We start from the raw sequence: 57671 nt of genomic DNA, 5'->3' as shown, positions 1-57671 counted from the left end.
TGGCAAATTTCTGGTATTTGTACCACAGCAAAAGGCGATGCTACCGCCATAATCATTATTAGAGATATTACCCAAAGTCACCTTACAGCCTCAGCTTTAGAATCAAGCGCAGCAAAATTATCCTTGATGGTAGAAACTGCTAATGATTCCCTTAGCTGTAAACAAGCTCAAGCAGAATTAGAATCTTCTCTATCACTATTACAGGCGACTTTTGAATCAATTCATGATGGCATATTAGCCGTCGATCGCCAAGGTAATATTGTCAGTTATAACTCTGTATTTTTGGAGATGTGGTCAATTCCTCCAGAAATTTTAGCAGAACCAGAACAAAGTAAACGTATCGCCTATCTTGCCCATCAATTAAAAAATCCGACGGAATTTTTAGAGCAAGTTAAACAACTATACGCTACCCCGGAAGCTAATAGTTACGATTTGTTAGAATTTAAAGATGGGAGAATATTTGAGCGTTATTCTTGCCCGCAAAAATTAGGTGACAATATTCTCGGTAGAGTTTGGACGTTTCGCGATATTACAGCCGAGAAACTCGCCCAAGAAGCCCTGAAAGCCTCAGAAGCTAGACTAAACGCCATTCTTAGCAGTGCCCTAGCCGCTATCTATCGTATCCGAGTTTATACTAATAACAATTGGCATTTTGAATACTGTTCTGTTGGTAGTATCCAGCTTTGGGGATATTCCCCAGAAGAATTAATCGCCGATAAAAATCTTTTACTGTCGCGAATTGCTCCGGAAGACTTAGAAGTTGAGATAACAGCAGGCTTTAACGCCATTTTTGCTGAACTTCCCTATGAAAGTGAATATCGCTACCTCCACCCCGATGGCTGCTGGCGTTGGATTTCTTGTAGTTCCACTTCTGTCAGAGATACACAGACAAATTCTTGGGTAGTAACGGTGATTGCTACAGATATTAGCAATCAGAAACGCACTGCCGCCGCTTTGCGAGAAAGTGAGGCTAAGTTCCGCAATATTGTCGAAAATGCTAATGAAATTATTTGCCTAGTTAACTCAGATCGTATTATTTCCTATGCTTCTCCTAATGTATTAAATATTACTGGATACTATCCGGCGGAGATCGAAGGAAAACCTTATGCAGCATTTATCCATCCGGAAGACTTACCCAAGTGTGTAGCCGCAATGCAACAGGTAATGGCTACAGGCGAGAGATTTTCCGATCTAGAACATCGATCGCTCTATAAAGATGGTAGCTGGCAATGGCAAACAGCTAACTTAGCCCTAATGCAAGATGCTCAAGGTAACTTGCAGATTATCAGCACAGTTCACGATATTAACGAGCAAAAACTAGCCCAAGCTGCATTACAAGCTTCCGAAGCCAGGTTGAATACCATTCTCAATAGTACCTTTGCTTCCATTGAGCGTTACCGCATCTTCACTGATTCTGAGTGGGTAATTGAATACTGTTCTCCCGGATGCGAGAAGATTCGCGGCTTTACTATCGAGGAAATGATGGCGAACCAATACTTAGCAGTTTCGCGCATCTTCCCAGAAGATTGGGAAAACTCCAAAGAAGAATGCTTTGGCGCGATTTTTGCGGGACGCCCGCATCAGGGAGAATATCGTTATAATCATCCAGATGGCACTGTTCATTGGATATATTCTAGCCATACCTCTGTACGGGATGAAGCGACAAATTCTTGGATAGTCACGATTATTTCTACAGATATCACCTCCCGCAAACAAGCAGAAGAAGCGCTGCGACGCAGCGAACAAAAATACCGCAATATCTTTGAAAATTCCCTAGTCGGTATCGGACGCAGTCGCCTAGAAGATGGATTATTTTTAGAAATTAACCAACCATGTGCAGAAATTATTGGTTATAGTAACATTGCTGATTTAGTTGGTAAACGCTACGCACCAGAATTTCAGGTAAATCCCAATGCTCGCGCTGCTTTATTCGCCGAAATTGAACAGCATGGAGAAGTGCGTAATTATGAAATTCAATTACGTCGCCAAGATGGGGAACTGAGATGGGGATTGATGTCAGCTCGCCCCAACTTAGAAGAATCCTGCTTAGAGTTTATGATTGTGGATATTAGCGATCGCAAACAAGCCGAACAAGCTCGAAAACGCCGCGCTCAAGCTCAAAGTTTACTCAGCAGCATTTCCCGCCAATTTCTCGATCGCGATTTGGATACAGCAATTAATTTTACCCTGCAAGCGATCGCCCAATTTATTGGTTCCGAACGCTGTTGTATTTATGCATACGCCGAAAATCAAGCCCAATGCTATCTTCTCTATGAATGGTATCAACCAGGAATAGAGCCGATGGCAAATCAAGCCAGTCATTTATCTATCAGTGAATTCCCGGAATATCATCAGCATTTATTACAAGGTAAAGTCATTCAATCTACCTTTGCACCAGAAAACCTCAATCCCATAGAAAGAGCAATTGTTACCGCTACCTCAGTCAAATCTGCTGTTGCTGTACCCATGATTCATTGTGACAAAGTCATGGGGATACTATTGGCGAATGTGGTTCACTCCAGCAAAACCTGGAGCCAAGAAGATGTCAACCTGCTGAAATTGGTAGGGGAAATCATCGCCATGGGTAGAGCCAGACAGCAAGCAGAACAAGCACTGTTATGTGCCAAAGAAGCCGCCGAAGCCGCCAACCGTGCCAAAAGTACATTTTTGGCAAATATGAGTCACGAACTACGTACCCCATTAAATGCCATCCTGGGTTTTGCTCAGTTAATGGAACGAGACACCAGCCTCAACGATAAACAGCGCCAATCCCTAGCAACAATTAATCGCAGTGGCGAACACCTACTGAATTTAATCAACGATGTCTTGGATATGTCGAAAATCGAAGCTGGACGCATCGTTTTACATTCCGAACCTTTCGACATGCATCAATTATTACAAACTATTCAAGACATGTTCCAAATCCGAGCCAGGGCAAAGCAACTGTCTTTGAGATTTGAAATTGCCGATAATATACCCCGTTATATCAAGGCTGATGAAGGTAAATTACGTCAAGTACTAATTAATTTATTAGGTAACGCCGTTAAATTTACACAAAAAGGCACAGTAAGTTTGCGTACTACTGCGGACATGCGCAGACTAGATAATCAGCAACAGCAAAGCTGTATTCTTTATTTTGAAATTGAAGATACTGGTAAGGGTATTGCCCCAGAAGACATGGATAAATTATTTCAGCCCTTTGTCCAAAGTAGCAGTAACCAAGCCATTGAAGGCACAGGTTTAGGGCTAGCTATCAGCCGTCAATTTATCCGCTTAATGGGAGGCGATATGAACTGTAGCAGCAACTTAGGACAGGGTTCAACTTTTCGCTTTCACCTGCTAGTAACTTTAGCCGAAGCTGGGCAACAACCACCACAATTCACTACAGGTAAAGTAATTGGCTTAGTCGCGGCACAACCCACTTATAGAATTTTAGTAGTAGATGATGCCCCAAATAACCAAGAGATTATCGTTCAATTATTAAGCCAAGTTGGTTTTCAAGTCTCCTGCGCCAACAACGGGCAAGAAGCGATCGCACTTTGGCAAACTTGGCAACCCCATGTCATATTTATGGATATGCGAATGCCCGTGATGGATGGCTATACAGCTACCAAAGAAATTAGAAATCAGGCGCAAGCTCAAGAAAATCAAACTATTATTATTGCCCTCACAGCCAGCGCCTTTGAAGAAGAAAAATCAACCATCCTCGCCGCCGGTTGTAACGACTTAATCCGCAAACCCTTTCGAGAACAGCTAATTTTTGATAAACTCGCCGAACATTTAGGAGTAAATTACCTATACGCCGAAAACAGCAATTCCCCAGATCCAGATGCAGCGCAAAATTACCCAACCCCTGCTGCTTCTACCCTACGCACATCTTTAAACATGATGCCAGATACCTGGATTGCACAACTGTATCAAGCAGCTAATGAAGTAGATGGCGATCGCATTTTCCAACTCATAGAACAAATCCCCGAATCTCAAGCCATCTTAGCCAGAGAACTCACAAACTTAAACCGTCGCTTCTGCTTTGATGAAATTATCGAAATCATGGGCATTGGGCATGGGGCAAACAACCCACAATTGTAGAGACGCGATTCATCGCGTCTAAAGATTCATCGCGTCTCTACCCTGGATCTCGCTTTAGGGGAACTCCCACACAGGGAAAACTCCTCACTTTCTGAGAAGTCGCAGAATTTGGGACTTGTCTATCGTAAAAACCTGGCTCATAGCCCTTTTACTCGCCCGATTAATTGGTACTTGACAATCCACATTTTCCACTTCTACCCGATTTCTCACATCTACAGCATCAATCTGCTGATTAAACATGTGATTGGTATCACGGCTAACTCTCAATTGGAAAGCAGACATCGGCCACACAAAATACCCAATAACGCTGAGAGTAATAATAGCCGGCAGAAGGTGAGTTTTTGTGGGTAGCATCTGATTATCCTTCCTACAAACTCTAGTAATACGCTGTTTTCTAAAACACACTTTTGTCAGGTTACTTTGTAGAGTAAAGAACAATCGGGTAAAACTAGGGGAGATTCAGGAGCATATATATAGATAGCAGGGGGCAGGAGGATAATTATCTGTAGCCGAGATTGAGAAAAATAGTATAATCCCATGCCCAATGCCCAATGCCCAATGCCCCATGCCCCATGCCCCTATTCCCCCATGACTAACCAGCCAGCCAAATCTCCCAAAGCAGATATCCTGGTAATCGATGACACGCCAGAAAATCTCAATCTCCTATCCAGTATGCTGACTGCCCAGGGTTACAAAGTTCGCAGTGTAACTAAAGGCACAACTGGATTACGAGGAGCCGCTGCCGCACCCCCAGACTTAATTTTGCTGGATGTGAATATGCCAGAAATGAACGGTTATGAAGTATGTCAACAACTCAAGACAAATCCCCTCACCCGTGAAATTCCCGTAATTTTTATTAGCGCTTTAGGGGATGTACTCGATAAAGTCAAAGCCTTTGCGGTTGGCGGAGTAGACTATATAACCAAACCGTTTCAGGTAGAAGAAGTATTAGCGAGAATTCAAAATCATCTCACCATTCGCCAACTGCAAACCCAGCTACAACAGCAAAACGCCAAATTACAGCAGGAAATCAAAGAACGCCAACAAGCAGAAGAGAAATTTAGCAAAGCATTTCGTTCTAGCCCCAATCCAATTGCGATCGCTACAATTCAAGAAGGGCGTTTTATCGATGTTAATCCCTGCTTCTTGACAATGAGCGGTTACAGTTTAGAGGAAGTAATTGGACATACCGCCGATGAACTGCATTTAGGAAACGCAGCCGAATCGCTGACACAAACAATCCAAATGTTGCCGCAAACAGGTTCTTTATACAATCAAGAATTTGAATTTTTTACCAAATACTCAGAAACAAAAATTATTTTATTATCCATAGAATTAATTGATTTAGCAGGTGTAGAATGTGCCTTAATCATTGCCAATGATATTACCGAACGTAAACGTTTAGAAAACGAATTTATTTCTTTAGTCAGTCACGAATTACGTACACCCCTCACCTCAATTATGGGTGCATTAGATATCTTAGGAGCGGATCAACTAGGAACTTTAAACAATCAAGGAAAGAAAGTTTTAACTATTGCCAGTAATAACACAGAAAGACTCATTCGTTTAGTTAACGACATTCTCGATTTAGAACGGATGAAATCGGGTAAAGTCTTTATGAACAAAGTTAATTGTAACGCCGCCGAATTAATGGTACAAGCGACAGAAGCCATGCAAGCAATGGCAGAAAAATCGCAAATTCAAATAATTGTTAATCCGTTAAATATAGAACTTAATGCCGACCCTGATAGATTGCTACAAACCCTCACCAATTTACTAAGTAATGCGATTAAATTTTCCGAACCTGGCGATACTATTTGGCTAAATGCAGAACTGCAAAAAGATAATTTAATTTATGTTAAAAGCCTAAATCAGAAATTCCCATCTCTGCTAATAAGCGTTCAGGATCGAGGTAGAGGAATTCCCGAAAGCCAATTACAAACAATCTTTGAACGCTTCCAGCAAGTAGACGCCTCAGACTCGCGTAAAAAAGGCGGTACAGGTTTAGGACTAGCCATTTGTCGCAACATCATACAGCAACATGACGGCAAAATTTGGGCAGAAAGCATTCTAGGAGAAGGTAGCACCTTTTACATTCGTCTACCAATAGTTATGAGTCAGTAGAGACGCGATTCATCGCGTCTGTACAATTGTCATTTGTCCCCCATCTCCCCGACTTTTCCCCGATTGATTGCTACAATCGCTTGAATTTGACATAAATGCCAGGTTTTTAACATGAGTCGAAAAATTTTGATTGTGGATGATGAAGAAGATGTAAGAGCGATCGCTACATTAGGGATAGAATTAAGTGCCGAATGGAACATATTCACCGCCGCATCTGGTAAAGAAGCTTTAACTCAAGCCCTAATACATCAACCAGAAGTCATTTTGCTGGATATGATGATGCCCGATATGGATGGACGCACAACCCTACAACAACTCAAGACAAATCCAGCCACCAGTCATATACCAGTAATTTTAGTGACCGCCAAATTTCAGGAATCCGAACCCGAAATTTTTGCCAACTTAGAAGTCGCCGCCATCTTTGCTAAACCCTTCCGCCCCCTACAACTAGCCAATCAAATCAGTCAAGTCCTCGGTTGGAATTAACAAAATAACATCCCAACTTTTACCAATTCGATATTTTCCATCAAGTATTTTATATCACCTTAAATCCCCCACCGTAGGGGCGGGGTTTCCCCCATTGGTGTAAACTTAAGCTCAAAACCTTTCTCTATCTCGTTTCCAGCCTCCGGCTGGAAATGCGTATTGCGAGGCTCCGCCTCGGAAGCTGATAAATTGAGGCGGCAGCCCACAGATCATCGCTCCCACGCAGAGCATGGGAGCCAGTTAGGATAAGGGTTTTACGTTAAGTTGACACAGGTGGGTTTCCCCGCCCTTAAAGTTTCCCCATCCTCATAACTTCCATAACCCATAAAAAAGCGTAAATTTCCGCACCCCCCTTCAGTTTGCCAAAGACATCACCAAAAATTTGCGCATCTTTACGGTAATATATATGTACTATAAAATTACCTCACCTCATGTACACACCCTAAAAACAATGCCCAATGCCCCATGCCCAATGCCCCATGCCCTATTTAATCATCAATACCAACGCCACCATACCCAAACTAGCCATTAATCCTGATGGCATGAATTTGCGTGTTTTAGCCAGCCGCAAGCAAAAGAAAACCACTAAAGCAGCCGTTACCACAGTAGCCAGCAATAAACCCCAAAACTGACCATTTAATTGCATAACAGCCGCAATAACTATCAATAAACCGCTAATACTACCGCTAATCAGTGAAACCTTACTCTGAGCTTGAACATAGCCCATAATGCCACCAATCAACGCCAAAGTACCATAGACAAAAGCGGCAAATATACCTAATGTCATTGTTAAAACCTATGTAGATTTTGACTTTGCAGCAAAGGTCACCGGACAATTTACCATAGCTTTGGAAGCTCATCACCTAATTGATTGATGGATAATCAAGCGATGTCTACGGTTAGCACCTCATCCTATGCCAAAATCCAGTTCCTCCAGCGCCAAGCTGCATCACTTTTACTTTACCAGTCAGTTCTGCAAAGCGAAGTGGGGATAGCCTTTCTAGATTTGTTGCAAGCTATACGATACACTGATGCTGATGGCAGAGGATGCCTGCAAGCCTACGGCAATTACTTTCACGCCTTAGCTACAAAAAATCAAAATTGGGAAGACTACCTAATTCATCAAATTCTCATCACAGAAAATCCCTTTACCAAGCTGGCGCAAACAGAAGAATTTGCAAACATCCCCAAGGCTTTAATCGCCGCCGTCCAACATGATTTACAAGTGTTGCAGAGTTTGTATGAATGTAGTACCGCAGCCTTAAGTGAGTTAGTACAAAACGCAGCCCATTTACCAGTTTCACCAATTGTCTGGTACAGAGAGCAAGATAAACTAGAATCAGAAACAAGCCTGAAATCTCAAGTGATGAACTCCCTACAACATACAGAGAATTGGGCTGATACTGTAGAAGATTTAGCCGCTTATTATCAACAATTTGGCACGGGTATATTTGCACAGTACCACGCTTTACGCTGGCAAAATGGGCAATTTATCGGCATTCAACATTCCGATCCAATTAAGCTTGATATATTGGCGGGGTATGAAATGCAGCGAGACAGCTTATTAAAAAATACAGAGTTTTTATTATCAGGTAAGACTGCCCTTCATGTCTTACTTTACGGTAGTCGCGGTTCTGGTAAATCTTCTTTAGTCAAAGCTTTGCTGAATGAGTATAGTCACCGCAACCTGCGCTTAGTAGAAGTGACAAAATCAGAATTACAAGACTTACCCAAAATTGTTGAACAATTGCGCGGAGTCCCCCAGAAATTTATTATTTTTGTAGATGACCTTTCCTTTGAAGAAGATGACGATGCCTTTAAAGCCCTCAAAGTAGTTTTAGAAGGGAATTTAACCGCAAAACCCCAAAATGTGGTTGTTTATGCTACTTCTAATCGCCGCCACTTAATCCGCGAGTTTTACGCAGACAGGCCGAATCCTAAAGACAAAGAAGAAATTCATGTTTGGGATACCATGCAAGAAAAGCTATCTTTTAGCGATCGCTTTGGTTTAACCTTAACCTTTGAAGGAGCAGATCAAAAAACTTATTTACAAATTGTCCGGCATTTAGCAGCACAAGCAGAAATTGATATTAGTCAAGCAGATTTAGAGTATCAAGCATTACAATGGGCAACTCGTCATAATGGTCGCTCAGGGCGTACAGCAAGGCAATTTGTAGATTTTCTCCAAGCCGATTTATCAGTATTCGGCAATAAAAAACATACATCTATACCAGAATAAATAATTACGTATCAATAAACCAAACTAAATTATGCAACCCAAATACACTTAAACCCCTGACAAATGACAAATGACAAATCACAACCTCAGACTTTAAACAAACAAAGTGAGAGTTAATGACCGTAAGAAATACTGATTTAGACAACTTAACTAGGCTAAAAGTAAGCAATATGCAATCAGCAATAGTAAGTAATCGCTTGTTTCTAGGAATAGTTGCCTTTAGTGTAAGTTTTGGTCTTAGTCTTGTCCCTAACTGGGATTATACTAAAGCTTTCGTTACAGGCATCATTACTTTAATTGCTACATATTCAGCCGCCTTTTGTGTAGATAGACGGCGCAAAAGTTATGAAATGTTTGTCTTAAGTTCCCTGCGCAAACGGATTAAAGAACTAGAAGGATTAAAATCACGCATTGCCAGAGAAATTAGCCAAATTGAAGAGCATCGCCTAGCATTATATAACGACTTTCAAAAACTGCAAACTCAAGTTACAGAATGCCGCAATCAAAGAGATAGTATCCATAGAGAACTTAGTACCTTTGCTGGGCAGAAAAAACAGTTAGAAAATGAAATTAATGCCCTAAAAACAGAAATTCATAACTTAGATAAAAATAAAGCCGAGGTAAATACATCATTTTCGACACTGACTTCTGAGAAACGACGTTTAGAGTTGAATTGTAATGTATATCGCTCAGAAATAAATCAATTACAAACTCAAATTCTCGAACTCCAAGAAGAAAAAGCCGAAATTGAAAATAATGTCACCTTATTAGGTAGACTAAAACCACAAATAGAAGAAAAAATTTACGAACTCCGAATGCAAGTGCAAAATTTAGAGCTTGAGATTAGCCAGAAAAATCAACTACTCCTAAGTACAACAAATAACAGAGAAGATATAGAATCTAACTTAAGTGATTTCCAAACTCAAATAATTGAACAGCAAGCAGAACTAAATCGCCTACAAGGGCAAATTTTACTCTTACAACAAGAACGCGACCTATTACAAAGCCATGTTTGGGATTTACTCCAACAAATTGAAACCCTTAACCCAGAAATATTACCAGATAAAATACATGAAGATACCCAAGAAAATCTTCCTGAAGTATTTCCTTTTGAAGAACTAATTGAACCCATAACATTTGTAGATATTGCATCAAATACATCTGAGGAATTACCAGAAGAATGGATGCATTTTTTCCAGATACTACCAGATTATGAAATTGCCGTATTAAAAGCTATTTTAGAACAAGAAAATTCTCGCGATACCATTAAACAGATAGCCGAAGCAAATATTACCATGCCTAATCTGTTAATTGATGCAATTAATGATAAAGCCGATGATACTTTAGGCGAATTAATCATCGATCCAAGAGCAGAAAATCCAGAAATTTATCACGAACATATAATTAACGTCAAGAAAATGCTCGCTCTTTATCAAAATTATCCTTCACAACCATAAATCAAGCCGCAAAATTTATTATTTTCTTTGAGTCTTCTGCATTCTTGACAGTTGCGAACAAGTTAATTATCTTAACTCATAGCCAATTGCTATAATTAATCAAATCATTCATACCGTTGTAAAATTACTTAATAGGTATAGAATATACCTGAATTAACTTGCAAGCTGTTAGCCTCTGCGTTCAAAATCAGGTGAGATCAACTACATGGCAAAGCTCAAAATCTCGAAAAAAATATCCACTGCTTTAATTAATTCCCTTAGTGCCGGAGTAGTACCCAGACTAGGAGTTGAACACATAGCAGTGGGTCGGGAACTAGAACTAAAAAGCCTATTACAGAATCTCGATGATATTGCAGAAGGGGTATCAGCATTTCGGTTCATCATTGGTAATTATGGTTCCGGTAAAAGCTTCATCCTCCAACTAATTCGCAACCGCGCAATGGAGCAAGGTTTTGTTGTCGCTGATGCTGATTTATCCTCAGAACGTCGTCTAGCAGGAAGCAATAACGAAGGTTTAGCAAGCTATCGTGAATTGATGAGTCGTCTTGCTACCAAAACTCGTCCTGATGGTGGTGCATTAGTTTCCATTTTGGAAGGATGGATTAATAAAATCCAACAAGAAGTAGCCAAAGAAAGTGGATTACGCCCTAATGATGAAGGTTTTGATGACCAAGTAGAAGCCAAAATTAGAGAAGTAGTTCAGTATATTGAAGATTTAGTTCACGGTTTTGATTTTGGTAGCGTCATTATTGCCTATTGGCGTGGTTACCGCTTAGATGATGATGCCTTAAAAAACGCCGCTATGCGTTGGTTACGCGGCGAATTTACCACCAAAATTGAAGCTAAAGCTGCTTTAGGGGTGCGTGTCATCATTGATGATGATAGTTGGTATGATTACATCAAATTATGGGCGAAATTTGTTGCCGAAATTGGCTATAAAGGTCTGTTAATTTTATTGGATGAATCCGTACATTTATATCAAATATCCACAACAGTTACCAGAGAGAAAAATTATAATAGACTGCTGGCAATGTTTAACGATACCATGCAGTGTAAAGCCGAACATTTAGGTATTTTGATTGGTGGAACTACAAAGTTTTTAGAAGACCCAAATCGAGGCTTATTTGCAGATCAAGCTTGGCGCAGACGCACCAAAGAAAGCCGCTTTGTTACTCAAGCAGGCGTTCAAGAATATTCAGGCCCGGTAATTAGACTCAACCCTCTAAGCCAAGATGAAATACTGGCATTACTGCAACGGATAAGCGAAATTCATGCTGTAAATTTTGGTTATGAAAAAACTTTAACGAATCGAGATTTAAATGCATTTGTCAAAGAAATTGTCAATCGTTTAGGTGCAGATGCATTACTCACACCGGGAGAGATTGTTAGGGATTTTATCAGCGTATTAAATATTTTGCATCACAATCCACAAATAGCATTTACAGAATTAATTCATGGCTCTACATTTAAGCCTACTGCTGTAGGTAAAGATGCAACTTTACATGAGGATAATGCAGCAGAATTTAGTTTGTAAATTACGCAAATTTAGGGACTTACAAAAAATAAAACATCCCAGCAAAAGATAATAATAATTGTAGGAAAGGGAGAAAACTACAGCCATCGATTGCCGCTCTCTCCCTTTTTGGAGTAAATTCAGTAATAATGATTGAAATTTTGGGTGCAGTAGGGGTGTCTATAGTATTAACTTCTTCACTGCAACAACTATTGAAATAAACAGCATCCCAATTAAAAGGATCTGCAAAACGCAAATTTCTAGCGTGAACAGTTCAGGGTTTAGGTCTAGGATTACATAGGTTATTAGTATATTTGTTCTAATTGTTTTACACCCAATTTACACCCAAACTACCCCAATTTTTACACTTTTAATAGTATATATGTACCATTGCTTCTACTATCTAGAACAACTAAAAAACCCCTGAAAGTCTTTACTCTCAGGGGTTTTACTGAATAAGCGGGCGGCGGGAATCGAACCCGCATTAATAGCTTGGAAGGCTATAGTTTTACCACTAAACTACGCCCGCAGATTTCCAACTTTATAATAATAGCACAGCGATCGCGATAATTCAAGTACTCAATCTCAGCTATTGGCGTTCTATTCGCAAACGCACAAATCGATTGGTTAATTCTGGTGGTGTCCTGCCGTCAGGGTAGTAGGCTGGCTGAAATTTCTCCCCTTGGAACACATCATTAGCATATTGCTCATAATCACTTCTTTGTGCTTTGGGGATTGCTGGATCTATCACGTCAGCTTCGATAAACTTACCAGTGTTATCAATGACTAACGATACTAAAAACTCCACTACAGGCAAATCTAGGTTGCTGTTGATATAAATTGATTCAACTTTTTTTTCGTTCGTACCAATATGTTCAGCTAGTTTCAAATCCTCTGGTATAGGCGATCGCGATGGTATTCCTCTCTGTTCTGCTTCACTCAAAGGAACCCAACGCGCAAACAACCCTCCACTAGAATGAGGTGTAGGTGGAGGTGGTAGCTTTTCTTGACCCCCTTGTGGACTTTGTGAGGCTAATTCTGGTTGGCGTTGCTGTTCAGCTAATTCTCTTTGGCGTTGCTGTTCGGCTAGTTGCTGTTGACGCTGTTGTGCGGCTAATTCGCGCTGTTTTTGTGCAGCTAATTCCTGTTGGCGTTGTTGTGCGGCTAATTCGCGCTGTTTTTGTGCAGCTAATTGCTGTTGGCGCTGTTGTGCAGCTAATTCGCGCTGTTTTTGTGCGGCTAATTCCTGTTGGCGCTGTTGTGCGGCTAATTCGCGCTGTTTTTGTACAGCTAATTCTTGTTGGCGTTGCTGTGCGATCGCTACAGCATTTTTCTCTTCAGTATTAGTAGCGGTGGGTTTTGTTGTAACTGGTAATTTTTGATTGCTAGATAAAGGCTTTGATGGTACTGATTTTGGTGGAGAGGTAGCAGGTTGTACTTTTACTCTTGGTTTAATTGTTGATTTCGGTTGCGGCGCAATTTCGACAATTTCAATCGGAATCGCGGCTTGACTTTGCTGTCGCCGCAATAAACTGGATTGATAAGAGAGAATCAACCAGAACGCTATTAAGTGCAGGCTCAATGAACCTATGACTACAGCTACCCACAAACCAGGTGGGTCTGTATGTCGTCTCCAGTCCTTTGCTAGAGTTGAAGTTTGATCTGCAACTGATGGTGTCATATTAAATTTCAAACTGGATCTGATTGGGCGCTATTATCCTTTACCAGAGTAACGCTTCCAAATCCAGTTTAATTTTAGCGATTAGCCATAACATCCGCAGAGACAGAGAAGGTAAGAACTGTTTCATCTACTCCTTTAAGTTCTAAGGGACTGACTTTGGTAATTTCTTCATCCTGTAAATAATCGGCTACAGCCGCAGAGACTAAGATTGTACCGGGAATAGCTGCAGCTTGTAACCGCGCTGCAATATTGACACTCGGCCCAATAGCAGTGTAATCAGCACGTTCAGCACTCCCAAACATACCTACCACGGCTGTACCTTGGTGGATACCACAACGGAATTTGACACCAGAATGTCCATTAGACTCAAAGATACCGCGATCGCGCCAGCGTTGATTCAACTGATCTAAAGAACGATGCATTGCTCTAGCTGTATTAATCGCACGGCGCACCTGCTCGTTGGGTGTTAATTCTTCTGGCGCTCCGTATAATGCCAAGATAGCATCTCCCATAAATTTATCCACAGTGCCACCATTGTCAAACACAGCCTTGGTCATACCTTCTAAATACTCATTGAGCAACTCGGCTACTCTGCGAGATCTCAGAGTATTTGCTAATTGAGTAAAACCAACTATATCACTAAATAAAACTGTGATTAAGCGCGGTTCTGGTCGCAAATCTAAGGTTAAATCTCCGGTTGCTGCTTTTTTCACCAATACAGGCGGTAAAAAGCGTTTTAATACAGATTCTGTGAGATAAGTATTTAACTCTAATACCCGACGTTCATTTTCCTTTAAAGCCAAGAGATTTCTAACTTCTGCTAGTAATTCCCTGTCATTAAATGGTTTAGCTAAATAAGCATCCGCACCATGTTCTGTACTTTCAATCCGGGTTTCTTCATCAACTTTAGCTGTCAGCAAAATGATTGGCGTTCCTTTGAGTTTTTCTTCCTGACGAATCATCCGAATCATTTCTAATCCGGTCACCAAAGGCATCATTAAATCAGTAATAATCAAACTTGGTAACACTTTTTGCGCTATCTGTAATCCTTCTGCACCGTTACGCGCTGTATGGACTTGATAGCCATTGTTGCGAATAATCTCAGATACATAGGTGCGCAAGTCTGGGTTATCATCTACTACCAGAATCGCATGTGCAGATTTAGGATGATGACCATTATTATTTACTGATGGCTCCTGAGAATCAGCACTTGCTGATATTTCTAATGGTAAATTGCCGATATTGTCTCCAATTGGCTCTACTAGTTCTAAATCTGCCAATTCTACACTGGCGCGACTGGTATTGACTTCACAAGGTGTATCCTGCACTTGGTCTGCTGGTAAGTGAATGCTACCAACCAACAACCGCAGTGTAAAGGTTGTACCTTCACCGTAAACTGATTCTACAGTGACTTTACCGCCGTGCAGTTCTACTAATTCCTTGACTAAAGCCAAACCCAAACCACTACCTTCATAAGAGCGATTTTCCGAACCTTCAGCTTGGCGGAACCGCTCAAATAGGTAGGGAATTTGCTCTTTAACAATACCAATTCCCGTGTCTTGTACCTGTAAAATGCAACTATTACCTTGAGATATTAACCTAACGGCGATTGTCCCCCCTTCGGGAGTAAACTTCATCGCATTTGACAGCAGGTTATAAACAACCTTGTCAAATTTTTCCATGTCCAAATAAACTTGAGGACATTTATCTAAATCAGTAATGAGATGCAGTCCTTTTTTCTCACAGTAGGGACGAAAAGATTCAACAATTTGACTGACAAATTCGTCTAAATCGTAGGGACGGAAACTAGGCTGCATTCTCCCCGCATCTAGGCGTTGTAGATCTAGTAGTTGATTTACTAATCTGAGCAATCGCCGGGAGTTACGCAAAGCGATCGCACTTTGAGCGTAAGATAATCCATCACCATTACTAACTGCTGATTCTAAAGGCCCTTGAATTAAGGTAATTGGTGTCCGAAACTCGTGAGATATATTTTGGAAAAATTCGGTTTTTTGTTTATCTAATTGCAACAAGCGTTCGGCTTGGTCGCGAGTTTTTTGATATAAACGTGATTGTTGTACAGCGATCGCTGCTTGTGCTGCTACTGCTTTAGCCAGTTCAATCTCCGAAGCCAACCATCGGCGTGATTTGTTACCTTCTCTGAGGGTAATACTACCGATACATTTACCATCAGCCAATAATGGCACAACCATGAGCGATCGCGCCGGCTTTTTCAAAGGTAAATCAAATCCTCTAATTTCTACAGGGCAATTGCTCATATCAGCAATTACCACAGGTTCTTGTGTGCGCAAAATTTCCTGCAGAATCGGATTTTCCTTAATTGGCGTTTGGGAATTAGGTAATTCTTCTGCTACATAGTGATGATTCTTACTTAAAATTTGCTCCTGGACAGACTGAATGCTACTGTCTAAATCTTGAGAACTGTCATACAATCCTACACATTGAACAAATTCATCTTCCTCTGTCCATAAAGATAAAACACAGCCATTCACCTGTAAGGCTTGTCCAAGTTGTTCGGTAATCGCAGCAAAGATATCTTGCGGATCGAGGCTAGAGCGAATCGCCGTAGTAACCGTATTAATTAGTGCTTCTCGTTTAGCTAAAGCACGTACTTGCTCGTAAGTATAAGCTTGAGATAAAGCTAGCGCCGCCTGATCTGCTACCATCAACACCAACTGTACTTCCTCTTCCTTCCAAATTCGGGATTCGGAGCATTGGTGTAATGCCAATACTGCCATCAGTTCTTGTTGGCAAATTAGCGGCACAATCAAACTAGAGTCAATCTTCGCCGCCGTAAAAGCGGTTCTGCGTTGTTCTAGTTCAGCGCGATCGCCTTGGATGCGTTCATCATCGGCTACATGATGAATTACTTGGACTTCGCGAGTTTCCCAGACAGTCTCAGCTAATAAAGATGGCGACAGCAAAGCATCACCAGATAAAGCAGAAGAATTATCTGCTTCCTGCTTCACTTCTCCAGAAGCAGTTTTCTGATAAATAAATCCTTCATCTACCAATTGTCCATCTTGAAAGGGACGCAACAAACATACATCCACTTCCAACATATGACCTACTGTATCGACAATCGCTTGCAAAATTTGCCGATAGTCTAAAGCACTACGAATTGTATTCGTAACAGTATTTAGTAGTGATTCCTGACGCAGTGTACGTGTGAGTTCGCGAGTACGAGCTTTGAGGACATTATGAGTATCCAAAGCTTGGCGGACTACGGCTTTAAGTTCTTCTGCTTCCCAGGGTTTAGTAACATATTTGAAGACCTTACCAGCGTTGATGGCTTCCACTAAGTCTTCGACATCGGTGTAGCCCGTTAAAATAATCCGGATAATATCTGGATATTGAGTCGCTGTCAGGCTCAAAAATTCTGTACCGCTCATGATTGGCATTCGCTGATCGGAGATGATCACAGAGACCTCTCCCTCTTGTGCCAGCAGATCCAATGCGGCCGGGCCAGAAGTTGCCCTTAGCACCTTGTAATCGCGATAAAAGGTGCGGTAAAGCAAGTCAAGGTTGTCGGGTTCATCATCAACAACCAATATTTTCGGCTTACTGTTTGCTTGTTGGGATTTCATGCACCGCTTTCCTGCTGCAACGGCAGTTGGATAAAGAATAATCTGATCAGACAGGGATGTTTCTGAGTCAGGTAAGAGCAGAGCATTTTGACGAATAAGGCTGTATGGCTACTTGAGTGCTGAGTGTTAAAGCATTTACTCACAATAATTCGCCTCAATGACTGGTAATGATTGCCATTCACTCTGAAGCAAGGCAATTGCTTTGTGATTTAGTTTTAGTTTTACAGAGTCGATGCTTACCAAATCTTTCCTCACCTCCAGCGAGAAGCGTCAAAACACTATACACATACAGCACTCAAGGCTGGCTGAAAAATCCATCTGTAGCTGCATATTAAGTTTTCCCGTTACAGCAGTTGCACTAACACTTTTAGGTAAATTTTATTTATGATCGGCAGGAGAAAGTCAGCAATATTCTCAGAATCAGACAATGCTGATACTCTGATATTAATTTATACCTATATTTAGCATAATTCCTCAAGTTAGTCCCTAACGAGAAAATATCGCTGAAGAGTCAATAGTCAGTAGAGACGCGATTAATCGCGTCTGTACAATAGTCAATAGTCAACGCTATTTTCAACAGGACTTACGCAAAATACCTTTGAAACTCTTATTTCTTCGTGTCCTTCGTGTCTTCGCGGTTTGATTCTTCCGTAGTTTGTGCGTAAGTCCTATTCAAGCTAGCCCCTCATTCGATCAATCACACAACGAGGGCATGAAACAATTTTGGATTTTAGATTTGCGATTTTGGATTTCAATCTAAAATCTAAAATCCAAAATCTAAAATTTCTTGTCTTCCTCGTCCCTAGCCCCTAGCTACACTTACTTAAATTTCTATATGATGGCGATCGCTGTAGTTGAAATATTCTATTTTGGTTAGGATACATTATATTGAGTAAGGAATATGTTCTCCAGTTGACCACTACAATTGATTAGTGGCGCGCTTACAGCAGAATTTGTCCTGTCTTGTGCATCAAAGCGATCGTTTGCTGAGAGTTTTCAGAAAGTAGTAAAGTATTTGAGGATATTTGAGAAAAATTCCCCTAAATGTAATTAATAGTAAACTAGCCTTGACATCCTGGTTTTTTAACACATACCGCCAAGAGCCAGTAATAATGCCTGCGGATCTGTCTGAGTGCCAATTTCAGATCCGTGCAGCAACACCTGCCGATTTATATGGAGTTGCCCAAATCATTACTGAAAGTTTCCACTCGCAACAGGGTATCTGGGGATGGGCTTTTCCATTACTACGTTTGGGTATTTATGAAGATTTGAAGCACCGCTTGGCATCACCTGCGCCTCATCATATTTGCCTAGTTGCTGCTGATACTACTAAAGATACAGTTAATAACCTGGTGGGAACTGTAGAATTAGGTGTACGGTTTAGTCATTCCTGGGCACATACTGGCAGAAGTTTTCCCTATCTGTCTAATTTAGCTGTTCGACCACAATATCGTCGGCATGGCTTGGCGTCAGGGTTACTAAAAAATTGCGAAAAGGTTTCTCAAGAATGGGGATTTCAAGATTTATATTTACATGTTTTAGAAAATAATCATCAAGCAAGGCAACTTTATTGCAAGTTAGGGTACAGAGTTCATAAGGTAGAATCTAATTGGAATTTATTTTGGCCAAAATCTGTAAATCAGATTTTATTGCACAAACATCTGAGCAATGATGTTAGCGCCTGAGATGGATAATTAGGGGCTAGGGGCTAGGGGCTAGGGGCTAAGGGCTAGCTTGAGAAATAGGGGCGCTTAGATTAGAGAAGATCGATTTTTATTGTTCTTTGTGAGCGTAGCTCATGGAGTCTCTTGCATAAATATTTTTTTGTATCACCCATAGACGCAGAGCAGCTTAAGGCAGGGTAGACGCAAAACAGAAAAAGAAAACCAAGACTTTTGCCAGAAGTCTAATTGACAAATGCCTATCCTCCTTGTCTTCCTTATCTTCTTTGTCCTTTTTGTTCATCTATCAAATAGGATTACTATAGATTTCATCTAGTTGAAACTAGGATGGAAGCTGATAATTCTGAAGATTTAACCTGCAAATAAAGGTGTTTGCATTCACAATTAGAAACTCTATAACCAGAAATTTTATGATAAATCCTCGGTAATAAAGAGGTTGTCAGTAAAATTCTAAAATAGAATTTCTTGATAGGTTCGATTTATTTACTAATAATTTTAAATTATCGTTATTCAAGCTCTAACAGCTAATTTGGGCAAATATCTACTAGAATAGGTAGAATAGACAACTAGCTAAGAGGCAGATTTTCATCTCTTCCTCATGGCTAATTTATTTCTGGGTTGTTATACTACATAATGGATACATTAAGATAAATAAAGAATATAATACAGTAAATTAATTTGGCTAAAATATTATTTCCTCATCATAACTTTGTATTTACGAGATTCATCTTTATAAAAACTTTAAAAAAAGTTCATTATAAACAGGAGACAAATCAAGTTAAATTTCATAGAATGTAATAACTCAATTGTTCAATCTAATTTATTTAATTCATAATTTACGCAAGGCTTCCTAATAATAAGAAAAATCAAAATTTCATTTGATTGAACAACAAGTTACGTTTTTTAGTGCATACTACTAGTCAATTATTTGCCAATCTAAAAAAACATGGATAGCGAACAATGCCAACGCTATCAGATTCCTATGGTATCAACTTATTATCCTGAAACCACTTTCATTGACTATCTTGTCATGCCAGATGGAACTGAGCAATCGCAAGGCTCGGATATCCTCACACTACTGCATAGTGGAAAAGTGTTTATCGTCAATAGTCGCAAACGGAATGGTTTAATTCTTTTTAAACGCTATCACGCTGAGTTTGCTGGCCCTGGGGCTGCTGTTGGCGGAGAATATGATTGTGATTGCCAAGGGGTTTTAGCTATTGGTAATTTGTCTTTATTAACTCCCGAATCCTATGATGAGCGCCAGAAAGCTTATTTAATTAGGCGGCAATGGATTCGCTTAATTAAGCAAATTACAGAAAATCCCGTACCTCATCAAAGAGTGCAAAAGATTCTCGATCAATTTGAACAATACTTTCCTCTGGAAACTGTAGCTAGTTTACCAGATATTACTTTTGCTATGTTAGTAGGTGTGTTGCCACAAACGGTGAGTGTGGTACGCCGTTTGGGCGGTGGTATAGAGAGTAGATTTAATTACTAAGTAAGTTGATAATTAAAATGCAAGATTTGTCACAGCAGCCTGTATCCGATTGAGGGTACGGGCGTTTTCATCTGGAGTACCGATTGTAATTCGTAATCCTTGGGGAAGTAAGCGAACCAGAGTACCAGATTGTCTCAACTTTTGATGAAGATTTTGTAAAGCTGTGTTCTGAGCAATCTGCAGGTAGATAAAGTTAGCGGCGCTAGGTGTGATTTGGAAAGCTGGGTATTGTGACAACGCCTGGATTAATTTCTCCCGTTCAGTTAGGGTTTGAGAAATTGATGCGAGTAATATTTGGCGGTTTTGTAAAGCTACTAAGGCAGCAGCGATAGAGAAGCTAGGGAGATTATAAGGTAAACGGACTTTTTCTAAAATGGCGATCGCATCTGGATGGGCGACACAATAGCCGACACGCAAAGCTGCTAACCGAAAAGCTTTAGAAAAGGTGCGTAATATAATCCAATTAGGACGTTGTAATAATTCTGCAACTAAGGTAGTTTGGCTAAATTCAAAGTACGCTTCATCAATTACTACTAAAATTTCTGGACTCAAACTTCTTAACCAATCTAACTCTGCTGCTGTTAAACAATTGGCGGTGGGAGAATTAGGATGGACGACAAAAACTACCCGAATCGGAGGGTTTTGGGTTTGAGCGATTGCAGATTTTGCGGCGGCTAAATCAATTTCAAAATTGGTTGTATTTCTGCCAACTTCTACTACAGAAATACCCAAGGTTTTGGCTAAAATCCCATACATAGAAAAGGTGGGATTAGCAACTAAAATACTACCTTCTCCTTTTAAACAGGTAGCTATTAACAAAGAACGAATCAGTTCATCCGAACCATTACCCACAGAAATATTCAAAGCAGTGACAGCAGATGATGAAAGATTTGCTGACTCATTCACATAATCAGCGATCGCAGCTTTGAGTGTTTCATGTCCGCCATCGGGGTAACGATTTGTTTCAATTACTTGCTGATAAGTCCAAGCTAGTTTCTCTTTTAACTCTGGCGGTAAATCGTAAGGACTTTCATTAGTATCTAGCCGATCGAATTGTGTAGCGACTGCATCGGCTGTATCGCTGCTGGGGTGTGGTTTATAAGCTGTAAACTGAGCTAAATCTGACCGAATGAAGGGAAGCATAAGTTTAGTTTATGGGCATGGGGCATTGAGTAAGAGTCAAAAGTCAATGGTCAATGGTCAATAGTTATTGCTGATGAGTAAAACAATTAACAACTGACAATTGTAAAGACAAGGGTTATCGCGTCTCTAACAAATGACTAATTTTTCAAATTTTACAGCTTTCGGGTAATTGGCAAAAGCGGTGAATTGCTTGCCATATTTCTTCTGTGACATTTCCCAAACTGTGATCGCTGTCGAGTTCGATTAACTCTACCCAAGGACGCAATCGCGCATATTCACGACTAGCTGATATGGGAATGACTTCATCTTCGGTTCCATGCAAAATTAAGGTAGGAATTGGGCGTTTTAATCCATTTTCTTGATATTGGGCAGCATCTATTAAAAAATCGTAGTGTAATGGCAGTTCTCGTCCTTCTTTATAGTGATACACCGGGAGATATTTCTCTTGTTGCCAACGTTGGATTTTTTCTTCTCCGAGTTTTGCTAACCAATGGGATAAAAACCCAAAGGCTGGTGCTAATAAGACTAAACGCTGTACTTGTAAGGATTTTTGCCCAATATGGGCTGCAGTTAAACCACCTAAACTGGAACCAATTAAGGTTAGTGGCTGAGAATCACGGGGAAATTCTGCCAGAACTTGAGCGATTTGACGAGTGATTGTGAGGTGAGAAAAATCACCAGCGTTGAGATCGGGAATTTTGATTGTAGTGTTAATTCTGGCAAAGCGATCGCGCATATCTCGTGCTTTGGCAGAATTTGGGCTAGAAGCAAAGCCGTGTAAGTAGATGTAATGCAAAATTTTGATTGGCGAGTATTTTATATACAGACGCGATCGCGTCTGTACAAAATTTACCGCATTGTGACAAATTCTTCGGCGGCTGAGGGATGGATACCCACAGTAGCATCAAAGTCTTTTTTGGTTGCGCCCATTTTTACGGCGATGGCGATACCTTGAATAATTTCGGCGGCGCTATCTCCTACCATGTGTGCGCCCAAAACTCTGTCGGTATTCGCATCCACTACTAACTTCATCATGGTTCTTTCTTGGGCACCAGTTAAACTGTAGTACATCGGCCGGAAGCGGGTACGGAAAATTTTCACACCTTCATCACCTAGCTTGGTTTTGGCTTCGGCTTCTGTTAAACCAACTGTAGCGGCTTCGGGATTAGCAAAGATGGCTGTGGCGACATTTTCGTGACTAAATTCGCGGCGATTATTGCCAAATTCGCTATCTGCAAAGGCGCGTCCTTCACCAATGGCGACTGGTGTTAAATTTAAGCGATCGGTGACATCACCCACAGCAAAAATATTGGGTTGATTAGTTTGACTGTATTCGTTAACTGCGATCGCTTGTGCGGTGCTGTATCCGGGGCCATCCATTTTACTGGTAACAACTTCTACCCCAGCATTTTCTAAACCTAAGCCTTCTACATTGGGAATGCGACCGGTAGCAACGAGAAATACATCAGCAATTATTGGTTCTGTATTTTCGTCTGACAATGTTAACTTGATACCTTCCGGCACTTTTTCTACTGCAGTCACCACGTTATTTTGGATGATGCGAATACCATGATTTACCATTCCCTCTTGAATTCCCGTGCGGATATCTTCATCAAAACCTTTCAAAATTATGTCTTTGCGAATAATCTGCGTGACTTGGGAACCTAAACCGCGCATGATACAAGCAAATTCTGTACCGATATAACCAGCACCAATAATGGCTATGTGCTTTGGTTGTTCCTTGAGATGAAAGATTTCGTTAGAGGTAATAGCATATTCCATCCCCGGTAAATCTGGTTTTACAGGTCGCCCACCGACAGCAATTAAGATTTTATCGGCTGTAATTTTGCGATCGCCAACTTCTACAGTATGGGTGTCTAATAAAGTAGCGCGATCGGGTATCAGAGTGACTCCGGCTTTTTCTAAAAAGCTAATGTGTAATTGGGATAATCGCCGTACTTCCTTATCTATGGATGTAATGAAATGCTCCCAATTTAATTTTGTCTCCCCGACTTGCCAACCATAACCTGCTGCATGATTGAACAGCGCCGGGAAATGGGAAGCGTACACCATGAGTTTTTTGGGAACGCAACCGCGAATTACACAAGTCCCGCCAACTAGATCATTTTCTGCGATCGCCACTTTCGCCCCATAGCTAGCAGCGCGCTTAGAAGCTGCTAAACCCCCTGAACCCGCACCAATAACGAACAAGTCGTAATCAAATGTCATAAATTTCTCTATTTCTGTCGCAACAATTAAGCTTCTGAAGACTTACAAGGCAGATTAGATTGGAGTACAAAAGATAATTTAGCAACCTCAGTAATTTCCTTTCTTGATTTAATCTAGCCTTAGCAGATGCTTTTATGGGGACTAAGGGGACTTTGCTTTGAAAAGCAGTATTAGACTGCTTTCCTCGCTGGTTACACCTTTGATTTCATGTTTATGTGCTTGGTCTGTCGTCTTCAGGTAAATCAGGTTGTCCGCCGTTCCCGGTGTTATTGCCTGGGTCGTTCCCGGTGTTATTGCCTGGGTCGTTCCCGGTGTTATTGCCTGGGTCGTTCCCGGTGTTATTGCCTGGGTCGTTCCCGGTGTTATTACCTGGGTTGTTCCCGGTGTTATTGCCTGGGTCGTTCCCGGTGTTATTGCCTGGGTTGTTCCCGGTGTTATTACCTGGGTCGTTCCCGGTGTTATTACCTGGGTTGTTCCCGGTGTTATTACCTGGGTCGTTCCCGGTGTTATTGCCTGGGTTGTTCCCGGTGTTATTACCTGGGTCGTTCCCGGTGTTATTACCTGGGTCGTTCCCGGTGTTATTACCTGGGTTGTTCCCGGTGTTATTGCCTGGGTCGTTCCCGGTGTTATTACCTGGGTTGTTCCCGGTGTTATTACCTGGGTCGTTCCCGGTGTTATTGCCTGGGTCGTTCCCGGTGTTATTACCTGGGTTGTTCCCGGTGTTATTACCTGGGTTGTTATTGGTGTTATTGCCTGGGTCGTTCCCGGTGTTATTACCTGGGTTGTTCCCGGTGTTATTGCCTGGGTTGTTATTGGGCTGAGGTTGTTGAGGAATATTTATACTATTGTTATTAGTATTGTTAGTATTGTTACCTAACTGCCCAGTTACTTGGACTTCCCCTGTGTCCACAAGAGAGTCTACATTCAGATTCTCTTGACTTGGGTTGACGCTAGCTTCCTCTTGATTGCTACTGCTAGTGCTGGTATTTTCGTCATCGTTGCTGGCTGAAGATTCAGCTTCTGATGAAGACGTGGCTGTTAGCTGTAAGAATGATGGATTTTCTAGGACTCCGTCACCCTTAGCTATTGGGGTTTGTGTAGCTAGGGCGGCTGATGTTTCAGCTTGAACGCTAGCGATCGCAGGATCGGGAGTTGGTGCAAGATTTTGTCTAGTTAAATCCAGCCCTCTGACTAAATCGCTAGTTTCATAAAAAGTTCTTAAATCAAAATCGTACAACCCTTGGATTTTGTCTTTGACAATTACCATCAGTTGTCCAGCTTCTAGTACCCTACCTTGAGAATGCTTGTTAGATACTTCTATACCACTATTTGTCAATGCACCCACGATTGTGGTATCCGTAGCTTCGTCGTAGCGGACAAATAATGCTGAACCGCGAATTGCAGCAGCTGCATTTGGTGTGTGAATCCGTGTTTGTCCCCTTCCTGGGGGAATCAGCAGTAAAACTGTGCCATTAGATAAGCGAAAATTACGAGTTTTCGGTAAAAACCGAAATATCGCCTGTTCCCCAACTCTCGCTAAAGAACCATCGTTAAAGCGTAAATCTGCTAAGGATGCGCGTCCTGTAGATAATCCATCACCAGGAGTCATGGGATCTAATTTGCGTGCTGGACGCCTCTTAGGACTATTTTTAGGAATTAGCTGGACTAAGTTTCGCAGATCTCTAATTTCTGCTCTTGTCAAGGGTGTAGCTGCATTTACTGGTTGTGACCAAGGTAACACTACAACTCCCCATAAACTGATTGCTAAAAGTGGGAAAAATTTAGGCAACATAATTTAGGAACTCAAAAAATTTTTCGCTATCAACTTAGTTAAAGACTCATTTTCCGCTGCAATCGATAATTTAGTTATTTTTTATACTTTACTTAAACTTTAAGTCAGTTGCAATGCTAACTTCGATTAGCGGATTTTAATGAAACGAGCGGATATATTATCATGATAGTTTTAAGCTTAGTATATAAATATCTAGAAATATATAAAAAATTAATATCTTTAAATTTTGAGTTAAATAAGTATAAAGATAATATATAGTATTCTTGAATGTTGCAATTAAGTTTTGAAAACTATTACCGCTAGCTTGTGGTCAAGCCTTATGGGCAACTGCGGCAGTTTAAAGTCCCAAATCAAAAACTGGAAAGACTTTGAGCGGCGGATTTTGTTAAATGTTAAACGCTCGGTGTACTTACATTTTGCTGTACTAAAAGCAATTGATTATCAGGGATGAGTTGGTCGGGAATTTAAAATTACTATTGGGAATTTCCGAGTCTGCTTGTGAATCTACGTTTGCCAAACGCGATCAACGCCATCAAAGATGCAACCCCAGGGCTGGAAAAGTTTTTTATTTGCGATTTTCTTCACTACTAATGGTGTAGTACAACTAGGCACCAAATTAGATACAGCATGGGCTGAAAATACTCATGTAGAGTCGCCAACTGTAGGGGAACCTCCGCAGCAGGTAGCATTGGGAGAAAGCCCAAAGAAGGCTGAACGGCAATGTCAGCAACAGGGACAAGAGGTAACTAATGTTCTGGGATCGGATTCGGAACTGCGGAAGTTAGCACAGACAAATCGCATTTACTCATCTATCAAGCTAGAACCAAATATTTCTCCTCCTGAGCAGATAGATATGGCTGAGTTTAGTCAGGGGGAAAGCTGTTTTCAGCCAGAAGATATAGAGAGTGAGAAATTTTCTGAGTCAAATCAGTCTTTACAGTCAGCGACTGCTAGCAACTGTCCAGTTGATATATGTCAACAATCGATTGGTTTAAAAAGTTTACTGTCACAAAGGGTGAGTGATGGAACACCAGCACCAGCATCACCAAATCCAAACAATCCACAACCCAATAACCCACAACCCGATAACCCTCAACCCGATACACCCAACGATGATAATACTGGCGATTTGCAAAAGCAAAGCGATCCGCCACCGTTAGAATCCTTACCGGGTAATAATGTTCCTATTCCTTCTCCAGGACAAATAGAGCAACTTTTAGATACTCCCCAGAGTGATTACAATCAAAGACTCCAGAATTTAATCCAGGTATTGCAACAACAAACACAGTCTTTACCAGATCTAGGGAATTTAGAATTGGGATTGCGGGTAAAACCCAGACAAATACCCACTCCACCGCCTTTAGAACAACAGCCACCCATACCACAAGAAAAGCCTGTAGTTCGGTTTAAACCGATAGGTTCTCTACAAGCCCGCCTGGGTTACTTTTATTCCAGTAATATTTTTTCTGCTAGTGTTGACCCGATACAAGATAGCTTAATTTTTTATGGGCTAACTTTAGCTTCTAGTTATTTACCTTTAAATCCTAAGACTTTTATAAGTGGATCGATTGATGCTAATCAGATTCATTACTTTGACCAATCAGTTTATGATTACAATCAATTGCGATTTAACGTGAGTTTGTATCGCCAGCTATCGCGGCGGATGTATGGCGAACTCAGTTGGAGTAATCAATATTTGTTTTATGCCAACAATGGGAATAACTTTAAAGCAGGCGATCGCTTTTTGAATGAAAATACAGTCAGGCTGTCTTTAGGACGACGAGATCCCCTCAGTTCTAAATTATTCGTGGATAGCTTCTATGAATTGAGTTTCAACTTCTCCGATCCCGATAACCGCAGTCGGATCGTTAACTCCTTATGGTTATCTTTAAGCTACTACTTGCAACAACCGCTACAAGTCGGAGTTAACTACCAGTTCAACTTTTCCGATTTTACCAATCGCCCAGATGCGCGAGAAGACCAATTTCATCGGTTATTTGGGCATTTAAATTATCGCGTGTCGAAGGATAGTAGTTTGAATCTCCAGGGCGGCGTGAGTTTTGGGGATTCTACGTCACAAAATATTAACTTTGATGCTTGGTTCTTCAGTTTGAATTATAGATTGCAATTAGGTCAGTTTTGAAGATGGGCATGGGGCATTGGGCATGGGGCATTGGGCATGGGGCATTGGGCATTGGGCATTGAAACAATTTTGGATTTTGGATTTTGGATTTTAGATTTATATTAGAATCCAAAATCGCAAATCTAAAATCTAAAATTCTTTGTCCTCCTTGTCCCCCTTGTCCCCCTTGTCCCCCTTGTCCTCCTTGTCCCCCTTCCCTAGCCCCTAGCCCCTAGCCCCTAACCGAATTATGCTAGCTAACGCAGCCGCTTACCAAGTTACCTGGGAAAAGTTACCGGATGATTTTGTATTAGACGATGAACCTGTGGACAATATTAATCAGCCGCTTTTAGCCGCAGCGCTTACAGAAAGCTTAGAATTAGCTGGAAAATTATCGGCTAATGCTTTAACTACGACTAATTACGGTATTTGCGCCACTGTTAATGGGCGAATCGTCGTTAAAGCGCCAGATTGGGGGTATGTACCAGCAATTAGGGTGTCAAGAGAAGAAGTTAAGCGGAGTTATACGCCACAACTCCAGGGCGATATACCAGTAATTGTCATGGAATTTATCTCGGATACGGAAGGTAGCGAGTATTCCAGCAAACCAACCTATCCGCCTGGTAAATGGTTTTATTATGAACAAGTATTAAAAATACCAAATTATGCCATTTTTGAACCAGATGGCGGAGTGTTAGAATTTTATCGCCTTGATAATTCTGGACATTATCAACTGCAACCAGCAGATGCGAATCAGCGTTATTGGATTCCTGAGATGAGTCTGTTTTTGGGTATCTGGGAAGGAGTTCGGGAAAATCGCACGGGTTTCTGGTTGCGTTGGTGGGATGAAGCAGGGGAATTATTGCTTTGGGGTTCGGAGTTAGCAGCTAAGGAACGTCAAGAGAAGGAATTAGCTCAACAGCAAGCTGAACAGGAACGCCAAGAGAAAGAATTAGCTCAACAACGTTTAGAAAAATTAGCCGCCCAATTAAAAGCTTTAGGAGTTGAACCGGATATTTAAGTTGTGGGAAAGAAGCGCGATGTCTAGGGACATGCATTTTTTTAAATACCCAATAAATTTGTAGTGCGAGCGTCTCGCTCGCTGGTGTTCAAAAGCGAGCAAGATGCTCGCACTACGAAATATGGGTAATTTATTTTTTGTAAGTCCCCTACGACAAGACAAGTCTACGCTTCCTCTCAGATAAAAAGTCTCATCGAATAGCTTCGGAACATGAAACTCCGAGTTCGGAACACGAAACTCCGAGTTCCGAACACGAAACTTCGAGTTCGGAACATGAACATTCTTGTTTAGAACAGAAACATTCTCCTTCCAAACAGGAACATTCTCGTTCTAAATAAGAAACTTCGAGTTCAGAACAGGAACATTCTCGTTGCAAACAAGAAACTTCGAGTTCAGAACAGAAATTGCCTTGTTAAATTACTAATCGATCGCTTTTTACTCTACATTTATCTTCAAATACCCTTGGCGTTCAGACCAATTGTAGGGGCACGGCATCCATAATCTTTCGGTGCATTACATAATTTTATCGGTGCCGTGCCCCTACGACCTATTGCATTCGTGCTTTGCTCCCCTGTCCTCCTTGTCCCCAGTCACTGAGCGCAGCCGAAGTGTGTCCTCCTTGTCTCCCTCTTCCCCCTACCTCCCCTGACACACCTTCGCCTCATCAGGATGGGTAATAAAATAAACCTTCAGCCAACTGCAACCCTGCGCTAATAAATCATCAAGACTCAGATTCCACAATTTGATGGTGTTGTCAAGACTGGCGGAAGCTAAAGTTTTGCCATCGGGGCTGAAGACGACGCTGTTGACAGGTGCGCTATGCCCAGTCATGGTGGAAATTTCTTTGCCCGTCTCCCGATTCCACAATTTGATGGTGTTGTCAACACTGGCGGAAGCTAAAGTTTTGCCATCGGGGCTGAAGACGACGCTGTTGACCCAATCGCTATGCCCAGTCATGGTGGAAATTTCTTTGCCCGTCTCCCGATTCCACAATTTGATGGTGTTGTCACCACTGGCGGAAGCTAAAGTTTTGCCATCGGGGCTGAAGACGACGCTGTTGACCGAATCGCTATGCCCAGTCATGGTGGAAATTTCTTTGCCCGTCTCCCGATTCCACAATTTGATGGTCTTGTCACCACTGGCGGAAGCTAAAGTTTTGCCATCGGGGCTGAAGACGACGCTTCTGACCGAATCGCTATGCCCAGTCATGGTGGAAATTTCTTTGCCCGTCTCCCGATTCCACAATTTGATGGTCTTGTCACCACTGGCGGAAGCTAAAGTTTTGCCATCGGGGCTGAAGACGACGCTTCTGACCGAATCGCTATGCCCAGTCATGGTGGAAATTTCTTTGCCCGTCTCCCGATTCCACAATTTGATGGTCTTGTCACCACTGGCGGAAGCTAAAGTTTTGCCATCGGGGCTGAAGACGACGCTGATGACCGAATCGCTATGCCCAGTCATGGTGGAAATTTCTTTGCCTGTGTCCCGATTCCACAATTTGATGGTGTTGTCACCACTGGCGGAAGCTAAAGTTTTGCCATCGGGGCTGAAGACGACGCTGATGACCGAATCGCTATGCCCAGTCATGGTGGAAATTTCTTTGCCCGTCTCCCGATTCCACAATTTGATGGTGTTGTCAACACTGGCGGAAGCTAAAGTTTTGCCATCGGGGCTGAAGACGACGCTGTTGACCCAATCGCTATGCCCAGTCATGGTGGAAATTTCTTTGCCCGTCTCCCGATTCCACAATTTGATGGTGTTGTCACCACTGGCGGAAGCTAAAGTTTTGCCATCGGGGCTGAAGACGACGCTGTTGACCCAATCGCTATGCCCAGTCATGGTGGAAATTTCTTTGCCCGTGTCCCGATTCCACAATTTGATGGTGTTGTCACCACTGGCGGAAGCTAAAGTTTTGCCATCGGGGCTGAAGACGACGCTGTTGACCGAATCGGTATGCTTTTCTAAACTATTTTGTTCGCGAATATCAAATACAATTTTCTGTAAATTAAACAAAGGGCTGTATGCCGGATATTCTGCTAAAGGTTGTTTATCCTTGACCAAAGTTTTTAAGGTTTTTACTGCCTGCATTGCTAACAGCAAACCCTTTATTTCCCCTGAAGTATCAAACACTCGCAACGCATTTGTGCCATCTTGTTCTAATTTGGTAGCCTTTAAAGCAATTTTTCGCTCTTCATCAGCTACTCGTGCTTGCCCTAATTGATATTGAGCCAACATTAACGATGCTACCGCCCCCACCACCGCCAAACCCAGCACCACAGAACCAACTTGAATCCGCCGATTAGCTTTGCGGTTCGCCTCTGCCAAAACTTGCTTCGCCTGTTCTTCAGTTTCCAAACGCCTTTGCACATCGCGCTTTTCTAATTCCTGACTAGCAGCCAAAAACCGATAATCCAAATCGCTTAAACTTTTACCCGTCGCCCATTCTTGAGCATCCTGCAAAGTCTTTCCCCGCAATAACCGCGACTCATCTTGTTGTTGCGACTCCACCCAAGCATTAAAAGCATCAGAATAGGGGCGCAGCTTTGCCAAAAGCTTTTCACTCCATTCTTGCTTAAATACCTCAGCATAAATCCGGTTATAAATTCGCAGCTTCCCATCCCGCTTCACCACCAATCCGGTTAACCGCAACTCCGTTTGTTCAGCACTATCATCAGCCGCAATTTCCCCCTGCTGCGCAATCTGCTGACACAACGCCAACAACCTGCCAGTCCTCTCTTCCCCCCTCGCCATAATCCTGTCGCGAATCGTCTTCAAATGCTCCGGCTCATCCTGCGCCTCCCAATTCTCAATAATCCGCCGCCTCACCAAATCCTCAACCCACAATTCAATTTTGGATTTTGGATTTTGGATTTTAGATTCTTCTTCTCCTTGTCCCCCTGCTCCCTGCCCCCTGCTCCCTGCCCCCTGCCCCCTGCTCCCTGCCCCCTGCCCCCTGCCTCCTTCCCCCACTACTAACTTACAAACCTTCTGCGTCAAAAACGGCTGTCCCCCTGTCCAAGCCAACACCGCCTGCATCAATTCCCCAGAATCGCCCACCGCCGCCAAACCCCGCGCTAAAGGTTCCGCTTCATGCAATTGAAAACCAGTTAAATCAATTGCCCGCCCAATATTAAAAGGAGTGCGTTGTTTATCTTGAATTAAATCTGAGGGGGTAGACACCCCAATCAAAGCAAAAGTCAGGCGATTATAATCAGCATGGGTGGCTCTGCGGTTATAGCAGTCGCGAATTACGGCAAAAAAATCATCAAGGTTGAACGCAAGACTGAGAATACTGTCGATTTCGTCAATAAAAATTACTATCTTCTCAGTAATTATTTTGAGTAATACCGTTTCCAGAAACTTACTCAAACGCTGCACAGGCGACAGCAAACCGTTCTCAGTCCACCAAGTTTCTAAATCAAAGCTGGTATAAAGATTCAAACTTCCCACCAAGCTATCAATTACCCCCGCATACCACTGTTCTGGGGTAATATCTGCTGTCCCGATCGCGGTAATATCAATAGCAGCACAGGCAAACCCCTCATCTTGTAAGCGCCGCATCACCTGCACCCGCAAACTAGACTTGCCCATCTGCCGCGAATTGAGGACATAACAAAACTCACCCTGCGTCAAGCCTGCATAGATGTCATCGTCAGCTTGTCGTCTGACATAAGTTGGTGCATCTTGGGGCAAACTTCCCCCGACTTGATACTGGTACTTTGTCATAAGTTCTAGGCGGGATGGCAGATGAGATATATCAATTAGGAATTAGGACTTATTTTAATTCCCACGCGATCGCAAAAATATTTTCTACAGAGAAATCCGAGTTAATTTCTGAAAAAATCTCCGTATTTTTTAGAAGGCAGAAGGCAGGAGGCAGAGGGCAGAAGGAACTACAAGTTCAGAACAGGAAACTTCGAGTTCGGAATAGGAAACTCCGAGTTCAAAGCATGAAACTTCAAGTTCAAAACACGAAACTCCGAGTTTGGAACATGAAACTTCGAGTTCGGAACACGAAACTCCGAGTTCGGAACATGAAACTTCGAGTTTGGAACGCGAAACGCCAAGTTCAAAATATAAAACTTCGAGTTCGGAACGCGAAACGCCGAGTTCTAAACTAAGATTTTGTTGTGATAATGCTGTTCATTGTCCTAAAATACAGGATTTGAACAGTAAATTGATTGGTCTTAACCGAAGCTAGAAATAACTTTGCTCTAAATTTCCTAACCGCCTGAGAATGAATTCTCAGGCTCATAGCTCAAGTCTACTAAAGTAGACTAAAGATGTTGAGGATATCTCGTCATCTTGAGATGACTTTGGCTATGAGCAAGGAACTTCAGTTCCTTGCGGTAATTGAGTTTTACGTTAATTTGACACAAGTAAATAATATTGTGTCTCTACAGTGATTTATGAGAATTTATAGTTATAATTACAGCAAACTCGTTGATTTAATGTCTAGTTTTCTGTAAACGATTTAAGTGGGAGTTTAAACTGGCGCGATCGCTTGCTTCTAGTACTTGTGTATTGATAACTGCTGATTGTGCGATCGCTAAATTTTTCCCAGCTAATGCTAAAGTACCTAAAGTAGCGAGTCCGAAGACAAAACTTTTTTTTCTACTTTTAACAGCAGCCGTTAAAGTTTCTAAAGCAGTACCATTACCAATTGCTGCAATCGGTTTCAAAGCTGTTAAGGCTGCGGCTGCATTTGCATAGCGATGCTGGCGTTTATGTGCCACCATCTTTAACAACCAAGCTTTAAAGTATGGGCTGATTTTGGGCGATAATTTATGCTGAAAATTCCCGCGATATTCGGGATTAATTAACTTATGAATATCTCCTGCGCGAGTATGAGTGATTAAACAAATCAAAGTTACTCCTAAACTATATAAATCTGATGCGGCGGTGAGAGAATAACCAAAATATTCTTCCGGTGATATGAAACCTGGTGTTCCTTCTGTTAAACTGCTGAGAGTCATTTTTTCACCTTGGTTCTGTGCCAAACCAAAATCTACTAAATAAGCATTAAGCTTCTCATCAACTAAAATATTTTCTGGTTTAATATCCCGATGAATAATTGGGTTAACTCGCTGTTGCAGATACATTAAAATCTCTAATAGAGAAATCGCTATTTGCTTTACTTCTTCCGGTTCAAATTTCCGTTGTAATCCTAAAGATAAAGCGTTTTTATATTCTTGCAACATATAAAAATTCCCTGCTGTTGCAAAACAATCGAGATAGCGGGGAATCTGGGGATGATTTAGTTGTTGCAGAATCTGAATTTCTCGTTCATAAGCTTTTACACCAGACAAATCAGCAATCGCATGGGTAAGCCGAAACTCTTTAATTACTACTTTTTGATTAGTCTTGATTGTCTGCGCTAAATAAGTAGTACGTCCTGCTTCCCGATTGCGTCCTAATTCTTGGAGAACTTGATAGCCATGCTGAGAAAAGTCTGGATATTTATTAAAGGGTATATCCCCTTGATATCCATTGCGCACATCAAGTTCCATAGATAACTACCACACTCATTTAATTTAGCGAATAAAGACTGAAGTTATTATTTATTGGAGAGACTTCAGACTTTTTTGGTGAATGTGGATTGACAAAAGTTAAGAAAATTCCAATTAAAAAATATTCCATTGTTATTGTTCACAGTCAACAGTCAACAGTCAACCGTCAACAGTCAACCGTCAACAGTCAACAGTCAACCGTCAACAAAACAGAATAATTCATTTTTTGGAGTTACCTCAGACTTAATATCACAAAGACGCATAGACATCTTAAAGATATCTATGCGCGGAAATCATCACCTTTGCGCTAGCCAATCCACAATTTGGGAATTGACAATATCAGGAACTTCATCATGGGGACAATGACCAGCGTTGGGAATGGGGATAATTGTGATGGTTTTACCATTCTCCCGCGCTTCTTCGTAAATCTTTGCTCCCGTAATTGGTGTCCAAGGATCGTCAGCACCCCAAATTACTAATAAAGGACGTTCGACTTTGGGCAAAAGTTCCCCAGGAGTAGGCCCAGGAGGCGCTGTGAGAATTGATGCAAAGACTTGTTGCGCACCTGGATCACAAGCTGGGGTATAAAGTAAATCGACCAATTCATCGGTAACAGCTTCGCGGTTGCGGTACACCTGATAAAGAGTGCGGCGAATTTGGGATTTTTGACGGATGCGGTTAAAGACAAATTTGCCTGTAATTGGCGATCGCACTACTCTATTAAAAGCTGCCATCACCACCCGTAAAGGTGGGTTCAATTCATGGGGACGATGACTCAAACCCCCAGCCGAGTTAATTAAAACACCACCCGCAGCAATTTCTGGATGTTCTGCCAGTACCATTAAGCTAATTAATGCACCAATGGAATTACCGATAAATACGGCAGGTTGTTTGATGTGTGCTATCCAAAAATCTTTGAGAAGTTCTACCCAAACTTCCAGGGTGTAATTAATCGGTGCTTTCTCAGAACCGCCAAAACCCAACAAATCCACCGCAAAGACTTGATAACCTGCGTTTGCTAAAACGGGAATATTCTTGCGCCAGTGTCCAATAGAAGCGCCAAACCCATGAACCAACACCAAAGGTTGTCCTGAACCCATGACAGTGTACTGAATTTTATAGCCGCGCCAAGTCCAAAAGTATTTTTCCAAAGTCACAGAAGGCGACTGCTGGGTCGTTAAATTCATTATTAAGATTCCTAAAGTATTGTCTTTATAGTAATATCTCCCGCCTGCGAGAATTTTAAACAACATTCTAGTCTTCATTGCGATCGCTGAAATTAAGACTGCTGTTATCATCTGCCGATTTATGTATTAACCCATATGAGCAGATAAAATTCTGGTGATAATTGGCACTTAAGTTTAAATCAAATTATCTGGCAATATTTGTAGCTATAACTGGAACAATGTTATGCATTTTGCTTCTAAGTAGTAAGTATAAATCCTGTGCATAAAGTGTGTCTTTTTTAGGCTATCTTAATGGTGTCCTCAACAAGGGATAAGCATTAACAGCCTAATTTAGGCTTTTGTAACCTAGTAGCCATTGGTATGAACTGAGATGAAACACACAAATCGGAGTTATTTAGCTTACTGGAGTAAATTTGTTATAGCTGCTGTTGTAGTGACATTTTTACCGATATCGCCAACTTTTGCGACATCAGGTTTATCTAATTCTGGTGAGTCAAATGTCAGCAATTACGCAGAGAAACAATTGGTAGCTGATAATTCTCGCGATGATGACGACGATGACGATGATGACGACGACGACGATGACGACGATGACGACGACGACAAAAACCGCATTCACAAGAAAAATAAAGGTGTCACCCTGAAAATTTGGCAACCTGCGGGTAAAATGTCCGAAGTCATCACCCGCGTTTCTGTGAAGAGTAAACGTGGCAAAGGCTATTTAAAAGAAAGATTTTTAGGCGATTACAAGTACAAAATTCAGCAAAAAGCCAAATTTGTGAAGGGTTTAAAAGCAGGCGATCGCGTCGTCGTGCGGTTGTATGATAATCAAAACCGCTTTATTGGCTATAGCGAATTTGAATGTTTAGCAGCCAAAACCACAGTGAATTTAATTCTGGCTGCTAACCCCAGCGAATACAAAGTTGTGCGTACTATATATGGTGCTGATGCCAACTCCGATGGCAAAATTGATGCAGGTAGCACCACTTACGACTATTTCAGCCAAGTCAGCAATCAGCGCGTTACCTTCTTTAGAAGTTCGCGAAACATCAGCGTTAGCCAATTTAAAGTTCAAGGTTGGTCAACAATTCCCGCAAACTGTGTTTATCCTACCTCCTTTACTCAAGGTGAATACAGCGTTTTGCGTCAATCAAGTACTATCTTCAGTTCCTCTATGGCTTCTGCGTTGAAATCTACACCAGGGGAACTGGTAGAACTCATTGAAGTTGGCAATAATAACAATTCTGTTTATAATGTCAGCCAGATGATGTTGAAATATCGCGAAATTGGCTTAGACAACAGCGTTCAAGTTAGGTTTAACGATGTGCCACAAAGCCACTGGGCGAGAGAATTTATTGCTGAATTAGCCGCATTACAAATTATCCAAGGCTTTCCCGATGGTAATTTCCGTCCTGATGAACAGTTGACTCGCGCCCAATTTGCAGCGATGTTGAGTCAGGCTTTTGAGAAAGTTACAGTGCGCAATCCCGTTAGTTTCCGCGATGTTTCTACCAAGCACTGGGCTTATAGTGCTATCCGCGAAGCTTATTCTACAGGTTTTATTTCCGTTTCCGATAATCAATTCAATCCGGCGCAAAGTCTTTCTCGCTTAGAAGTACTGCTAGCCATAGCCAAAGGACTCAACTATACATTTACTGGTTCTAGCGAAACAATTTTGGCAGCCTATAGTGATGCTACTGCAATTCGTAGCGATGTACGAAATGCGATCGCAGCACTTACACAACGGGGTATTGTTGTGAACTATCCAGATGTTCAAACCCTGAATGCTGATAAAGTAGCAACCAGAGCGGAAGTGACTGCTTTGATATATAAATCATTAGTCAGCACTGGTGAAGTAGCCGATATCTCCTCTCAGTATGCAGTAGAAAGAGTGCAACGTTCTCAAGTTCTCAACCAAGGCGCAATTGAGGGAGACGATAAAAAACCACGCCCTAATTGTAACCAAGGTATAGGAAATGGTGCAGAAGGTTGCGACCCTGGTAATTCTCGTCCTCACGGCGGTAGTAATGATGAAGATGGACGCATCCCCGGTAAGAAATAATTATTAAAATCACGTGAAAGCCTTTGTCTCGCAAGGAACTGAAGTTCCTTGCTTATAGCCAAAGTCATCTCAAGATGACTAAAATATCCTCAAAATCTTGAGTCTACTTCAGTAGGGGCGGGTTCACAGATATGCTCCAATAATTCACGACTATCTCGCTTAACCCGCCCCTACTTGGACTATTAGCCTTGGAATGAATTCCAAGAGGGACAACAAAGCTAAGACAGAGGCTATTTTTACATAATGCGATCGCAAAAAACTAGAAAGCGTAGCTACTATGTAGCTTGTTCTTCAACGTTACACTTTTTGAGCAACTAATCAACCCAAACACTTGCGCAAAATACCAAAATGATTGCGTAATTTACCGAAATGAGTCAGCAATAAGGCTTTTTATCTGCGGAAAACACCAAAATGAGTGCGTGATTCACCGAAATGAGAAAGCAATAAAGCTTTTTGAGTAAGTGAAATGGCTTTTTGCTTGCGGAAAACACCAAAATTAGAAAGCAATAAGGCTTTTTGAGTAAGCGATAAGGCTTTTTAAGTAAGTGAAATGGCTTTTTGCCTACTTAAAACATCTAAATGAGCAAGTAATCAGCCTTTTCGTTTACTCAAAATTTAAAAATGAGTCCCTAATTTAAAGAAATCGTCAAGCGGTTGAGAAAGCAATCAGTTAGCCCAAAAACCCCGCACCAATACCACAAAATGGTGAAAATATTTCTTTAATCCTCATTAACCTTCAATTCTGGCAGAATTCTCTTGCATATATAATTCCCTAGCTGGAAAAGGTATTTTAATTCCTTCTTGTTGATAGCGTTTGTGTAACTTCTTAATAAATAAATGTCTGCCAATGCGCTGATCAAAAAATTCATTAACGCGCATATAAAGAGTAAAATCTATACTAAAATCACCAAATTTATGGAACCTAATATAAGGTTCATTAGCAATTAATTGTGGTGCAATCTCTTGCATTACTTCCTTAGCAACTTGCACAGTCACTTTTTCAACATGCTCCAAATCGCTCTCGTAATCAACCCCAACATTCAGCGTTAAAGTAATTTCCTTGACTGGTAAATGATAATTAATAAAAATTGCCGAACCTAATTTAGAATTAGGCACAATTATCACATTATTAGAAAGTTCTCTAATAGTCGTATTCCGCCAAGAAATATCTATCACATATCCTTCATGATTATCTGCTAGCTTGACGTAATCTCCAGTTCTCACTTGCTTAGAAATGATTAAATAAAACCCAGAAAATAAATTTTCTAAAGTATCCTTAAGCGCTAAACCAACCGCCAAACCGCTAATACCTAATGTAGTGACAATCGGTGTAATTTCCACACCGACAGTTTGCAATAAAATCAATGAACCGAGAACAATCACAGCAACCTTAGCAATATTAGAAAGTAGTGAAGCGGATACGCCTTCAGTTCTGTGGGTAAATACATTGACAAACCCAGCACTCAACCTTGCCAAAACTAACGTGACTGAGTAAAGTACAATTACAGTAATAGATTTTTGCAGTAAATTAGCAATATCTGGCTTAATTGGCGCACTCAGAATCGCTGCCGAAAATCCTGCAAGGGCAAACCAAATAAAAGTCATGCGATGCAGGGAGGAAAATATAATTTCACTTCCAGGAATCTTGGTATTGCTGACAAATACTTTCAATTTCTTGAAGATAAACTTTTCCCCAATTATTCCCGCTAGTAAGCCAGCAAGAAGAAATACAATCGGCAGAATCCATTGCATCATCATCATCAATTGAAAATTAGCTATTTAAGATTAGGGTACTTAGTTAGGGTAACTCACAATGGATAAATCAATTCAAAATTCAAAATTCAAAATTCAAAATTCAAAATTAAAGACAGCCACCCCTTGTGGATAGGGTTACAACCTAACTTGGTAAACAACGATTTTTCCGTGCCACTTGCGGGCTAGGTTTTCAACCTTTGTGAATATAGTCATTAGTCATTGTTAATGATTTTAAATTTATTTACGTTTCGTAATATATTTAGGTTGATTTCGACCAATTTACATAACCCTACCGTGATGACTAGTTTTCTAAGTGACTCGGCGATGAGGGACAGAAAATGGGACAAGTAAATGAATAACAACTAAATCATGCCCAATGCCCAATGCCCCATGCCCCACTACAATGTACTTACCAATTATTTATCACCCAGATTATATTGCGCCCTTACCTCCAGGACATCGCTTCCCGATGTTAAAGTTCCGCCAACTATACGAATTGTTACTAGCCGATGGAGTAGCGCAAATCGAACAATTTCACACACCGCAAGCACCACCAGCAGAATTGATAGAGTTAGTTCACAGTAGCGATTATGTCCAAGCTTACTGTCAGGGAACCTTAGATGCAAAAGCACAACGGCGGATTGGCTTACCTTGGAGTCCAGCATTAGCGAATCGTACCTGTGTAGCGGTTGGTGGTACAATACTCACTGCCCAATTAGCACTGACTCATGGTTTAGCTTGCAATACAGCCGGTGGAACACACCACGCCTTTCCTGATTATGGATCTGGTTTTTGTATTTTCAACGATTTAGCGATCGCATCTCGCGTATTACAAAAACTTGGACTAGCGCAAAAAATCTTAATAGTAGATTTAGATGTCCATCAAGGCGACGGTACAGCGTTTATATTCCAAGACGACGACAGCGTATTTACCTTTTCAATGCATTGCGAAGTCAACTTTCCCGGTACCAAACAGCAAAGCGATTTAGACGTACCCCTACCAGTGGGAATGGAAGATGACGCTTATTTACAAACCTTAGCCAATTACTTACCAGATTTATTATCCCAAGTCCAACCAGATATAGTATTTTATGATGCTGGTGTAGATCCTCATATAGGCGATCGCCTGGGAAAATTAGCATTAACCGACACTGGCATTTTCCGTCGCGAAATGCAAGTTTTAACCACCTGCGTCAGCGCCGGTTACCCCGTCGCCTGCGTCATCGGTGGCGGTTACGCCGATGACTTAAACTCCCTCGTCTGGCGACACTCCCTAATACATCGCGCCGCTAGCGAAGTGTACCAACAATACAAACTCTAAATTTTTCTTAGTCTCTTTGCGCCTTTGCGCCTTGGCGTGAGATTTTTATAAATACAACTTCCGCACAAGTAACCCAAGTTACTGGATGAACAAAACTAAAGTCAGAATCTACGAACTAGCAAGCGAACTAAAACTAGACAGCAAAAAGCTACTAGTAATTTGCGATCAACTCAACATTACCGCCAAAAGCCCCAGCAGCACCATCTCCGAATTCGAGGCGGAAAGAGTTCGCAAAGCCGCCAAACCACCAGCAGCAAAAGTTGCCTCCCTCCCTGCAAATTCCTCCCGGCTAAAAAAAGCCTCCGAAGATTGGGGTTACATATTCGTAGGTTCGACAGTTGATAACTTAATCCGCCATCTCGAAGACGCATCCACCCTCAAAGCATATCCCGAATTTGGGGAACGCCGAGAATACGCCCATGAATTATTGTATGAATGTGTCGGACAAAGACCTTGTTTATTTTACATCCGGCGTAAAGGTGCGGGGAAAGCGGCAAAAGAAGAAATTTGGGAATTAATCATCGCCACAGACTCCCCAGAAAGTAAATTACCAAGCAGACTGCAAAAACTCGGTAAAACTCTAGCATTTAAAGCTGCAGTTCAACAAAATAGCGACACCGGTTTAAAGCTACTCTCCGTCTACTTACTCCCCATCTCACGGGGACAATCTGATGCTTACGCCGTACCCTTTAACTTACGCCTGTTACCCAATCACGAGCATCATATCGGCATTCCTTCCTCAGTCTTTCCCCGCATAGCCGAAGCCCCGGTTTGTGGTGACTATATACCCACAGAAGAACAACTCAAAGCTTGGAAAGCGTTTCTACAAATTGAAGAAAAAATTGCGCAAGCACGCCAATTCTGTATTTCTTATACCAGATATCACTACAACTTTAAAAGACGCATCAGTTTTGAAATTGATATTACCTCAGCGACTCTAGACGGTTCCCCCGAAAATCCTTTAGATGAAGACAATTTTTGGGGAAGGGTAAGAAAAGCGAAAAACGACGATTTAAAACTATTTGAAACTGCACCTACTGGTAGAAATTGGCAAGAAGGGCGGTTAATAGGTTCCATTGAAGAAATTGACCAAAAACGCGGCACAATTAGCCTCAACCTAGAACGAGAGTTAGCTGATTATCTAACTAGCGGACGTTATCAACTTCCCACCACCGGCTTTTTATGTTTTGAAGCTTTGGGTGATATTAAACAAATTCAACGTAAGAAAAAAGCCTTAGACGATTTAAATAATGGACGTACCCAAAATCCTTATTTAGGTAATTTTTTATTCGATGCTTCCCAAGCTAGACCAATTCAAAAAACTGTAGAATTAGAACCAGAAGAATTATTATTATCTACTGCAAATCCCGGTCAAAAAGCAGCAGTAGAAACCGTACTTTCCGCCGAAGATTTAGTTTTAATTCAAGGGCCGCCAGGCACAGGTAAAACCACTGTCATTGCCGAAATTTGCTATCAAATTGCATTACGAGGTGGGCGGACTCTCATCGCCTCTCAAGCAAATTTAGCAGTAGATAACGCCCTCAGTCGTTTAGTCCATAATCCCGTAATTCGGGCGATACGTAAAGGACGCGCTGAAAAAGTAGGCGAAGAAGGACAGCCTTTTTTAGAAGATCAAGTAATCGGTACTTGGTTAGAAAATACCGCCAATGATTGTGAAACAAATCTCAGTAAACGCCGTGAAAATGTAGAATTTTACCGTCAATTACTCGCCTCAGTATCTAAATTTAATGCTTACTTTCAAGCAGAAGCAGAATTTCAACAGAGTCAACAGGATGTAAATCAACGTTTACCAAAATTAGAGACTAACGTTAACAAGCAAGAAGCACTTTATCAGGAAGCTGTAGCGAAAAAAAATCAAATTGAAACTCTCATATCTGGATTAGAAAATCTCCTCAAAGCCCCAAATATCGTTAATTGGGAAGCACCAGAAGTTACTAATTTTTTACCCCATCTTAAACCTTATACAGAAAATAATCATTTAGTTAAAACCTTTTTACTTAATGTCAGTAAAGCCATCAGCTTAACCGATGGACTCGGTTTACTTCGCCCTCAATGCGGTGCTTTTGGGTTAGCTGTATGGTTAAGAGAAACTGTAGTTTCAGGAATTCCAGACTTTAGAACCGCCTTAATTTACGCCCAAAGTGCAACTGTAGCGATGTTAGAAGTAGCAGCCGCAGTAGAAGTTTTTAAACAACATTCGCACAATTTACAGCAATTAGAAAAAAATCATCAACAATTCTTTAGTAAACAGCAAAGTCTACAACAAACAATTCAAACTTGGGAAACTCGCAAGCAAGAAATCGAAGCAATCATCAACGCTGTTAAAGAATGGAAATCTACAGCCAATCATCGCGTGGCGGAAATTTTAGCCAATTCTCGCCAAACTTCCCAATTATTAACAGTAGATTTGCTACAATTACCACCAGAATTACTGACGCTGGCTAATTCGCAAAAAATATCTTTGATGCCAGCTAACTATATAGTTAATCTACCAGATTGGGAGCTATTGACAAAAGCTATAGCTTATGAAATAGAAGGTAATTTTACCGATAGAAAAGGTAGACAGCATAGTTTTAGCTACTTTTTACAGCAAAATTTTAGCCAAATTCCGCTAGTATTAGAAAATAGCGATATCATTCAATGGCAAGCAATCCATACACAATTTAATAACTATCAATATCTCGAAATCAATCAGCGTAAAACTCTAGTCGAAACCACGCGGATTTTTATCCAGAGAATCCAACAAACTTATAGCAATGTCTGGGAAGCTAATAATAGCCAATCTACTCTGAATAAAATTACTCAAGAACTGATAGATATTATCTTAACTAATGCGCGTCAGTGCGTTTTCCAAGTCAAAACTGAAGCAGAAAAACAACTGCAACATCTGCAAGCACAGCTAAACGAACTGCATAACAATGAAGTCGCCCAAACTCAAATATTAAATACTCAAACCCAGATAGAAACAGCGAGACAAGATGCTAATCTAAAACTCGAAAGAGCAATTAATATCTTACAAGAACTAAATCAACAGTCAAACGTACCCAATCAATTGCGGACTTTAGCAGAAAAATATCTAGCAAATCAAGCTAAAATTTGGGAACATCCTCAAGAATTTTCCCAGCATGTACATACTTGGATAAATCATCTCAGCCAGTTAGAAAATTTAATTTCATCTATCGAACCTTTCGCTATATTAACGAATATTCAAATTTCTTTAGAAGAACAACTAGCAACCGTAGCAGCAGAAATTACAATTTTTCAGCAACAGCTTGAAACTTTAAAAATCAAAATAGCTGAATTAGCTGAAAGAAATCAACCCCAACCACCAGATACTTTATTATCCCAGCGCCAATGGTGGGAAAGAGAATGGCAAATTTTACAAGATAAATTTAAGCCTAAATCTCCCCAGCCTAACTTATACGATTTAGAATTTTTACGCAGCATCAAAAATCAGTTTGAGTCAGGAGAACAGCAACTCAATCAAGATGAAAACCATCTGCAAAAATATCAAGGCTTTATCCAAGATTGGATTGCAAAAGTCCGTAACCCTTCAGAACGCGATCGCAACGATTTAAGACAAATCTATTTAGACAATTGTAACGTCGTTGGTATCACTTGTGTGCAAGCAGCCGGACGAGATTTTTCCGAAGAATTTCAATCCTTCGATGTTGTCATCATCGATGAAGTTAGTAAATGTACCCCACCAGAATTACTCATTCCCGCTTTAAAAGGTAAAAAATTAGTTATGGTAGGCGATCATCGCCAACTACCACCGATGATGGATACTAATACTTTAGAGGAAGTCGTGCAAGAAATTGGCAGTAGCAGAGAAGAATTGCAATTTTTAGAAGAATCACTATTTAAAAGCCAATTTGAAGAAGCAGATTCTAGCATTAAACAAATGCTAACTACCCAATATCGAATGCACCCTCATATTATGGGCGCAATCAATCAATTTTATCAAGGTAAACTAGAATGCGGAATTCTACAACCAGATATTAAACGCGCTCATGATTTAGTGGGAGAACTTATTCAACCACAACATCATTTAATCTGGGTAAAAATGCCCAAAGAAACTGAATTTCAAGAACAGCGCGAAGGAACTTCTTTATATAATCTCCAAGAAATTGATGTAATTGAACGTATCTGTCAGCAATTTGAAAATACTTGGGCTGCAAAAGTCGCTTGTGGCGAACCAAAAAAAGAAATAGCTGTAATTACATTTTACGGCGCACAACTGCGAAAAATTGATGAACGTTTGCAATCAGAACTTTTCCCTTCCTTACAAATTCGTACTGGTACAGTTGATAGATTTCAAGGTATGGAACGCCCAGTAGTAATTGTGAGTATGGTACGCAATAATAATAAAGGCGATGTGGGATTTGCGAAAAAGTCAGAACGGGTGAATGTCGCCTTTTCTCGCGCCCAAGAATTACTAGTAATTGTCGGTTGTCACGATTTATTTACCCAACAATCAGGTAAAGTTGGCAGTATGTATTCCGAAGTTGCTAATATTGTCAGTCATCATGGAGGTTTCATAGATGTTTCTCGCATCTTCAGCTAAACCAATTGATGAGAGTCTGCAAAATCTAGTAGTAGAAATTGAAACGCAAAACCCTGATTTATTAGTTGTCGCCGCCCGTCAATTACGCTATAGTTTGCAGCAAACAAATATAGAACTAACAATTACCGAACCTCGTCCATTTAACGTACTCGAAGAATTTATTATTCGTGCAGGAATTGAATTTGAACCAGCACCAACACCCCAAGAATTAGCATCTTTATTAGGTTTAGATCCAGTATTTGTCCAAAGTACAATTAAAAACTTACAAAAATTACAAACACTCGCCCCAAAATCACCAATTACAGTTACCGAACAAGGGCGATTATTTTACGATAAAGGCGCAGTACCCCAGCCTCCCTATGCTGTGCAAATTTATGCGATCGCAGATTCTTTAGGCGAAACAGTAAACTTTCAAGCCGAACCATTAAATGAAGTAGTAATTAATCTCCCCAGTTTGACAAGTATTTTACAGCTTAATGAGTCAAATAATCTAATTTCTACTTTCAATTTAGAACAAGTCCAAAAAAATCTCCAAGCTTCAGGTTTAGGGCTTCATGTACCAGAAACAGGAAAGATTGTTACCGCTTTTAGAAGTATAGGTTCTACACAAACTATTTGGCGAAAAATCTCTCTATTTCTCATTTTTGATTCAACTACGGAGAAATTAACTATCCATCTGCGCAGAGGAAAGCAGATGTTAGATTCCCGCTCAAAATGGCTAGACTTACTGCTATCTGAAGGTAAAATATCCTTAGATACATTATGTAAATTACCCAATGAAAGCTTAAATTTTGAGCGTGAAGCCGCCAAAAAATATCAAAATGCTGAAACAGCAGCCAGATTAGAAAAGATTCACCAACAGGCTTTAGGTAATAGTCAGAAAAAAGAAGTAATTCAATTACGCGATCGCGAAATTAATCAAAAATTTTTAGAAATTATTAATACAGCCAAGCAACAAATTATTATTTATGCAACTTGGCTAAATCATTTAAATATAAACCCCGAATTTATCGCTGCTTTGGAAGCATTAGCAAAGCGTGGCGTTTCGATAATTATTAGCTATGGATTAGAATGGGAACCAGAAAATTTATTAGAAATCAAAGAAAAACTCCAAGCGATTAAAACACCCGAAGATTTACCATCAGTACAGCTTTTGGGCTTAGAAGAAGATGTTTATCTTCAAGAAATCATAATAGATCGAGAAATTTACCAATGTGGTTTTTATCACTGGCGCAATTCTCACGAATCACACATACCATTAGGTGAATTAGTTTATCAGGTAAAAAAATCCCAGATAATCCAAGAAGCCTACGAAATTTTATCTACTCGCTGCCAAAATTATGCCCAAAAACTATGGCAACAAGCTGTAGAAAAATGCGATATTCAATTAGCCAGAGAATGTTTATGTATTTGGGGTACGCTGGGTAAGCTAGAAACCTCACTGAACCAAATACAGAAAAATAATTGGTTAGAATTACTGCCAATATATCTAAACGTGGTAATTCATAATTTAAAATCCCATAATTTAGCAGATGATTCGCCAATTTTACAATCATCGCTATTATTACTGAGTCAGGTAGAAGCAGAAGCAGCTTTTATTGAGCAATTACGCCTAGCATACTGTCAATTGCTCAGTGCGATCGCGCAACAAAACCCCGATACTGCTCTCAATTTACTAAACAATGAAGTGTGGGCGCAGTTTCTCCGGCTTCATATAGCTGCTGAGACTGATTCACCTACCGAATTTATTTCCCAACAAACTTCACAGCCAAAAACAAAGCGCAAAGCCGCAGCACCTTCCACCAGAAACAAAAAGACAAAGGCTTAAGCAAACAAATCGCCAAGGTACAAAGTGAAAGAACCACAAAAAAATTCTTCTCTGTCAACCGTCAACAGTCAACCGTCAACAAATTGTTAAGTAAAAGTTTATAGAGAATGGGTATAAGTTTATGAGAATATGAAAAGAGAGGGAACTATTAACCTTTATCCGAAATTGGTCTTTAGCCCCTTGTAAGCAATCACTCAAGGAAATTAACAGCAATTAATACTGCTATTTTCTATCGGAAAATGCAGGTTATTTAATTAACAACAGTTAATGTTCAAAAACTCTAATTATCCTTGCTAGTTATGGGAAATAGGGAAGGAATTACCGATGTCTCATCTACCATGCAGCAGGTAACATCCTCTACCCAAAGAATTGGAGTTTGTACTACTTGTAATGAATTCCTAATACTAAGGGCATAAATTATTTATGCCTTTAGTATTCTTGATTGGTAAAAAAATCATTGAAATACTAATGGTGACTGGTTTTTTGGGAAAAATCGCCTATGAAAACTCAGTGTCTACATCCATGCAGAAAATCGTGTCATTGGCTACAATTTAGAGGCTAGGAGAGCCGAGGAGATTAAAGTGACCTTATCAAAAGGGTTTGAAATTGAGATGTACACTGGCACACCTCAAGGTGAAATTGTCGGACTCTCTGACAAAATTGTCGAGGCTTTAGACGGATTTGTGCGCGAGCCAGATAGCCGCAACGTAGAATACATAACTAAACCTTTACATAGTTATGAGCAGCTATTGTGTGCCTTGGTGCGCCCTCGGCAAAAGTTGCGCCAATATATCAAGCAATTAGGTGATTATACTTTAATTCCCGGCAGTACCCTATCTTTGGGTAGGAGCGATCGCTTCTTCCGTTCCGATCCCACCAATCCTTATCACGATTATATTGAGCGCAGCTACGGCACAAAAGTAGTCACAGCTAGCGTACATATCAACGTCGGTATTAGCGATCCTGAGCTATTAATGCGGGCTTGTCGCGTAATTCGGGCAGAAGCACCCTTATTCCTCGCCCTCAGCGCTTCCTCGCCTTTTTTAGATGGTAAAGCCACTGGCTATCACTCTACCCGGTGGGGGCTATTTCCCCATACCCCAGCCCGCGTACCTTTATTTGCCAGCCACGCCCATCATATCCAATGGGTAGAAGAGCAGCTAGCGGCGGGTACAATGCAAAATGTCCGCCATTTGTGGGCATCAGTACGCCCAAATGGCGATCGCCGTCCCCATGACTTAAATCGGCTAGAATTAAGAATTTGCGATTTAGTTACAGATCCCGTGGCTCTACTCGCCATTACAGCCTTGTTAGAAGCACGGTTGTTACAAATCTTAGAAAACCCAGAAATCGATCCCTTAACCCAAAGTCAACTTTCTCATGAAGAATTGCTCGATTTAATTGCCAGCAACGAAGCAGCAGCAGCAGCGAATAGTTTAGATGCACCGCTTCAGCATTGGCAAGATGGCAGAACCATCATCGCTAGAGATTGGATAGAACAAATGTATCAAGATGTTTGGGCGATCGCCAAACAACAAGGATTTAGTTGTTTCCTGTCTCCCTTGCACAAAATTCTCCGCGCAGGAAATGAAGCTCAACAATGGTTACAGCTACACGGCGTGGGATTTGATTCTCAGCGCGTGATTTCCCAAGCTATTGTTGCTATCCAAGAACGGGAACTGGAATTAGAAGATAAATTGTGTTCCCCCTCAGTGGTGTAGCACTACACCCCATAACATCTAGCAAATGGTAGATTTTTGTGGAGGTAGGAACAAACCCTCTAGTAAGCAGCATCTAGCTGTTATAGAAAAAAATTATTATTACCTTCAGCTGAGTTAATAAAACTCTCAAAATAATGTTTTGAGGGCTACATTTCTTTGTTTTAAAAATCTAATCATTTGCTAGAGCTTGATAATTATTAACAAAACCTATAGATAGTTGCTCTTCCTTTGGTAGAATGTTACATAGTGATACATTGTTTTTGAGAATACATTCTGACCACTGAATAATGCCCCAGGTAGTTTTAGTTAATCCCCTAATTCCCCCAAATACAGGCAATATCGCCCGTACTTGTGCAGCTACAGGTACGGAATTACATTTGGTAGGTCCTTTAGGGTTTGAAATTAGCGATCGCTACCTTAAAAGGGCAGGTTTAGATTATTGGCCTTACGTTAAACTCACCTATCACGAATCTATAGAAGCCTTTAAAGACGCGCATCAGCAACGTGGTGGGAGATTATTGGGTTTTTCCGTCAGAGGTACTGCTAATTATGCCCAATTTCAGTTTCAAGCAGATGATTGGCTGCTGTATGGTAGCGAAACTACAGGCTTACCACCAACAGTTATATCCGCTTGCGATCGCACTCTTTACATCCCCATGACAGAACCTCACGTGCGCAGCTTGAATCTTTCCGTGAGTGTCGCCGTCAGCTTATTTGAAGCCCGTCGCCAACTGGGTTATTTACAATAAACCTCTGCTCTAGAAAAATTTCAGTAGAAATACTTAAATAAAATCTATAATTCTCTGGCTCAATTTAAAGATTTAACTAAATTGGGCAAATATTAGCGATTGTTACAGCCAAATTCCAGTGAATGGTTATACTTGAGTCTGTAAGCTTTTACGAAGTTGAGTAAACAATACTTACAAACCTCGGCCAGCTTATATAAGAAATTTGTATCTAAAATCCAGGTCAATCCGCAAATTGAATGATAGATTTTGATGAATTTCAATTATCTCTAAACTTGGGAACAAAAGGACAAAAACCTAGTCTTATAGGGCATTTAGTCATTTTTGACTCAAGCTTGATTTACCAAAAGGAAAAAAGTAGCTGGGAGATAATACGGTTGTCTTTTAGGGAATAATCAACGTAAAGTCTCGTGTTGGGTAGACGGATTGGTTAAATATCTCTTGAAGATATCTACAGCAGGGAGATTGGCTTTTTCAGAAGTGATAGCGAATCGATTGCTGACAGCAAAAGTGGACATAACAAAGCTTATACTTTGGTTCAGTCCCAGCTACAACAGCAAAAACGTTAAAAACAACTGTAAACGGCAAAAAATCTTCAGGTGTGAGGAATGGAACGGACAAGTCAGCACAGCAAGTTAAGTTTTGCTAATGAGTGTGAACTTGTCTAAATCAGAGAAGCAGGTTAATCTTGCGTAAGTATCTCTGGTGGGTGTGATCTCGATCAATCTGCGGATGTGATCTAAATCATTGACTAGTATCAGACTGAAAAAACAATTGAGGTCAGTTAAGCGCTAGTGATCATAGGAGGTCGTCTTTGAAACGAGCATTGAAAAAGAGAGAGAAGGCTGTGCTGAACAATACCCCTAACAGTGATAGTGCCCCGGTAGAGCAGTCAAACACGAATAATTCTGGGGTAAATCACCGGGCAGGGACAAGAGCCGCCATGATTGGCTTGGCAATATCGATGGGAGCAACCAGTCTTTTGGTGACTCGACAAAGCGATCAAGCCCAAGCAGCAGCTCCTGTAGGCAGTCAAAAGGCAGCCTCAAGTACTCCGGCTGTTCCTGACACTGAAATGAAATTTGCCCCCACAAAGCTGGAGAACCAAACCGCCTCATTCGTGAGCGTGCCGGAAAATCCCGTTATCGTGGAACCTACAGCAATTTCACAACTGCCTGGGCTTGAAGCTAAATTACAAGTTGCAGCCAGTGGAGTGTCTGTACCAGTTCCGACAACAGATGCAACAGCTAAAGCCACAACAACTTATACAAGTTCTTTCTATCAGCAGCCTCAACTAATAGAGAGTTTGCAAGCAGCCAACAAAGTAAAACAATTACAGAAAGTTTCTATTGCTAACAGTGTAGTTAACTCGCCAACTACATCCCTGACACCACTAGCAACAGAAAATCAGGCTGCAGACAGCGAAGTAACTGCACAGTTGAAAGCGCAGCAAGAGTTTGCTCTCAACCGCTTACAAGAAAAATCGAACCGTTTAAAACAAAGTCTGGCGGAGTTGCGGTCTGAGGAGACCCAAAATTCATCACCAACTAACGCTGAGTTAGCTCCAAACCAATCTGTAGTTGAGAAAACGCCACAACTCAACGCAAGCAAGATTACAACAGAGCAAAAAGCAACCAATACCAATTCTAGTCAAGCTAGTCTGATATCCAAATTAAAACAGGCAAGACCTAGTACCACTAATAGTGCCACTACTGCGACTAATGTACCTGTAGTTACACCCGTAGCACCCACAATCAAAACAGCAGCACCATCAGCTGCTGTGGACTACGAAGTCAAACCAGGAGATACCCTAGCAGCGATCGCTAAAAAGTACGGTACTTCGGTTTCAGAATTAGCTCAAACAAATCATCTCAACAACCCCAACCAACTGCAAATCAGTCAAAAATTGGTAGTTCCTGCCGCTAAGGTTGACAGCAGCACAGCTAACCAATCGACTGAAGCTACTAACCCCATTGTAGAACAGCCTGATGTTACTGCCACAGTAGCACCATCCCCTGTCAACACTCCTGTTGTTACCCCGACCGTAGCTGCTACACCACAGTTACCAGTCGTCAACAACAACAGTGTGACCGTACCAACACCAGTCACTACTGAAAATCAGATTTCCACCAACACCGCAGTTTCTGAAACCGACTCCCAGCCTGATAACTCTTATGGTATGGGTGGCGATTCTCCAGTGCCCAAAGTGATTGTGGAAATGCAATCGAACAAAAAACCGCAGAAGCTAGCCAACGCTAAAAGTAATGAGCGTCTCCAAAGCTTACAAGCGGAAATTCAAAGATTGCGGGAAAAATATCGTGCCCAACAAGCAGGCGTAGTCACACCAGCTGTCAGCGAAAATAAAAATCCTGCGGCTGTATCAGTTCCTGTTCTCAATCCCAGTAATTTCGCGGTATCTAGCCCGACTACACCACGGAATTCTGTACAGATTCCTGTACCTGCGCCCATTGGAACTGGTAACTATTCCACCCAACCCATCAAGCCTGCATATCGGGCGACGCAGCCTACTGAGCCAGTAAACCCAGAGTTCTTCTCTAACCAAAATCCTGGACGTAACATCCCAGCTACAAGAGTTGCTACTCCTCCCAGAGGTGTTAATGCTTCTGATTCCTTAGGCAAAATGCGGGGAACTACAGTTTCTCCCAGTGGCTTACCAGCCTTATCAGCAGTAGACCGCTATCTACCTAAGCCAATTGACGAAGCTACACCCCCACCATCCACCTCAACTGCAGCTTATATTTGGCCGGCAAAAGGTGTGCTGACCTCTGGTTATGGTTGGCGCTGGGGAAGAATGCACAAAGGGATTGACGTTGCTAACTCCACCGGCACGCCGATTTACGCCTCAGCAGATGGTGTAGTCGAAAAAGCAGGCTGGAACAACGGCGGCTACGGTAATTTGGTAGACATCCGCCATCCTGATGGCAGCATGACTCGCTATGGTCACAACAGCAAGATATTTGTGCAGGTAGGTCAGCAAGTCAGACAAGGCGAAACAATTGCGGCAATGGGTAGCACCGGTTTCAGTACTGGGCCACACAGCCATTTTGAAATCCATCGTGCAGGTAAGGGAGCCGTTAACCCTATTGCCTTACTAGCAAGTCGGATTTAATTGCTGATTGTCTACAATTAAGCCATTGCTTGATGTTTGGAGGGAGTTTAACTCCCTCTTTTGCTTGCTTATTGCTCATTGGTCATTGGTCATTGGTCATTGGTCATTAGACTTCTTGCATAAATATTGTCGCTGTGTTGATTAGGAGTTTGAAAAGCTCACGCAGAGCCGCACCAGACGCAGAGAAGAATGAGAAAATTAGGACTTTTGCAAGAGGTCTATTGGTCATGTTATGGACTATGGACTATTGACCCTGGACTATTGACCGTTGACCTTTGACCATTGACTCAAAAAAATTATTTGTCAGATAGACTAGCAACGACGAAGTTTTTCTGTTATATTTAGAAATGTGAAAAAACACGGCTCAGTAGCTCAGTTGGTTAGAGCACGGGACTCATAAGCCTGGGGTCGTCTGTTCAAGTCAGACCTGAGCCATTGAAACAATAGTATATTTTTCAAAATTAAAAGCGATCGCACTCTGGGTTTTAGATAGTGCGATCGCTTAATTATCGCCACAGCAATTAAGAATTACTGCGATCTAATTCTAAAATACCTACCAAAATTTTCATTAAATCCTCCAAATCATCGGGAATTCGATATAGCGAAATATCCTGCAAAATCTGCTGCTTTGTTGTTTCTAAACAACCAAAACGCCAAGCATCACCAATTGTGACTGCACCATAAAAAATCTCGCCTGCTTCAACTTGAGAAATAGCGATTAACTCTACTGCAAGTTGTGTAAAACCTCTGGTTAAGTCATCATTTTTGGCTTCAACTACCAATAAACCTGGATGGAGTTTAAGAAAATAATCTAAATTACCCTTTAACCAGTTATTTACTATTAATGGGTACTCAATCCGCAGTTGACATTGACAATAACGAGCAACTTCCAGCAATGTAGGTGCAACCAGGGTTTCACGCCTTGCTGTTTCGCTGCTTAAACTCACCAGAGGTAAAGATTCATCAATTCGCTGGCGTAATTCTGCTAACCGTTCTAAATTGCGATCGCTCCTGGGTAACTCCATTCGTTTTTTTAACAAACCATAACCCAATTCCGCTAAAATTTCGTCTGCTTCATAAGGCATTTCAAAATAAGAGCGAAATGTGTAAGATTGTCCCTCTTGCAAAAGATGACGACGAGTCATGATTTTTGTTTTTGCAACTACACATTCAATTACTATTCAATTTTAGGGCGGACAATCAATCAATTGTTAATGCCTCTGCTAACACCTGACGGTGCATCAAAGCTTGGTTTACCAAAGACTGAAGTTTCTCAGACGACAACCGAGAACCATGATTGTAATGCTCAATCCAAGCCTGACTAATCACATGGGGATCGTCTGGTAAATTTGCTAAATCCCATCCTGGCATTTCTAATTCTTCCATCAGTCGATTTACCTTAGGATCGTAGCTAAGAGCAAAACAGCGACAACCTTCAGCAGCAGCCATAATTAAGCTGTGCAGGCGCATTCCAATGGTCATTTCTACACCGCGATATACGCCTTTTAAAAGCTGGGGATCTTCTAGACAGATAATTTGGCTCACATCTTGCAGATGGGGTTGAATCGCTTCAGCAATGGCTAAATCTTCACTTTTTTGAAACGGCAACAGTAAGATAAAAGCTTGGGTGGCTTTTTGGAAATCAACCACAGCGCTAGTTAAATTTGCCAAGCGCGTTTCTGTCAGTTGAGAATGCGATCGCAACGTCACCGCCACTCTAGGGGTTGGTAAATCGCTAAGTCCGGGTACAGGCTGAGATTCTAACGCCCAAACCGGATCGGGTGCCAGAATACAGGAAATTTGCCAATCAGATAACAAAGCCGCACTAGCGCGATCGCGTACACTAACCTTGGTACAACCTGCAAAATTCTGTCGCGCTAACCAACGAGTTTGTGGACGCTTTAGCGGCCCTATTCCTTGACCCCACGCTACAGTTTTTAAACCCATCTGCTGCGCCAAAGTCATCAATCCCCCATAATAAAAAGGATTAATGGCACTAGTAACATCTTGGATTAAAGAGCCACCGCCCCAAATAAAAGCATCGCAAGAACGCATAGCTTGGATTACAGGTAAAAAAGCCATACGATTAACAGTTTCTACACCATAGCGATCGCGCGTTTCCTGCGGATTACCAGAAAGCACCACAGGTGTCACATGGGGCGGTAACATTTGCAACAGCGTTGCCAATAAAGCTTCGTCACCACCATTACCTTTTCCGTAATACCCAGATAATAACGCCCGCATCGGTTTCATTTGTGATTTGAGATTTTGCTAATTTTTGCTAATTGACTTTCTTTGCACCTGATTATCTATTACTTATACAGAAGTTAGGTGAGGCGGCTGGCATACTTACCAAAAAATCCGATTTTTCTTATGGGAAGATGGGAAGAAGCAGGGGAGCAGGGAGCAGGGAGCAGGGGAGAAATAACTCATAAGTTTTGACCCTTAACTGTTGACTGTTGACTGTTGACTGTTGACTGTCCTCACTGAAACTTACTCGAACTCTTGACTTTTGACTTTTAACTTACTTATGCACGCCCTTTCAATTCCCACCTGGATAATTCATGTTTCTAGCGTCATTGAGTGGATGGCCGCCATTTGGTTAATCTGGACTTACGGCGAACTCACTGGTAACCGCACTTGGTGGGGATTATCCTTCGCCATGTTACCTGCTTTAGTCAGTGCTATGTGTGCTTGCACTTGGCATTATTTCGACAATCCAGAATCTTTAGAATGGCTGGTAACGCTTCAAGCTACCATGACCTTAGTTGGTAATTTTACCCTTTGGGCAGCTGCGGTATGGATTTGGCGTTCTGCCAAATCTGCCCATAAGGGAATAGATTCTGTTGCAGCCCAACCTATCAAATCAGAGCGATGATCTCAAAAGACGCCCTTTTTGCCCTGTCACTATTTCCTTACTTGGGTTTCTTGTGGTTTATCAGCCGCAGTCAACAAATGCCACGTTTGGCTTTGTATGGATTTTACGGCACTTTAGTGTTTGTCGGTGTTACCATCCCAGCTGGAATTTATGCCAAAGTACATTATGGTAAAGCTTTAGCCAATGTCGATTGGTTGCACGGTGGTGCAGAAGTGTTTTTGACTCTGGCGAATATTCTGATCGTGTTAGGTTTTTGGCAAGCTGTAAAGCAATTAAAACAGAAAATTGCCACAGAGAAAAACCACCTATAGCTAGCTTTGGATTGGATTGAGGACAAGGTAAATGGATGTAATTCCAGCAATTGATTTATTAGCAGGGCGTTGTGTACGACTTTATCAGGGAGACTACGATCGCTCGCAAGTTTTTAGCGAGAACCCTGCTGATGTTGCTAAACAATGGGTAGATAATGGTGCATCTAGGCTACATGTGGTGGATCTTGATGGAGCCAAAGCCGGTAAAATTGTCAATTTAGCCGCAATTGAGGCGATCGCGCAAGCTGTATCCGTACCCATTCAAGTTGGTGGGGGATTGCGCGATCGCACTAGCGTTCAGCAGCTATTCAATACAGGCGTACAACGGGCGATTCTCGGAACTGTCGCTGTAGAACAACCCCAGTTAGTCCAGCAACTCTGCCAAGAATTCCCCGGACAGATTATTATCGGCATTGACGCCCGTAACGGACTCGTAGCCACTCGCGGTTGGTTAGAAACCTCAGAAGTTTTAGCCACCCAACTAGCCGTCCAAATGCAAGAATTAGGAGCCGCAGCCATTATCTACACCGATATCCATCGTGATGGTACACTCTCCGGCCCCAATATAGAAGCATTGCGAGAACTAGCCAGCACAATCTCAATTCCAGTCATAGCTTCTGGTGGCGTCAGTTCTGTTACCGACTTGTTGAGCTTATTAGCCTTAGAACCCCAAGGTGTAAACGGTGTAATTGTCGGTCGTGCCTTGTATACTGGCGATGTTGACCTTAAAGAAGCATTACGCGCGATCGGGCCGGGAAGAATTCAAGATATTCCCCCCAATCTGGATTTATCCTCATTTGCTTAACATGTCCTCTCCTCTCTCAAAACAGATACAGCAGATTGCCAGTTGCTGAGATACAGATTGTCGTTGATTGTAGGGGCACTGGCACTGCCATGCCCCGACGCGCGTACCTCATTTACCTGAAATATGCTGTAAATGCATTTGTCAGGCCAGTAAAACCCGGACTGACGAGTGAATTAGACTTTAAATTTTCCGGATTCATAATTTATACCCTTGTAGTCCAATGTGTAGCGAGTTAACCATTAATCATTGTGTCCAATGAAACGTCCTCGTCCCAAACCTCCCAAAATTGGTAAGCCAAGCAAAACTGAACCTGGCGCTATCAGGTTTAACAGCAACCTCAAAAGCTTGATACAACAAACTAAGTTTCTATTTGTGAGAGTTTTTAAACATTAATTTTTAAATTTTTTAATTTTATTTTCAATTTTATTTTTAATAAGTAATGGGTTTCCTCTGTTCTAGAGACGTACAATAATCAGGCGTCTCTTTTTTTTGAATTTATTTTACAAAATTGCTTTTATTGCCTCATTTTGTGCTTTGCTCATAATTTCGCCAAAGCCTTAACTAAAAAAATTTTTATATAAACTAGTAGACCACGGCATAAACATATAATTCCAAATGGTGCAAAAGCCTAGTATATAAGTCTTTTGACTTTTGACTTTTGACTTTTGACTTCCGCGTAGCGGTACTAGCCAGATTGAGAATTAGCTATTTTTATTTGAGTAAATTATAAACCCTTAAAATATTTTGCGGAAATAACCTGACATATCATGTAGATTAAAAATGTAGACAAATTACACATTCTTCACAGGGTTAAAATCATGTCCAATAAATCAAACAAATCCCAGCAATCAGCCAATCAAAAAAACCAAGATCGTCAAACACCAGGTAGAAAAAAACCAATGGATAATGGAATTCCACCTAAAAGAGATCAATAAATCTGATTGTAGATAAATTATTTGTATTCCCAATTTTCTCTCTAGAGTTTGCAGCAATATAGTATTTACAGAAAAACCATCAAAATTAATGATGATGGGTCAGAAATGTTGAATCTCGATACAAAACTTTACATATTTGGTTAGAGTAATTCTAAAAAGCCTAAAATAGTCAACATAACATCATCTCCTCAAGCCAATGAACATAAC

General features: G+C 41.2%; 35 protein-coding genes and 2 tRNA genes (1 of these 37 running past the window's edge). 22 read left to right on the top strand and 15 right to left on the bottom strand.

Going from position 1 to position 57671, the window contains the following annotated elements; genetic code table 11:
* Positions 1–4089, top strand: partial view of a PAS domain S-box protein gene (locus H6G08_RS06055; protein WP_190539639.1) — the 3' portion only. Its footprint begins 315 nt before the window's first position; 4089 of the gene's 4404 nt are visible here — the last part of the coding sequence; the start codon falls outside the window, past its left edge; the stop codon is at positions 4087–4089.
* Between the two features lie 84 nt (positions 4090–4173).
* Here H6G08_RS06055 and H6G08_RS06050 read toward each other — a convergent pair whose 3' ends face one another.
* Positions 4174–4443, bottom strand: a complete 270-nt coding sequence (locus tag H6G08_RS06050) for a hypothetical protein (protein ID WP_190539637.1) — start codon at positions 4441–4443, stop codon at positions 4174–4176.
* A gap of 204 nt (positions 4444–4647) precedes the next feature.
* On the opposite strand from H6G08_RS06050, the gene H6G08_RS06045 reads away from it, so the two are divergent.
* Complete coding sequence (locus tag H6G08_RS06045; RefSeq protein ID WP_242046082.1) at positions 4648–6213, top strand: hybrid sensor histidine kinase/response regulator; 1566 nt, start codon at positions 4648–4650, stop codon at positions 6211–6213.
* 111 nt (positions 6214–6324) lie between these two features.
* Positions 6325–6699, top strand: a complete 375-nt coding sequence (locus tag H6G08_RS06040) for a response regulator (protein WP_190539635.1) — start codon at positions 6325–6327, stop codon at positions 6697–6699.
* 484 nt (positions 6700–7183) lie between these two features.
* Here H6G08_RS06040 and H6G08_RS06035 read toward each other — a convergent pair whose 3' ends face one another.
* Entirely contained in the window at positions 7184–7486 is a 303-nt protein-coding gene (locus tag H6G08_RS06035) for a TMEM14 family protein (protein WP_190539633.1), read from the bottom strand.
* Between the two features lie 87 nt (positions 7487–7573).
* On the opposite strand from H6G08_RS06035, the gene H6G08_RS06030 reads away from it, so the two are divergent.
* From H6G08_RS06030 to H6G08_RS06020, 3 genes are all read left to right on the top strand, one after another.
* Positions 7574–8938 carry an ATP-binding protein gene (locus tag H6G08_RS06030; protein WP_190539631.1) on the top strand — a complete coding sequence of 455 codons (1365 nt, stop codon included), beginning with the start codon at positions 7574–7576 and terminating at the stop codon, positions 8936–8938.
* 170 nt (positions 8939–9108) lie between these two features.
* The gene (locus tag H6G08_RS06025) at positions 9109–10395 is read left to right on the top strand and encodes a tellurite resistance TerB C-terminal domain-containing protein (RefSeq protein WP_190539629.1); all 1287 of its coding nucleotides are present in this window, start codon (positions 9109–9111) and stop codon (positions 10393–10395) included.
* A 205-nt stretch (positions 10396–10600) separates the two neighbouring features.
* The gene (locus tag H6G08_RS06020; protein ID WP_190539628.1) at positions 10601–11929 is read left to right on the top strand and encodes an ATP-binding protein; all 1329 of its coding nucleotides are present in this window, start codon (positions 10601–10603) and stop codon (positions 11927–11929) included.
* A gap of 437 nt (positions 11930–12366) precedes the next feature.
* Here the strand turns inward: H6G08_RS06020 and H6G08_RS06015 are convergent.
* The 3 genes from H6G08_RS06015 to H6G08_RS06005 form a co-directional block, all read right to left on the bottom strand.
* Positions 12367–12437: transfer RNA gene (locus H6G08_RS06015), tRNA-Gly, on the bottom strand.
* Between the two features lie 60 nt (positions 12438–12497).
* A complete protein-coding gene (locus H6G08_RS06010; RefSeq protein ID WP_190539626.1) occupies positions 12498–13589 on the bottom strand; it encodes a cell envelope integrity protein TolA in 1092 nt (363 codons plus the stop codon).
* Between the two features lie 74 nt (positions 13590–13663).
* Positions 13664–17197 (bottom strand): response regulator, encoded by a 3534-nt coding sequence (locus H6G08_RS06005; protein ID WP_190539624.1) that lies wholly within the window; start codon positions 17195–17197, stop codon positions 13664–13666.
* Between the two features lie 1067 nt (positions 17198–18264).
* On the opposite strand from H6G08_RS06005, the gene H6G08_RS06000 reads away from it, so the two are divergent.
* Together H6G08_RS06000 and H6G08_RS05995 are read left to right on the top strand one after the other, a co-directional pair.
* On the top strand, positions 18265–18882 hold the full coding sequence (locus tag H6G08_RS06000; RefSeq protein ID WP_096647755.1) for a GNAT family N-acetyltransferase: 618 nt from the start codon (positions 18265–18267) through the stop codon (positions 18880–18882).
* A gap of 943 nt (positions 18883–19825) precedes the next feature.
* Positions 19826–20380: a hypothetical protein gene (locus tag H6G08_RS05995; protein ID WP_190539622.1), complete on the top strand. Its 555-nt coding sequence runs from the start codon at positions 19826–19828 to the stop codon at positions 20378–20380.
* A 12-nt stretch (positions 20381–20392) separates the two neighbouring features.
* Here H6G08_RS05995 and H6G08_RS05990 read toward each other — a convergent pair whose 3' ends face one another.
* The 4 genes from H6G08_RS05990 to H6G08_RS05975 all read right to left on the bottom strand — a co-directional run bounded on the left by H6G08_RS05990 (position 20393) and on the right by H6G08_RS05975 (position 25544).
* Positions 20393–21523 (bottom strand): histidinol-phosphate transaminase, encoded by a 1131-nt coding sequence (locus H6G08_RS05990; protein ID WP_190539621.1) that lies wholly within the window; start codon positions 21521–21523, stop codon positions 20393–20395.
* A 145-nt stretch (positions 21524–21668) separates the two neighbouring features.
* The gene (locus tag H6G08_RS05985; RefSeq protein WP_190539786.1) at positions 21669–22322 is read right to left on the bottom strand and encodes a YqiA/YcfP family alpha/beta fold hydrolase; all 654 of its coding nucleotides are present in this window, start codon (positions 22320–22322) and stop codon (positions 21669–21671) included.
* 50 nt (positions 22323–22372) lie between these two features.
* Complete coding sequence (gene gor / locus H6G08_RS05980; protein ID WP_190539619.1) at positions 22373–23752, bottom strand: glutathione-disulfide reductase; 1380 nt, start codon at positions 23750–23752, stop codon at positions 22373–22375.
* A 211-nt stretch (positions 23753–23963) separates the two neighbouring features.
* The gene (locus H6G08_RS05975) at positions 23964–25544 is read right to left on the bottom strand and encodes a FecR domain-containing protein (RefSeq protein ID WP_190539617.1); all 1581 of its coding nucleotides are present in this window, start codon (positions 25542–25544) and stop codon (positions 23964–23966) included.
* A 538-nt stretch (positions 25545–26082) separates the two neighbouring features.
* Between H6G08_RS05975 and H6G08_RS05970 the strand changes: the two genes are divergently transcribed.
* Positions 26083–27687, top strand: coding sequence for a TonB-dependent receptor (locus H6G08_RS05970; RefSeq protein ID WP_190539615.1), 1605 nt, complete (start codon positions 26083–26085; stop codon positions 27685–27687).
* A gap of 229 nt (positions 27688–27916) precedes the next feature.
* Positions 27917–28687 (top strand): Uma2 family endonuclease, encoded by a 771-nt coding sequence (locus H6G08_RS05965; RefSeq protein WP_190539613.1) that lies wholly within the window; start codon positions 27917–27919, stop codon positions 28685–28687.
* Positions 28688–29323: 636 nt separating this feature from the next.
* Here H6G08_RS05965 and H6G08_RS05960 read toward each other — a convergent pair.
* A complete protein-coding gene (locus tag H6G08_RS05960; protein WP_190539611.1) occupies positions 29324–32413 on the bottom strand; it encodes a WD40 domain-containing protein in 3090 nt (1029 codons plus the stop codon).
* Between the two features lie 722 nt (positions 32414–33135).
* Positions 33136–34197 carry a serine/threonine protein kinase gene (locus H6G08_RS05955; RefSeq protein ID WP_190539609.1) on the bottom strand — a complete coding sequence of 354 codons (1062 nt, stop codon included), beginning with the start codon at positions 34195–34197 and terminating at the stop codon, positions 33136–33138.
* Positions 34198–34286: 89 nt separating this feature from the next.
* On the opposite strand from H6G08_RS05955, the gene H6G08_RS38065 reads away from it, so the two are divergent.
* Entirely contained in the window at positions 34287–34415 is a 129-nt protein-coding gene (locus H6G08_RS38065; RefSeq protein WP_277877803.1) for a hypothetical protein, read from the top strand.
* 78 nt (positions 34416–34493) lie between these two features.
* On the opposite strand, the gene H6G08_RS05950 is transcribed toward H6G08_RS38065, so the two are convergent.
* Positions 34494–35384: an alpha/beta fold hydrolase gene (locus H6G08_RS05950; RefSeq protein ID WP_190539607.1), complete on the bottom strand. Its 891-nt coding sequence runs from the start codon at positions 35382–35384 to the stop codon at positions 34494–34496.
* Positions 35385–35754: 370 nt separating this feature from the next.
* Here H6G08_RS05950 and H6G08_RS05945 point away from each other — a divergent pair, with 370 nt between their 5' ends.
* Positions 35755–37446: an S-layer homology domain-containing protein gene (locus H6G08_RS05945; RefSeq protein WP_190539605.1), complete on the top strand. Its 1692-nt coding sequence runs from the start codon at positions 35755–35757 to the stop codon at positions 37444–37446.
* A 729-nt stretch (positions 37447–38175) separates the two neighbouring features.
* On the opposite strand, the gene H6G08_RS05940 is transcribed toward H6G08_RS05945, so the two are convergent.
* Positions 38176–39201: a mechanosensitive ion channel family protein gene (locus H6G08_RS05940; protein ID WP_190539783.1), complete on the bottom strand. Its 1026-nt coding sequence runs from the start codon at positions 39199–39201 to the stop codon at positions 38176–38178.
* A 403-nt stretch (positions 39202–39604) separates the two neighbouring features.
* On the opposite strand from H6G08_RS05940, the gene H6G08_RS05935 reads away from it, so the two are divergent.
* The 7 genes from H6G08_RS05935 to H6G08_RS05905 all read left to right on the top strand — a co-directional run bounded on the left by H6G08_RS05935 (position 39605) and on the right by H6G08_RS05905 (position 52970).
* A complete protein-coding gene (locus H6G08_RS05935) occupies positions 39605–40522 on the top strand; it encodes a histone deacetylase family protein (protein WP_190539781.1) in 918 nt (305 codons plus the stop codon).
* 85 nt (positions 40523–40607) lie between these two features.
* The gene (locus tag H6G08_RS05930; protein WP_190539603.1) at positions 40608–45110 is read left to right on the top strand and encodes a translation initiation factor IF-2 N-terminal domain-containing protein; all 4503 of its coding nucleotides are present in this window, start codon (positions 40608–40610) and stop codon (positions 45108–45110) included.
* The gene (locus H6G08_RS05925; RefSeq protein WP_190539601.1) at positions 45088–46938 is read left to right on the top strand and encodes a phospholipase D-like domain-containing protein; all 1851 of its coding nucleotides are present in this window, start codon (positions 45088–45090) and stop codon (positions 46936–46938) included. The genes H6G08_RS05930 and H6G08_RS05925 overlap by 23 nt, the downstream gene beginning before the upstream one ends.
* A gap of 581 nt (positions 46939–47519) precedes the next feature.
* Positions 47520–48659: a glutamate--cysteine ligase gene (gene gshA / locus H6G08_RS05920; protein ID WP_190539599.1), complete on the top strand. Its 1140-nt coding sequence runs from the start codon at positions 47520–47522 to the stop codon at positions 48657–48659.
* A gap of 287 nt (positions 48660–48946) precedes the next feature.
* Positions 48947–49408, top strand: coding sequence for a tRNA (uridine(34)/cytosine(34)/5-carboxymethylaminomethyluridine(34)-2'-O)-methyltransferase TrmL (trmL, locus tag H6G08_RS05915; RefSeq protein WP_190539597.1), 462 nt, complete (start codon positions 48947–48949; stop codon positions 49406–49408).
* Positions 49409–50252: 844 nt separating this feature from the next.
* A complete protein-coding gene (locus tag H6G08_RS05910; RefSeq protein ID WP_313941336.1) occupies positions 50253–52535 on the top strand; it encodes a peptidoglycan DD-metalloendopeptidase family protein in 2283 nt (760 codons plus the stop codon).
* Positions 52536–52896: 361 nt separating this feature from the next.
* Positions 52897–52970: transfer RNA gene (locus tag H6G08_RS05905), tRNA-Met, on the top strand.
* 86 nt (positions 52971–53056) lie between these two features.
* Here the strand turns inward: H6G08_RS05905 and H6G08_RS05900 are convergent.
* Together H6G08_RS05900 and csaB are read right to left on the bottom strand one after the other, a co-directional pair.
* Positions 53057–53680, bottom strand: coding sequence for a hypothetical protein (locus tag H6G08_RS05900; RefSeq protein WP_190539593.1), 624 nt, complete (start codon positions 53678–53680; stop codon positions 53057–53059).
* A gap of 55 nt (positions 53681–53735) precedes the next feature.
* A complete protein-coding gene (csaB, locus tag H6G08_RS05895) occupies positions 53736–54779 on the bottom strand; it encodes a polysaccharide pyruvyl transferase CsaB (RefSeq protein WP_190539779.1) in 1044 nt (347 codons plus the stop codon).
* 286 nt (positions 54780–55065) lie between these two features.
* On the opposite strand from csaB, the gene H6G08_RS05890 reads away from it, so the two are divergent.
* From H6G08_RS05890 to hisA, 3 genes are read left to right on the top strand one after another with little or no spacing between them, the layout of a single operon-like run.
* Positions 55066–55413, top strand: coding sequence for a DUF2499 domain-containing protein (locus H6G08_RS05890; RefSeq protein ID WP_190539591.1), 348 nt, complete (start codon positions 55066–55068; stop codon positions 55411–55413).
* Positions 55410–55724, top strand: coding sequence for a DUF3593 domain-containing protein (locus H6G08_RS05885; protein ID WP_190539589.1), 315 nt, complete (start codon positions 55410–55412; stop codon positions 55722–55724). The genes H6G08_RS05890 and H6G08_RS05885 overlap by 4 nt, the downstream gene beginning before the upstream one ends.
* A 31-nt stretch (positions 55725–55755) precedes the next feature.
* Positions 55756–56529, top strand: coding sequence for a 1-(5-phosphoribosyl)-5-[(5-phosphoribosylamino)methylideneamino]imidazole-4-carboxamide isomerase (hisA, locus tag H6G08_RS05880; RefSeq protein ID WP_190539586.1), 774 nt, complete (start codon positions 55756–55758; stop codon positions 56527–56529).
* Positions 56530–57671 lie beyond the last annotated feature (1142 nt).

This window comes from Calothrix anomala FACHB-343, assembly GCF_014696435.1.
GTDB classification, from domain to species: domain Bacteria; phylum Cyanobacteriota; class Cyanobacteriia; order Cyanobacteriales; family Nostocaceae; genus Aulosira; species Aulosira anomala_A.
This window is presented reverse-complemented; position numbering and strand designations above follow the sequence as displayed.

What these genes read in the sequence shown, in the direction of transcription:
- H6G08_RS06010 (WP_190539626.1), bottom strand. Translation starts at nt 13,589, where the DNA reads ATGACACCATCAGTTGCAGATCAAACTTCAACTCTAGCAAAGGACTGG.
- H6G08_RS05925 (WP_190539601.1), top strand. Translation starts at nt 45,088, where the DNA reads ATGTTTCTCGCATCTTCAGCTAAACCAATTGATGAGAGTCTGCAAAAT.
- H6G08_RS05970 (WP_190539615.1), top strand. Translation starts at nt 26,083, where the DNA reads ATGCAACCCCAGGGCTGGAAAAGTTTTTTATTTGCGATTTTCTTCACT.
- gor (WP_190539619.1), bottom strand. Translation starts at nt 23,752, where the DNA reads ATGACATTTGATTACGACTTGTTCGTTATTGGTGCGGGTTCAGGGGGT.
- trmL (WP_190539597.1), top strand. Translation starts at nt 48,947, where the DNA reads ATGCCCCAGGTAGTTTTAGTTAATCCCCTAATTCCCCCAAATACAGGC.
- H6G08_RS05955 (WP_190539609.1), bottom strand. Translation starts at nt 34,197, where the DNA reads ATGGAACTTGATGTGCGCAATGGATATCAAGGGGATATACCCTTTAAT.
- H6G08_RS06030 (WP_190539631.1), top strand. Translation starts at nt 7,574, where the DNA reads ATGGATAATCAAGCGATGTCTACGGTTAGCACCTCATCCTATGCCAAA.
- H6G08_RS06050 (WP_190539637.1), bottom strand. Translation starts at nt 4,443, where the DNA reads ATGCTACCCACAAAAACTCACCTTCTGCCGGCTATTATTACTCTCAGC.
- H6G08_RS06025 (WP_190539629.1), top strand. Translation starts at nt 9,109, where the DNA reads ATGCAATCAGCAATAGTAAGTAATCGCTTGTTTCTAGGAATAGTTGCC.
- H6G08_RS06020 (WP_190539628.1), top strand. Translation starts at nt 10,601, where the DNA reads ATGGCAAAGCTCAAAATCTCGAAAAAAATATCCACTGCTTTAATTAAT.
- H6G08_RS05900 (WP_190539593.1), bottom strand. Translation starts at nt 53,680, where the DNA reads ATGACTCGTCGTCATCTTTTGCAAGAGGGACAATCTTACACATTTCGC.
- H6G08_RS05940 (WP_190539783.1), bottom strand. Translation starts at nt 39,201, where the DNA reads ATGATGCAATGGATTCTGCCGATTGTATTTCTTCTTGCTGGCTTACTA.
- H6G08_RS05950 (WP_190539607.1), bottom strand. Translation starts at nt 35,384, where the DNA reads ATGAATTTAACGACCCAGCAGTCGCCTTCTGTGACTTTGGAAAAATAC.
- H6G08_RS05975 (WP_190539617.1), bottom strand. Translation starts at nt 25,544, where the DNA reads ATGTTGCCTAAATTTTTCCCACTTTTAGCAATCAGTTTATGGGGAGTT.
- H6G08_RS06040 (WP_190539635.1), top strand. Translation starts at nt 6,325, where the DNA reads ATGAGTCGAAAAATTTTGATTGTGGATGATGAAGAAGATGTAAGAGCG.
- H6G08_RS05935 (WP_190539781.1), top strand. Translation starts at nt 39,605, where the DNA reads ATGTACTTACCAATTATTTATCACCCAGATTATATTGCGCCCTTACCT.
- csaB (WP_190539779.1), bottom strand. Translation starts at nt 54,779, where the DNA reads ATGCGGGCGTTATTATCTGGGTATTACGGAAAAGGTAATGGTGGTGAC.
- hisA (WP_190539586.1), top strand. Translation starts at nt 55,756, where the DNA reads ATGGATGTAATTCCAGCAATTGATTTATTAGCAGGGCGTTGTGTACGA.
- H6G08_RS05990 (WP_190539621.1), bottom strand. Translation starts at nt 21,523, where the DNA reads ATGCTTCCCTTCATTCGGTCAGATTTAGCTCAGTTTACAGCTTATAAA.
- H6G08_RS05945 (WP_190539605.1), top strand. Translation starts at nt 35,755, where the DNA reads ATGAAACACACAAATCGGAGTTATTTAGCTTACTGGAGTAAATTTGTT.
- H6G08_RS05930 (WP_190539603.1), top strand. Translation starts at nt 40,608, where the DNA reads ATGAACAAAACTAAAGTCAGAATCTACGAACTAGCAAGCGAACTAAAA.
- H6G08_RS05890 (WP_190539591.1), top strand. Translation starts at nt 55,066, where the DNA reads ATGCACGCCCTTTCAATTCCCACCTGGATAATTCATGTTTCTAGCGTC.
- H6G08_RS05995 (WP_190539622.1), top strand. Translation starts at nt 19,826, where the DNA reads ATGGATAGCGAACAATGCCAACGCTATCAGATTCCTATGGTATCAACT.
- H6G08_RS05960 (WP_190539611.1), bottom strand. Translation starts at nt 32,413, where the DNA reads ATGACAAAGTACCAGTATCAAGTCGGGGGAAGTTTGCCCCAAGATGCA.
- H6G08_RS05965 (WP_190539613.1), top strand. Translation starts at nt 27,917, where the DNA reads ATGCTAGCTAACGCAGCCGCTTACCAAGTTACCTGGGAAAAGTTACCG.
- H6G08_RS05885 (WP_190539589.1), top strand. Translation starts at nt 55,410, where the DNA reads ATGATCTCAAAAGACGCCCTTTTTGCCCTGTCACTATTTCCTTACTTG.
- H6G08_RS06005 (WP_190539624.1), bottom strand. Translation starts at nt 17,197, where the DNA reads ATGAAATCCCAACAAGCAAACAGTAAGCCGAAAATATTGGTTGTTGAT.
- H6G08_RS06045 (WP_242046082.1), top strand. Translation starts at nt 4,648, where the DNA reads ATGCCCCATGCCCCATGCCCCTATTCCCCCATGACTAACCAGCCAGCC.
- H6G08_RS06035 (WP_190539633.1), bottom strand. Translation starts at nt 7,486, where the DNA reads ATGACATTAGGTATATTTGCCGCTTTTGTCTATGGTACTTTGGCGTTG.